Here is a 57671-nt window from a genome sequence, read left to right as displayed (position 1 = left end):
GCGCAGCGGAATTCGAGCCGATTCCTTCTCCCCTGAATTCCACGCCTTTCCGTCGATCGTCCATCACGCCGGAAAGCGACGCGTCCTCGCCCCCCGCATCTTTTCCGAAATGGCCTCAGGGCAGGTGTCCGGAGAATCGGGGGATATTCTCGCGTCGCCCAGCGCTTTACGGGGGTGGGCGGCCTTCTGTGACACCGGCGGACATGGGACGAAATGAAGATCATTCTAGGGGAACTGTCCAGAATGATCGCTTTCTGAGAGGCTTTCCCCGGGTCAGGCGTGTGATCGATCGATGGTGACGGCGCGGGCCTTTCCGCGGGGAATGGTCTTATGGTGAGCCATGTGGCGTTGATCACGTGCCTTATGTCAAGAAGTACCGCTATTGTCTTCTCTGCTGTCCGCAGCGACAAAACAGACAACTCATGGCACAGCGGAGAGGATTATGGTTAACATGGGCGAACAGATCGGCAACCGGCACATTTCGTGGCGGCGGCTCATGGTCGGAGTGACGGCCGGGACGGTCGCGGCGACGGCCGCCGGCGCGGTGATCGCCGCGCCCGCCGGCGCGGCGCCCCAGTCGGCCGCGCACACTCTCGCGGCCACGGCCCAGACGGCCCACACGGCTACGACGGCGACGTCCGCTTCGTCAAGGAAGTACTACTTCGAGGCTGGGCTTCTGGGCCGCAACGAGGTGCCTGAGCCGGGCAAGAAGGTCAATGACCGTGACGGCAGGGCGGTGGCACGCTTCCGCATCAGCGGTAAGCGGATCTACTACATCGTCCAGTGGAGCAGGACCGGCAGGCCGACGGCCTTCCACATCCACCGGGGCAAGGCGGGCGTGAACGGCCCTGTGGTCATCAACCTGCTGTCCAGCGGCGACATCCGCGGCAACATCGCGCGCGGCTCCGCCGTGGCCAGCAGCAGTCTGCTCAGGGACATCAAGAACCACCCGACGAAGTGGTACGCCAACCTGCACACCGCCCAGTTCCCCGACGGCGCGGTGCGTGGCCAGCTGCACACGGGCAGGCGCTGGTAGTCCGCTTCCCGGACCGCCGGGCCACGTACACGGGCTCCGGCCACGGCGTGTCGCGGATGCGCACGGCGTATGCCGGGGCAGGGGAGGACTTCCGATGATCGGGTGACTCCCGCCGCGCGTGGAAGGCTCGGGGCGGCGCCGGCAAGCCCGGTCGCCGCCCCGACGCGACTCTGCGCCTCCGTCATCGCGCCCAGGCAGGTGACGGCTTTTCGGACAGTCCGGTAAGTGTGGAAAAGTACGTGGTCACCCTCACGTGGACTCCGGCAAGCTCCTCAGTGTTCCGCTCGACGTTCCGCTCAGGAGCCGCCGTTCAGGCGCGATGACCTCGGACGAGAGTCGAACGACCATCCGACACACCCCCGGCCGTCGCGGGACGCCGCTCCGGCACGCGTCACGACCGACGGAGGGGAAGCACCTGGAGGACCACCGTATGTGCACGAAGTCTGGTCAGGAATGCCAGGCGCTCAGCGCCGTCACCGATGACCGGCGAGAGGTGCCGTCCCCGGCGGATGCCGCGGCGGGCACCACCCGCCGGGCCGCCATCGTGGGCGTGGGAAGCGCCGGCCTGGCGACCGTCCTGGCCGCCTGCGCCGGCAGAGGCGCGATCAGCGCCGGCATCGGCTCCTCCTCTTCCGGTGCCTCCGCACCCAGCGGGGGCGCCACCCCACCCACCGCCACGACGAGCGGTACCAGCCTCGCCAAGACCTCCGACATTCCCAAGGACGGGGGCAAGGTCCTCCCGGACCACAAGATCGTCATTGTGCAGCCCGCCGTGGGCAAGTTCCGGGCTTTCAGCGCCGTCTGCACACATCGGGGGTGCATGGTGGCCGACGTCTCCTCCGGGATGATCAACTGCCCGTGCCACGGCAGCATGTTCTGGCTCGACGGTAAGGTCATGGGCGGCCCGGCCACCAAACCCCTGACCGAGATACCGATCAAGGTCGACGGCGACACCATCTCGCTCGCCTGAACCAGGGGGCCGCCGTCCGTCGCGGTGGACGCGGCACGGCCGCCGGTCACAGGGATCCGGCACCCCATGTGAGCACCGCGGCCGTGTCCATGTCCCGGTCTCGACCCATGAGGCGAGATCGGCGGGCGTTCGGCACAGTGTCGCGGTGTTATCGACCTGACCGATATGGAGGGACCGTCACGTTCGCCGACGCAGATCTCGTCCGCGGGGCCCAATCCGGCGACGCCTGCTCGCTCGGCCTGTTGCTGGCCAGGTACCAGGCGGACATGCGGGCGGTGGCACTGAGCATTCTCGGACACGGCCCCGATGCCGAGGACGCCGTCCAGGAAGCCGTCCTGATCGCGTTGCGCCGTATCGGGGATCTTCGTGATCCCGACGCCCTGGGGCCGTGGCTGCGGGCGATCGTCCGCAACGTCTGCCGGATGCACCTGCGCGCCACCAGAGCGATGCCCGTCGAGGCGCTGGAGAGGCTCGTCCTCCCACGCGAGGAGCCCGATCCGGCGGAACTGCTGGAACGACACGTCCAGCGGGACTGGGTCTGGCACGCCCTCGACGAGCTTTCGCCGCGCCTGCGGCTGGTGACGATGTTGCGGTACTTCACCCAGGTCACCGCCTATGAGCACATCGCGGAAGTGTGCGGCATCCCCGTCGGCACCGTACGGAGCCGGCTCAGCCAGGCGCGGGCCAAGCTGTCGCAGGCACTGCTGGCGACGGCGAGCCTGGCCCACGACGACGTGGCCGCCCAGGAGACCAGGCGCCGCAGGCAGGCCGAGGAGACGCTGCGGGCGGCCCGAAACGGTTCGTTCGCGGAGGCGCTGACGGATCTCTGCTCGCCCGCGGTGGAGATCACCACGGTGAAGGGCGAGACCACGCCGGGTTTCGGCTGGCTGCTGGGGGCGATGAACCGTGATCTCGAGGCCGGTGTGCAGCAGCGCCTGGGCGACCTCGTGGTCGGCCGTGACGTGGTCATCTGGGAGAACGACCTCATCAACCCGCCCGACGATCCCTTCCACTGCCCGCCCACCGTCGTCTGGGTGAACTTCCTGCACGCGGGCCGGGTCCGGAAGATCCGGCTCGTCCATCCGCGTCCCGCCGGAAACTCCGCACGTTGACCGATCCGGAAATCGAACTCTCCGCGTGAGCGACGCATCTTGTCTGTGTCAGATGACCGGGGGATGCACGCGTGCGCGCCCTGGGACGCCCCGCAGGCACTCAGCAGAAGAAGATCACACCGCCCATGCCCCCTCCGCACCCCCCCGAGTTGCGCCGCCGTGCGGTCGAACTCGCGCGCCGAGGTGACATATCGCTCCTGCGGCTCGCGAAAGAGCTCGGCATCAGCCGCTCGTGTCTTCGGACATGGCTGAAACGGGACGCCGCCGAGCAGAGGTCCGGCGCCGGGGATCAGCCGGCCCGCGAGGTCAGGAAAGAGCTCGCCGAGCTCCGCGGCCGCAACAAGCGGCTGGAGACGGAGAACGACGTTCTCAGGCGGGCGGTCGAACTGGCCCTGGGAGAGCGTTCCCCCAAGGTGGTCTACTCGCTGATCCGTAAGCTCGCCGACGGCCGTGTCCCGGTCGCGGTGGCCTGCCGGCTGCTCCGGGTGTCGACATCGGGCTATTACGACTGGCTCGGGCGTCCGGAGCCGCCGCGCGCCCTCCGGGACAAGGAACTCACCGAGATGATCCGGCGGATACACGCCGACTCCGACGGCACCTACGGCTCGCCGCGCGTCCACGCGAAACTACGGTCGGATCTGGGGGAAGAGGTCAGCCGCAAGCGCGTCGAACGGCTCATGCGCGAAGCCGGCCTGCGGGGCGCCCACGGCTCGCCCTCGTCCTCGTCCGCGGCCCGCGCTCGTCCCGGGCCCCGCCCCTCAGCATGACGCGCCAGGCGCCCGGACGAGCCAGCCCCGGACGGCCCAGCCCCGGACGGCCCAGCCCCGGACGACCCAGCCCCGGACGACACCGCCCCGGACGACCCAGCCCCGGACGGCCCGGTGTCAGTGGGCCGGGAAGATCTCGCGCCCGAAGTCGGCGGCGATCTCGCGCATGCCTTCGGCCAGCTCCTCGCGGTCCAGCGCCTCGATGCGCTCCACCGGTCCCGAGATCGACATGCCCGCGATCACCCGGCTCCCGTCCCGCACCGGCACCGCCAGGCAGTGGACGCCGAGCTCCTCCTCGCCGAAGTCCATCGCGTACCCCCGCGACCGCACGGCGTCCAGCTCGGCCAGCACCGCCTCGACCGTCGTCATCGTGTGCTCGGTCCGGCGGGGCAGGCCCGTGCGCGCCAGGATGCCGGCCGCGTCCGGCCGGTCGGCGAGCAGCACCTTGCCGACGGCGGTGCTGTGCGGCAGGACCCGCCTGCCCACCTCGGCGAACATCCGCAGCCGCCGCGGGGAGGCCGCCTGGGCCACGTACACCACGAAGTCGCCCTCCAGCACCGCGAGGTTGGCCGTCTCGCCGGACAGCGCCACCAGCTTCGCAAGGTACGGCTGCGCCCACACGCCGACCATGCGCTCGGCCGCTCCGCCCAGCCGCATCAGCGCGCCGCCCAGCGCGTACCGGCGGTCGGACTCCTGCCGGACGTATCCCCGGCTCAGTAGCGCCTGCAGCAACCGGTGGATCGTCCCGTAGGGCAGCCCCGTGCGGGCCGCGATCTCCGACAGCCCCGCCTCCCCGCCCTGGTCGGCCAGCGCCTCCAGCACGTCCAGGGCGCGGTCGACGCTCTGGACCGTGCTCATCGCGCCCGGCCGAGGGTCACGGGGGACAGGCCGCGCAGGGAGGCGTCGAGGAGTTCGGCGGTGTGGGCGACGCGGATGTGCTCGCCTCGCCGGCGGGCGGCGGCGGCGATCTGCATGGTGCAGCCGGGGTTGGCAGAGACCAGCAGGTCGGCGCCGACGCCGAGCACCCGCGCGGCCTTGCGGTCGCCCAGTTCGCGCGCCGCGACCGGCTGGAACAGGTTGTAGGTTCCGGCGGAGCCGCAGCACATCGCCGCGTCCGGGATCTCCCGCAGCCGCAGCCCCGGGACGGCCGCCAGCAGCGCCCTGGGCTGCGCGCGGATGCCCTGGGCGTGCGCCAGATGGCAGGCGTCGTGGTAGGCGACCGTGATCGGCAGCGGGTGCCGTTCGGCGATCGGGCCGAGCTCGGCCAGGTACTCGGCCAGGTCGGCGAACCGCAGGGCCCGCGCCCGGGCGGCCCACGCGGGATCGTCGGCGAGCAGGTCGGCGTACTCCTTGGTGCTGGACCCGCACCCGGCGGCGTTGACGACGACCGTGCCGACGCCCGCCCGCTCGAAGGCCTCGATCGTCCGGCGGGCGAACCTCGCCGCCTCCTCGGGACGTCCGGAGTGCACCGACAGCGCGCCACAGCATCCCTGACCTTGCGGGATGATCACGTCGCAGCCCTCCATCGCCAGGACGCGCGCCGTGGCGGCGTTGACGCCGGGGAAGAACTCGCCCTGGACGCATCCGGTGAGCAGTCCGACGGTCGCCCGGCGCTCGCCGCGCGCGGCCACCCGTCGCGGCAGCCGTGCCCGGTGGCGTGGGACGGGCGGCGCGAGCTCGGCCATGGCGGCCAGCCGGGGGTCGATCCGTTCGAGCAGGGGGCGCAGCCGCGGCGTGAGGCTCCGGCTCAGCCGCAGCGGCAGGCGCAGCGCCCGCAGCCGCCGCGGGTAGGGGAACAGCGCGAACACGAGCGCGCGGAACGCCCGGTCGGCCGGCGGACGGTGGTGCGCCCGCTCCACCTCGGCCCGCGTGGACTCGATCAGCCGATCGTACTTGACCCCCGAGGGACAGGCGGTGACGCACGCCATGCACCCCAGGCACGCGTCGAAGTGGCCGGCCATCTCAGGGGTGATCGGGGTGCCCTCGACGTGCTGCTTCATCAGATGGATGCGTCCGCGCGGGGAGTCCATCTCCTCGCCCCACAGCTCGTAGGTGGGGCAGGTGGGCAGGCAGAACCCGCAGTGCACACAGTCGTTGATCAACTCGGGGTTCATCACCGTCGGCTCCTCACGCGCGTTCCCCGCTCCCGGCCCCGGGCGGTGGCCCGCCGGTGGGCAGGCGGCCCGGTGACAGGCGGCCGCCGGGATCGAAGCGTTCCTTGACCCGCCGCATGAGCGTGGCGGCCCCGGCCGGGCCCCAGCGGTCGAGCCGGTCGGCCGCGTCCGCCGGTGCGGTCCACACCACCAGTCTGCCGCCGTGCGCGGCCAGGTCGGAACGCAGAACCGACACGAACGTCCCCGCGCGGGCGGGGGCGGCGTCGGAAGGCAGGGCCAGGTGGAGAACGGCGGAGGCGGCCGACCCGCGCACGTGCACCGGCAGGTCGCCGGCTTCCCGGGCCGCGCGGGCCACCGCGGCCAGCGCGGGAACGGCGAACGCGGGCCGGACGCGCAGCTCCAGCAGGAACTCCTCCCCGGGCAGCCGGCCCCACCAGGAGGGCGGCTCGGAGGCGACCGGGGCGCCGCCCAGCAGCTCGGAGGCGACCGGGGCGCCGCCCAGCAGCTCGGAGGCGACCGGGGCGCCGCCCAGCAGCTCGCCGGCGGCCTTGGCGCGCTCGCCGGCCGCGACGCCCTCGAACAGCGCGGCGACGGTCAGCGGGCCGTCCGCGCAGGGCCGGTCGATCTCCACGGCGCTCGGCTCGGTCTGGGACCCGGCGAGGGCCGCGAGGTCGGGGAGCGCGTCCAGCCCGGGGACGGTGACGCCGATCCAGGCGCGCGCGGCCGGCAGCGGGTGGAGGCGGACGGTGGCCTCGGTGATGACGCCCAGCGTGCCCAGGGAGCCGGTGAACAGCTTGCCCAGGTCGTAACCCGCGACGTTCTTGACGACCTTGCCGCCCGAGTGGGCGACGGTGCCGTCGGCGAGCACGACGGTGATGCCGATCAGCAGGTCGCGCGCGGTGCCGTACCGCAGGCGGCGGGGGCCGGCGGTGGCGGCGGCGAGCGTGCCGCCGACGGTGGCCCCTTCGACGGGGACGTCCAGGGCGAGCTCCTGGCCCGAGGAGGCCAGCGCGCCGGCGAGCGCCTCGGTGGGCACGCCGGCCTGCACCCGCGCCACCAGGTCGCCCGCGGCGTGTTCCAGGACGCGGTCCATGCGGCGGGTGCACAGCAGCAGGTCGCACCGTTCGGGGGGCGCCCCCCAGCCGAGCTTGGTGCCCCCGCCCGTGGCGACGACGGCGAGTCCGTGCTCGGCGGCGGCCCGCATGAGCGCGGCCACCTGGCCGGTGGACTCCGGCGAGGCGATCCAGCGGGGGGCGAGGCGGCCGAGGCCGGGCGCGCGGGCGGCCGCGTCGTCAGGGGTGGCGGCGCGGACCTCCGCGCCGCTCGCGGCCAGGGCCTCCTCGGGGGGAAGGGGCATCAGAACAGCTCCGCCTCTCCGGAGGCCACCAGGGGATGCACGCCCTTGCGCACGCCCGGGGCCTCGCCGCACAGCCGTGGGGTGGGGAAGATCTTGCCGGGGTTGGACAGGTTCTTCGGGTCGAAGGCGCAGCGGACGAGCTGCATGGTGTCCAGATCATCCGCCGTGAACATCTTCGGCATGTACCGGGATTTGTCCACCCCGACGCCGTGTTCCCCGGTGATCGACCCGCCGTGCTCGATGCACAGGTCGAGGATCTCGCCCGACACCAGCTCGGCCCGCTCGCCCGCGCCCTCCTCGGCGTCGTCGAACAGCACCAGCGGGTGCAGGTTGCCGTCCCCGGCGTGGAAGACGTTGGCGACCCGGATGCCGTGCCGCCGCGACAGCCGCTCGATGCCCGCGAGCACCTCGGGCAGGGCGGTGCGCGGCACGACCCCGTCCTGCACCAGGTAGGCGGGGCTGATGCGCCCCACGGCCGCGAACGCCGACCTGCGTCCCCGCCAGATGGCGGCGCGCTCGGCCGGGTCGTCGGCGACGCGCAGTTCGAAGGCGCCGGTGTCGCGGCAGATGGCCTCGACCTGCGCGAACTGGTGGGAGACCTCCGGGGCGGGGCCGTCCAGCTCGACGATGAGCACCGCGCCCGCCCCCGCGGGGTAGCCGCACCGCACCGCCGCCTCGGCGGCCTCGATGGCCAGGGCGTCCATCATCTCGATGGCCGCGGGGACGATGCCGGCGCCGATGATGGACGACACCGCCTGGCCGCCCTCCTCGACGGTGGCGAAGGCGGCCAGCAGCGTGGTCACCGTCTCGGGGACCCGCGACAGCCGTACGGTGATCTTGGTGGCGATGCCCAGCGTGCCCTCGGAGCCGATGAAGGCCCCGAGCAGGTCGTAGCCGGGGTCCATCGCGTCCAGCTCCACGATCTCGCCGTCCGGGGCGACCAGCTCGACCGCCAGGACGTGGTTGACCGTGAAGCCGTACTTCAGGCAGTGCGCGCCGCCGGAGTTCTCCGCGACGTTGCCGCCGATCGAGCACACCTGCTGGCTGGAGGGGTCGGGCGCGTAGTAGTAGCCGTACGGGCGGGCCGCCTCGCTGATCGCCAGGTTGGTCACGCCAGGCTCCACCACGGCCAGGCGGTTCTCGATGTCGATCTTGATGATGCGGCGCATGCGGGAGGTCACGATGAGCACGCCGTCGGCGCGCGGCAGGGCCCCGCCGGACAGTCCGGTGCCCGAGCCGCGGGCCACGAACGGGGTGCCGGTGCGGTCGCAGAGCCCGACCACCGCCGCCACCTGCTCGGCCGTCTCGGGCAGCACGACGACGGCCGGGGTCGCGCGGTGGTAGGTCAGCCCGTCGCACTCGTAGGTGCGCAGCCGCACGGGATCGGTGATCACCCCGTCGGGCCCGAGGACGGAGGTGAGGCGGTCCACCAGGGCGCTGAGTCGGCCGGACGGCCCGGCCGGTGCCGGTGTCATGGCATCCGAGCGTACGCCGGGAGCGTGAGGAACTCGGCGAAGTCGTCGTCCAGGGCGACCTCGGTGAACAGCTCCGCCGCCTGCCCGTACAGGGCCTGGTCGAAACCGGGCTCCTGGCGGATCCTGTCCAGTTCCTCCGAGATGACCCGCTCGACCAGTTCCTTGGTCACCACCTCACCGGTGTCGGCCAGCTCGATGTCGTTGTGCACCCACTGCCAGATCTGCGAACGGGAGATCTCGGCCGTCGCGGCGTCCTCCATCAGGTTGTGGATGGCCACCGCGCCGCTGCCGGCCATCCAGGCGGCCAGGTAGCGCAGGGCAACGTCGACGTTGTTGCGCAGGCCCGCCTCGGTGATGTCGCCGGGCGTCTTGGACACCGACAGCAGATCGGCGGCCGGGACCACGACGTCCTCGCGGAGCCGGTCGAGCTGGTTCGGCCGCTCGCCAAGGACGGAGTCGAAGACCTCCTGGCAGATCGGCACCAGGTCGGGATGGGCAACCCAGGACCCGTCGAACCCGTCGCCCGACTCGCGGGTCTTGTCGGCGCGGACCTTCTCCAAGGCGACCTTGTTCACCTCGGGGTCGCGCCGGGAGGGGATGAAGGCGGCCATTCCCCCGATCGCGTGCGCGCCGCGCCGGTGGCAGGTGCGCACCAGCAGCTCGGTGTAGGCGCGCATGAACGGCGCCGTCATGGTCACCGCGTTGCGCTCGGGCAGCAGGAACTCGCGGCCGCGGGTGCGAAACTTCTTGATCACGCTGAACAGGTAGTCCCAGCGCCCGGCGTTGAGCCCCGCCGAGTGGTCGCGCAGCTCGTAGAGGATCTCCTCCATCTCGAAGGCGGCCGGATAGGTCTCGATGAGGACGGTCGCCCTGATGGTGCCGTGCGGGACGCCGAGCAGCTCCTGCGCGCGGGTGAACACGTCGTTCCAGAGCCTGGCCTCCAGGTGGGACTCCATCTTGGGCAGGTAGAAGTACGGGCCCTTGCCCTTGTCGATCTGCCGCTGCGCGCAGTGGAAGAAGTAGAGACCGAAGTCGAACAGCGAGGCCGAGAACGGCTCGCCGTCCACCAGCACGTGCTTCTCGGTCAGGTGCCAGCCGCGCGGCCGCACGACGACCGTGGCGAGCTCCTCGTCGGGCCGCAGGGCGTACCGCTTGCCGCCCGACTCGAAGTCGATGGCGCGGTCGAGCGCGTCGCGCAGGTTGAGCTGGCCGTTGACGACGTTCTCCCAGAGCGGGGAGTTGGCGTCCTCGAAGTCGGCGAGCCAGACCTTGGCGCCGGAGTTGAGGGCGTTGATGGTCATCTTCCGGTCGACCGGGCCGGTGATCTCGACGCGGCGGTCGACCAGGCCGGGGGCGGGCTCGGCCACGCGCCAGGATTCGTCCTCGCGGACGGCCTTGGTCTCGGGCAGGAAGTCCAGGGTGCCGCCCGCGGACAACTCGGCCTGGCGGGCCCGCCGGGCCTCCAGCAACTCGCGCCTGCGGCCCTCGAACTCGCGCTGGAGGGTGGCCACGAAGCGCAGTGCCTCGGGGGTGAGGATCTGGTCGAAGCGGTCCAGCGAGGGGCCGGTGATCTCAACGCCTTCCATGGCCATCCTTTCCATAATGCGGAAAAACAGTTCTAGATTGTGGAATCGACGCTACCGGGTGCCCGTCTCGGGGGTCAACGCCAGGCAACCCTGAGGGATCGCCAAGGGTTGTCTCCGGGCCTTCCCCGATGGGCCCGCACGCCCGCGGCCAGCAGTCTTGGACCATGAAGAATCCGACCTCCCCCACCGGCACCTCCCCCCGTACCCGCCCCGCACTCCTGCCGGCGAGGGCGGGACGCGTCCTTGCCGCCGGGGCCGTGCTCGGCGCCGGGCTGCTGCTCACCGGGTGCGGTGTGACCGACCTGGCCTCGCCCACCAAGAACCAGACCAACTCCTACGACGTGACCGGCAAGGCCCCCGTGCTCCGTGTCGACAGCGGCGCCGGGGACATCGAGGTGACCGAGTCCGACCGCGCCGGGTACCACGTGACCGAGAAGCTCTACTGGAAGGGCGACAAGCCTGTCACGCGGCACCCGGTCGAAGGGGACACCCTCACCCTCGACTACACCTGCCGCTCAGGGTGGAACTGTGGCGTGGACTATCTCATCGAGGTCCCGCGCGGGGTCGAGGTCAAGGTCAAGACCGGGTCGGGCGACATCACGCTGCGCTCGCTGTCCGGAGTCGTCACCGCCGACACCGGGTCCGGCACCGTCGACGCCAACGAGCTGGGCGCCAAGCAGGCGGCCGCCAAGACCGGCTCGGGGGACGTGGAACTGCGCTTCGCCGCCACGCCGGACAAGGTCGACGTCCAGACCGGCTCCGGCACCGGCACCGTGCGCGTGCCCAAGGGCGCCTACAACGTCACCGCGAGCACCGGCTCCGGCGACAAGAAGATCGACGTCACCGACGACGACTCCTCGCCGCGCACCATCGTCGTCAAGACCGGGTCGGGCGACGCCAAGGTTCTCGCCACCACCTGAGCCGCCTGCGCACGGGGAAGAGGGGCGGGGCGATAACCAGGTGAACCGCCGGGACCGGCGTGGCACCATCGGGGGAAGACAGCAGAGGGGTCCCCGTGTTGAATTAAGCGGAGCGGTCGACCGCGAGCGGTGACCCACGAGCGCTGAGGAGCGCGACCATAGCCACAGAGAAGACGTATATGTATAACGAGTCCGACGAAGATCTCGTCAACGGTGACTACGACCTCGAAGAGCGGCAGGCCCTGCGGCGTGTCGCCGGCCTCTCGACCGAGCTCGAGGACATCACCGAAGTCGAATACCGCCAGCTTCGCCTTGAGCGGGTCGTCCTGGTCGGAGTATGGACCGGCGGCACCGTCGTGGACGCCGAGAACTCCCTGGCCGAGCTGAAGCTGCTGGCCGAGACCGCCGGGTCGCAGGTCCTGGAAGGGCTCATCCAGCGGCGCCAGCGTCCCGACTCCGCCACCTACATCGGCTCGGGCAAGGCGGTCGAGCTGCGCGACATCGTGGCCTCCACCGGCGCCGACACCGTGATCTGCGACGGCGAACTGACCCCCGGTCAGCTCCGCCAGCTCGAAGAGGTCGTCAAGGTCAAGGTCATCGACCGCACGGCCCTGATCCTGGACATCTTCGCCCAGCACGCCAAGAGCCGCGAGGGCAAGGCCCAGGTCGAGCTGGCCCAGCTCAGCTACCTGCTGCCGCGCCTGCGAGGCTGGGGTGGCAACCTGTCCCGCCAGGTCGGCGGCCGGGCGGCCGGAGGCGTCGGCATCGGCGGCCGCGGCCCCGGTGAGACCAAGATCGAGCTGGACCGCCGCCGCATCCGCGAGCGCATGGCCAAGCTGCGCCGGCAGATCAGCGGCATGTCGACGGCCCGCGAGACCATGCGTTCACGCAGGTCGCGGCGCGAGGTGCCGGCGGTGGCGATCGCCGGGTACACCAACGCCGGCAAGTCGTCCCTGCTCAACCGGCTCACCGGCGCGGGGGTGCTGGTGGAGGACGCCCTGTTCGCCACGCTCGACCCCACGGTCCGGCGCGCCCGCACGCCCGATGGCAGGCTGTTCACGCTGGCCGACACCGTCGGGTTCGTCCGGCACCTACCGCACCAGCTCGTCGAAGCCTTCCGGTCCACGCTGGAGGAGGTCGGCGACGCCGATCTGATCCTGCACGTCGTGGACGGCTCGCACCCCGATCCGGAGTCCCAGATCGCCGCGGTGCGCGAGGTCCTCGCCGACATCGACGGGGTGGGCGACATCCCCGAGATCGTGGTGGTCAACAAGTCCGACGCCGCCGACCCGGTGGTGCTGGCCCGGCTGGCCACGCGGGAGCGCCACAGCGTGGTCGTCTCCGCCCGCACCGGCGCGGGCATGGACGAGCTGATGGCCGTGATCGAGCGCGAGCTGCCCCGGCTCGACCACGAGGTGCACGTGCTGGTCCCCTACGAGCGCGGCGACCTCATCGCCCGCGCCCACAAGGAGGGCGAGGTGCACTCGGTCCACCACACGGGGGACGGCACCATCCTGCACGCCCACGTGCCGGCCGGCCTGCACGCCGAGCTGGAGCGCACCGCCAAGCCGGTCGAAACCGTCTGATCCCGGCCGGGGCTCTGTCCCCGGCCGGGATTCCCGGCCGCAGGTAGGGCGTGGAATGGGAGCGGCCCGGCCCGCTGCGCGCGGTGGCCGGCTCCGTCCGTTCTCGCGTGATTCCGCCCGGTGCGGAGATCGTGCTGCTATTCTGTTGAAAGGTTAACGATAGCCGTGAACGGCTCTCGATGGCCTGCGGCGGAGGCTCGATGAGCCGGGTCGGCGTGCCGGGGAGGGCTTGGCGCGGCGTTCGCTCGGAGGCTTCGTGCGGCGATCGCAGATCGTCCCGTCGTCCGGGGGGAGACGGGAGTCCCGGCTTGATGTCGTGATGAAGTATCCGAAAAGGTACAGAAGCGCGACGCGGGAGAGAAACTTCGCAAAGGCGCAGGAAGGTGCCTGTGGCCCGCGGGGCTTGATTATTGCTACGATATGGGCACCCTGACAAGACATTCTGGCGCTGGTTTCGCATGATGACGCGTGTGACTGCTGCTACAGCAGGGGCTAGGTCGGCACCAGGCGTTCCCGGGGACGGATTACTGACATGCCGGGGTGCAGAGGGCCTCGACGCGCCGCAGGGGAGACGAACCGCCGTTCTTCTCAATAACCCTGTACAGCGAGCCGACCTGTGAAATAACGTAACTGAACTGAAATCGCCCGGCCAAGATCCGGACGATACCGTCATCGCACACCAGTGCGGATGAGATCAGGAGACCCCCCAATGACGTCCGGAAACGGAGCGGACCCAGCGGGCGTGGCGCCCGGCACCACCTGGGCTCCGGCGGCGTTCCCGGATGCTTCCACGGCCCTGGGCCGGGCGGTGATGCCATGACGGTCAGGCTTCTCACGAACATCGGCCGGCTCTGGACCGGCAACGACGTCTGCAGCAACGCCGCGATCCTCGTTCACAACGACCGCATCGCATGGGTCGGCCGTGCCGCCGATCTGCCGCAGAGCGTGCCCGGTGTCGTGGACGACATCACGGACGTCGATCACGTCGAGAACCTCGGCGGATCCCTGGTGACGCCGGGGCTCATCGACGCGCACACCCACCCGGTGTACGCGGGCAACCGCTACGCCGAGCTGGCCATGCGCTCGGGCGGCTCCACGCCGAGCGCGATCACCGCGGCGGGCGGCGGCATCGGTTCCACGGTGACCGTGACCCGCGGCACCGACCCGTGGACGCTCTGCAACGGCGTCCGCGAGCGCCTGCGCGACTGGATCCTCAACGGCACCACCACCGTCGAGGCCAAGACCGGCTACCACCTCACCCGCGACGGCGAGCTGGCCGACGTGCGACTGCTGCGCGAGCTCGAGAAAGAGCCGATGATGCCGCGGGTGCACGTCACCTTCCTCGCGGCCCACGTGGTGCCGCCCGAGTACTTCGGCCGCCAGCGCGACTACGTCGAGGCCGTCGGCTCCTGGTGCGCCGATGCCGCGGCGGCGGGCGCCGACAGCGTCGACGTCTACTGCGACGACGGCCACTTCACCACCGACGAGGCCCGCTGGGTGCTCGCCTCCGGCCGCAACGTCGGCCTGCTGCCGCGCATCCACGCCGGCGCCCACAAGCGCCGCGGCGCCGTCCAGCTCGCCGCCGAACTCGGCTGCGCGTCGGCCGACCTGCTGCACAACACCACCGACGAGGACATCGCGCTTCTCGCGCGCTACGGCGTCCCCGCGGTCGTGTGCCCCGGAACGGCCCTCCAGCAGGGCAACCTGCCTCCGGTCCGCCGGATGCTCGCCCAGGGTGTCACGGTGGCCCTCGGCAGCGACCACAACCCCGGCCACTGCGGCATCACCTCGATGTCGCTGGTGATCAGCCTGGCGGTGGCCGCGTTCGGCATCAGCGTCGGCGACGCCCTCCGCGCCGCCACGCTCGGCGGCGCGACCGTCCTGGGCGCTCCCGACCGCGGTGTGCTCACCCCGGGCCGCCTGGCCGACATCGTCCAGTGGGACGCCGACCACGAGGGCGCCTTCGCCTGGGGTTTCGGCCTCAAACCCCGCCGCGTCTGGCGCGGCGGCACCCCCGTCCAGTAGCCCCGGCCCCGCGCTCGACCCGCGGGCCCCGGCCCGGCGCCCCAGGTCGTAGTGGGACGGCCGCCACCGACGGTCCAACGCGCCGCCCAGCCATCGCAGAGGCCGTCCAACGACGCCACGGCGCACCGGGCCATCGCAGGGTCCTCTCTCGCCGGCCTGGCGTACCCAGCCGTCACAAGGGGCGTCCAGCGGCGGTCTGGCGGGATCGGCCCATCGCGGGGTCCTCTCTTGGCGACCTGGCGCCCTGGCGTACCCAGCCATCGCAGAGGGCGTCCAGCGACGGTACGGCGCATCCGGCCGTCGCGGGGTGTCCTCTCTTGGCGGCCTGGGGTGCCGGTCGTCGCAAGGTGGCCTCCACCGGCGGTGAGTGGTGTGGCGGCGGGTAACCTTCGGTCATGTCGCAAGCGGTCACCGTGGTCACCGATTCCACGGCCTACCTCGACGCCGAGGAGATCCGGCGCTTCGGCGTCACCGTGATCCCGCTTCAGGTGGTCGTGGGAGGCCGCGCGCTCGACGACGTGGCCGAGATCGACGCCGAGGGCGTCGCCGGAGCGCTCAGCCAGTGGTCGCCGGTCTCGACGTCCCGCCCGGCGCCGCAACGCTTCGCCGACGCGTACGAACTGGCCGCGGCCCAGGGCGCGACCGGCGTGGTGTCGGTCCACCTTTCCGCTGAGATGTCCGGCACGGTGGAGTCGGCCCGCATCGCGGCCGCCGACGCCATCATCCCGGTCGAAGTCGTGGACAGCGGGTCGCTCGCCATGGGGCTCGGCTTCCCGGTGCTCGCCGCGGCGTGGAAGGCCCGCCAGGGCGGCACGCGCACCGAGGTCGCGCAGGCCGCCAGGGCGTGCGCCGAGGCCACCAAGAGCTTCTTCTACGTGGACACCCTCGAACACCTGCGCAGGGGAGGCCGCATCGGTGCCGCCGCCAACCTCCTCGGCTCTGCCCTGTCGATCAAGCCACTGCTGCACATCACCCAGGGCACCATCGCCCCCCTCGAGAAGGTGCGCACCTCCGGCAGGGCCATCGCGCGGCTCGAGGATCTGGCCGTCCGCGCCGCGGGCGACGATCCGGTGGACGTGGCCGTCCACCACCTCGTCGCCGCAGGCCGCGCCGGCACGCTCGCCGACCACCTCGCCAAACGCATCCCGGCCCTCGGTCGGTTGCGGGTGGTGGAGGTCGGTGCGGCCGTCGGCGTCCACGTCGGCCCCGGCATGCTCGGCATCACCATAGCCCCCGCCCTCACCACCTGACCTCCCCACGCACGGCCCGCCGCCCAGGGCCCACGGCCCACGGCCCTGGCGTGCCCCCCATTGCTTGCCGCTCCGGGGCCACCGGGCAGGGCCTGCATCCCATGGCCTCTGGGAGGGACTTTCTCCGACCGCCGGACCGGCTCGCGCCTCCGGGTAGCCGTACTCGGTCAGCGGGTTGGTCGCCCGCTAGGGCAGGTGGTCGATCAACGGGAGAACCCCGGGAGGTGGTGAGGAAGCCGTCTTCACCGGCCCGAGGTCTTCATGGCGCACGCTGATGCCCGGCCGGACGTCAATCGCCGCACCGCTGCGGGCAGCGGGAATGGCCGGCATTCGATCATCGTGTCGCTGGTGGCGCCAGCGGTGAAGTTGAATGGTCAAAGCCCAGGGTCCCGCGCTGCGAGGTCTGATTCCTGCCAGCGCCGGTTCTGGCGCGTCAGCAGACTCGTCCTCGTGAAGCACGCATTCGACGGGATCGTCGACCGTTTCGTTCTGGCCAGTGGGGAGTTCGAGCGGAGGCTGCGGGCGGTAAGGCTTGAGCAGTGGCGCCTGCCCACGCCCTGCACCGACTGGAGTGTCCGTCAGCTCGTCGGTCACATGGCGGGGGGCAACCTCAACTATGTGGGCCTGTTGCGAGGCGGCACGAAGGAGGAGTTCCTGCGGCTGCGTGAAGCCGATGTCCTGGGTGACGATCCGGTCGGCGCCTACATCCGGTCGGTGGGGGAGTGCGCGCGGGCGTTCGCCCGGCAGGGCGCCCTCGACCGGGTGCTCGATTACCCGCTGGGGCAGGTGACCGGTGCACAGGCGCTCGCCGTACGCACGGCGGACACCGTGATCCACACCTGGGATCTCGCTCGCTCCGTCGAGGCGGACGACGTCCTGGACGCCGGCCTCGTGGCGTGGGTCGATGACCATCTCGCCGAGATCTACGCCGGTCTGGCCGAGACTCCCGTCAGTGACCACACGACCCACCGGTTCTTCGCCGCTCCCGATGGCGCGCCCGACCCCACCGCGTCGCGGCAGGCCCGGCTGCTGAACATCATGGGCCGACGCCCCTGACCTCGCCGCCAGCCTTCTGACCTCCGGTTCGCCGCACCTTTATCGCTCCCTCGTGTTGTGCCACAAAGGCGCCGGTCCGCGGAAATTGTGCGCTGACGTTCCTCGTTGGTCTCTCATTCGAGTCACGCGAAGGCCGTTCTCATTTCACGACGCCACGCTGACCACCAGCGGAAACGCATACACCACCTCCGTGGACGTAACCCGCACCTAAGTGGACGCAAGCCTGCTCGGCTCTCTCCAGCCGGCCGGCCGGCCGCACCCAATATGCGGCTTCATCCACCTCATCAGATCTGTCTGCGGTCGTGGCGGCGGCCTTGCTCCGGCGCATTTTCGTGTCCTCCGGTAACTCGTGTTGTCTGTGACTCGCTCCCGGGCATTGCCCGAGGCTCTATCCACAGAATGCCGTTCGTGTCGGATGGCCGGCCGCGAGGCGGCCTAACGTCGCCCACGTGAGATCAGCGGACCGGTTACTGCGCAGCGACGTCGGCGAGTCGCGCCTGCATGCTCTCAGCCCCCTCGGCCGGCGATGCCCGCACCCGTCCCCGCCGTCTCACGACGACCATGCCGAGCCCGAGCAGTACGACGCCCCCGGAAGGAGCAGCGTGAGCCCGCCGCCCCACATCGGTGAATCCCCGCACGGCGCGGCTCCGCACGGTGCGGCCGCGCAGGGTGAGGCCGCGCAGGGTGAGGCCGCTCCGGCCGGGCGCGTGCGCTCCGAGCCGTTGCCGGCTCTGACGTCGCGCGCCCGGCTGGCGGGGCTGATCACCGAGTACGGGGCGAGGTTCGACCTCGGCCGTCCGGGCGTCCGGGTGCTGCTCGTGCTCGGCCTTCTGGCGGCCCTGGTCGCGGGCGTCTACGCATGGCGTTCCCGCCCGCAAGTCGAGCCGCTCAGCCCTCCGATGCCATCCGGGGCCCTGCCGGCCGTCGACTCCATGTCCGGTGCCCCTCCGGCCGTGACGGCCGCGTCCGATCTTCGGCCTGCGGGAAGCTCCAAGCCCGGTGCCCCGCTCACCGGGGTTCCCGTGCCCGGCGCTTCCTCAGCAGCAGGCTCCATGTCGGGTGCTTCGTCCGCCGGGAGTTCCGCGTCCGGCGCTCTCCCCGCTCTGACCTCCACGTCCGGTGCGGCGCTGGGTGGTCCCTCCACAGGGGCCGGGGCGGCCGTCCAGGTGCTCGTCCATGTGATCGGGAAGGTGCGCAAGCCCGGCGTCGTCGCCCTTCCCAGCGGTTCCCGGGTGGCCGACGCCCTCGCGGCGGCGGGAGGCGTCCGGGCCGGCTCGACGACCGGTGAGCTCAACCTCGCTCGCAGGCTCGTGGACGGAGAGCAGATCGTGGTCGGCCGTCCCCACGGCGCCGGGGGCCTTCCCGTCCAGCCCGTCGATCCCGCCGTCGTTCCCGGCATGCCGGTGGACCTCAACACCGCGACCGCCGGCCAGTTGGAAGACCTGCCAGGAGTCGGGGAGGTCCTCGCCGGCCGCATCATCGACTTCCGGCAGAGCCATGCCGGTTTCCAGAGCGTCGACCAGCTCCGTCAGATCACCGGCATCGGCGACCGCAAGTTCGCCGAACTGCGCGACAAGGTGCGCGTATGACCGCCTTCCGCCGCTGCGCGGAACCACGCGAGATGGTGTCCGCTCCCGCAGAACCACGCGAGCACGAAAGTTCGGCTGACCATCGGAAGGCACGGTCGGTGGCACGGGCGTGGCAGGCCTGGAACTCCGCGCTGTGGGTGGCGCGTGAGCACGAGAGTTCGGCCGGCCATAGGGCGTCCCGGTGGGGGGTGTGGGGGTGGGCGGCGTGGTGCTCGGCGCTGCGAAGGGTGCCTGGGGATGAGAGGTCGGCTGGGCAGGGGGAGTGGCGGTTGGCGGTGCCGACGTTGGCGGCGTGGGGGACCGCTTGTGCGCTTCTGCGATGTCCGGCCTCGGTCGGTCTCGGCGTGGCCTGCGCTGCCCTGATGCTGCTGGTGGTGGTCATCGTCGCCGGTCGTCGCCCGTCCGCCGCCCTGCGCGCTGCGGCCGGCAGAGGCGGTGAGACGCCAGGGAGGGGGAGGTGGCGCAGATGGACGTACACGCTCGTTGGCGTGCTCGGGTGCGTGGCCGCCGTCTCGGGGTCGGTCGCCTTCCGGGTCCATGCGGTGACCTCCGGGCCGGTCGCCGATCTCGCCCGGAAGCGGGCGGTGGTCACGGTCGAGATGTCGCTGACGGCCGACCCCCGCGTCCTGCCCGGCCGGCGAGGGCTGGTACGCCGCGAACGGGTCATCGTCGAGGGCTCCGTCGAGCGGGTGGAAGCCTTCGGCATGCGTCTCACCACGTCGGCGCCGGTGGTGGTGTTCGCTGAGGGAACGGCGCAGTGGGCGTCCCTGTTGCCGAGTCAGCGGGTCCGCGTCCACGGCAGGCTCGGTCCCGCGGACGACGAGGTCTTGACGGCCGCCGTCATCCTCGCCGGCAGGCCGCCGGAGGTGCTCAGCGGCCCGTCGCCGCCGCAGCGGGCCGCAGCGGCTCTACGTGACGGGCTGAGGCAGGCTTGCGCCGTCCTGCCCCCGGCCGAGCGCGGACTCCTCCCGGGGCTGGTCGTCGGCGACGTGTCCCTCCTGGACCAGCAGGTGAGGCACGATCTCAAAACGGCGGGCCTGAGCCACCTGACGGCCGTCTCCGGAGCCAACCTGGCCATCGTGGCGGGGATGGTGCTCGCGGTCGGGCGCGTCGCCGGGCTGCCGCTGGCGGTGAGGGCGGTGCTCACCATCGTCGCCATGGTCGGCTTCGCCGTGGTCGCCCGCCCTTCGCCGAGCGTGCTGCGGGCGCTGGTCATGGGCTCGGTGGCCGCCGTCGCGCTCGGCACCGGACGCGCCGGAGACGGTGTCACCGCGCTGTCGGCGGCCGTGCTCGGGCTGGTCATGTTCGACCCGGCGCTCGCCGCCGAGTACGGCTTCGCGCTGTCGGTCCTCGCCACCGGAGGCATCCTGACGCTCGCGCCCCGATGGCGCGAGCGCATGTCCCGGCGGATGCCACGCTGGGCGGCCGAGGCGATAGCGGTGCCCTGCGCGGCTCAGGCCGCGGTCACCCCGCTGCTGGTGCTGATGGCGGGGGAGCTCGAACCGGTCGCCATCCCGGCCAACCTGCTCGCCGGGCCGGCGGTGGCCCCGGCGACGGTCCTGGGGTTCGCGGCGTCCATCGTGGCGCCCGCCCACCTGGAGACCGCGCGATGGCTCGTCCGCCCAGCCGGGTACGCCGTCGGCTGGATCATCCTGGTGGCCCGCCAGGTGGCCGGCGTCCCGGCGGCCGCCATTCCGTGGCCCGGCGGGGTGATCGGCCTGCTCCTGCTCGTCGTCCTGGCCGTGGTGGGGTGGGTGGTGCTGCGCCGGGCGGCTCTGCGGCTGGTGGCGTGCGCCGTCGCCGTGGGCCTGGCGGTCGCCTTGATCTTCGTCCGTCCGGCCGTCGCGCCCTGGCCGCCGCGAGGGTGGCTCATGGTGAGCTGCGACATCGGCCAGGGAGACGCACTCGTGCTGTCGGCGGGGGCAGGCAGGGCCGTGGTGGTAGACGCCGGGCCCGACCCGGTCACCGTCGACCATTGCCTGCGCACGCTGGGCGTCGAACAGGTGCCCTTGGTGATCCTCACCCATCCGCACCTCGACCACGTGGGAGGGCTCGACGGGGTGTTCCGCGGCAGAAGGGTCGGTGCCGTGGTCGTCAGTCCGGGACATGAGCCTCATCAGGAGAGCGCGCGGGTGTCCGCCGACCTCGGCCGTCGGCACGTGCCCGAGTGGGCGGCCTCGCCGGGCATGAGCTGGCGTCTCGGGCCGGTCGAGTTGCGCATCGTCGGACCGGCGCCGGAGGCGATGTCGGCGGGTCCCGGCGAGGGCTCGATGGCCAACAACGCCAGCATCGTCGTCCACGCGCGATGGGCGTCCGGGTCGGCCCTGCTGTCCGGGGACGTCGAGATCGAGGCGCAGGCCGAGTTGTTACGCCAGGGCCTTCCCAGGGTCGACATCCTCAAGGTGCCCCACCACGGGTCGGCACGCCAGGATCCCGCCTTCCTCGCCGCCACGGGCGCCCGGGCGGCGTTGATCAGCGTCGGCGCGGACAACGACTACGGACACCCCGCGCCGGTGACGATGCGCCGCCTGCACGACCTCGGCATGCGCGTCTACCGCACCGACCAGCACGGCGACGTGGCGGTGATCTCCGACGCCGGACACCTGGCGATCGTCACCCACGGCCGTTGAGACGATCGTCTTTCGCCGTCGTTCAGACCCGATCGTCATCCGGGGCCGTTTGTCCGCGGCCGTTTGAAGGTGGCGCGCCGGGCTTCTTCGCGGCCGGGCGCGGTGTCGGCGAGCGGAGCCTGGGTGGTCATTGGGCGTCTTCGACGACCGCTGCTGGAATGGCGGTCAGCGGAGTGCGGTGGTGTGTTCGGTGTGGAACTCGGTGTCGAGGTCGGCGGCATACACCGAACGACGGCAGGGAGCGCATCGGTACAGGATGGGACCCTCGTCGAGCATCGCTCCGCAGCGAGGACAGCTGTGACGGCGCTTGTTCATGGTGGAATTCACCTCCTCTTCCGTTGTCCGTTGCTACCAACTTGCCCGACACTACCTGCAGTTGGATTGCTGATGACTTGCAGCGTTACCGCTGGTACAGCCGTGAGTCGTGGGATCCAGGCTTTGCCGGAACATGGGAAATCGCCGGTTGGGCCTCTTGCTCGTGTGCGGTGGCCCATCCCTCCGGCGATCCTTCTCCCTATCGTGGGACCGATGGCGCCGGTTCACGCCGATCGAGCAGGGCCTTACGCAGGCTGCGGCGTGTTCCGCATCGTGGGCGGTGGTGCCGGTTCGCGTCAGTTCGAGCAGGGTGTTACGCGGGCTCAGGCGTGTTCCGTACCGTGGGCGGTGGCGCGGGCTCGCGTCAGTTCGAGCAGGGTGTTACGCGGGCTCAGGCGTATTCCGCATCGTGGGGCCGGTGGCGTCGGCTCGCTTCAAGTTCGAGGAGGGCGTTACGCCGGGCTCAGGCGTATTCCGCTCGCGGTGTCGGCTGCTGACTCCGCCTGAGCCGGGCCGCGCCAAGAACGTTCAGGCCCACGCCCCAGATCAGCAGGACCGCGACCCACTGCGTCCATGTGAGCGGGTTCATGTGGCCGGAGAGCAGATTGCGAAGGGTGGCGTACGGGGTGAACGCCTGGGCGGGGCGGAGGAAGTCGACGGCGCCCAGCACCCACCACAGGCCCATCGGCGCGAGGGTGGCGAGGCACGCGATCACCGGCGAGCGAACCAGCAGACCCAGCCCGGTGCCCACCAGCTGGCCGACGATCTGCACCAGAACGCTCCCCGCGGTGACGGTGCCGGCGTTGAGCCACGGATCCGCGGCAGAACCGGACGAAGCCACCGCGAGCGCCAGGGCGCAGACCACCAGGCCGAACACACCGACGGCAGCGGCCAGCAGTGTCGCCGCCAGCAAGGACGGCAGGGGACGGGCCGTACCAGGCGCCTTCCACAGGTCGCCGGCCAGCAGCACGCCGAGGAACGGCACCGTGACCGACATCAGGCTCTGCACCGGCTCGATGATCGTGGCGAACGTCCGATCCGCGGGAGGCAGTGTCATGCTCAGCCCCACGGTGGCCAGCAGGCCCACGACCAGGGTGATCGCGAGCAACCACCGTCGGGGCCGTGTTCCGGCGGAGCGCCGGAGCGCGGTGCCGATCGCCTCGCCTAAGCCGGGGTACGTACCCTCACCGTTCACGGACCGCCCTCCGAGGTTCGCCTTTCCTGGTCGTCTCTTTCACATGATTTCCTGCGTGATCGCTGAAGTCACTAGTTGACCCGGCGAGGGAGTGCAACCTGAAGCTGAACTCGATGACGCACGCCGATTCTGTGCCGGCCGAACCGATCGGCGCGGCGGAGATTCCCGTCTGATCCTTCTTTTCCGCCGTTCGCGGACACTTGGGCGGGCAGGTTTCCAGGCCGCCGTCATCGGCCGGAAGGTCTTAATCCGGTCGCCCGTGCGGGGGCCGGCCGGGTGGTCTCCGGTCGGTTGCCGCTGGGGCTCGCGGGCGTGGGATGCTGCTCGCATGGCGACGCAACCAGCACTCGTGACCCTCGTCGTCGGAGATGAGGAGCTGCTCGCCGACCGGGCCGTGGCGTCGGTCGTCGCGGCCGCGCGGGCGGACGACCCCGAGGCCAAGGTCCACGACCTGTTCGGCGGCAAGGTCGAGCCGGGGGAGCTGACCAGGCTCACCTCCCCGTCCCTGTTCGGCGACCGGGCCGTCGTCGTGTTCCGATCCGCGCAGGATCTGGGCAAGGACGTCATCGCCGAGATCGTCACCTACACCAAGAACCCGTCCGAGGACGCCGTGGTCGTCCTGGTGCATCCAGGCGGGGTGAAGGGGAAGGCCCTGGTCGAAGGGGTCAAGAAGGCCGGTGCGGCCGTCGTCACCGTCACCAAGATCACCAAGCCCGGCGAGCGGCTCGACTTCGTCAAGAACGAGATCAGGCACGCCGGGCGCACCATCAGCGCCGACGCCGCCCAGGCGCTGCTCGACGCGGTGGGCAACGACCTGCGCGAGCTCGCCGCGGCCTGCGGGCAGCTCGCGTTCGACACCCCCGGCAAGGCGATCGACGAGGCGGCCGTCGCGCGGTACCACCGAGGGCGGGCCGAGGTCAGCGGTTTCACGGTCGCCGACAAGGCGGTCGAGGGGCGGCTGGGCGAGGCGTTGGAACAACTTCGGTGGGCGCTCGCCACCGGAGTGGCCCCCGTGCTGATCGTCAGCGCGCTGGCCGGCGGGGTACGGTCGCTGGCCAAGGTGGGCGGCGCTCCGCGCAACCTGCGCGGCGGGCAGCTGGCGAGCCATCTCGGCATGCCTCCCTGGAAGATCGACCGCGTGAAGCGCCAGCTCAACGGGTGGGGCCCGGAGGGGCTCGCCCGCGCCGTACAGGCCGTCGCCACCGCGGACGAACAGGTGAAAGGCGGCGGCACCGACCCCGCTTACGCGCTGGAGCGAACGGTGCAGCTAATCGTCGCCAGCCGCACCGGCCGCTGACCGACCACGGCCCCCTGGGAGGTTCAGGCCGGGGTGGGGATGGGGGTGGGGGTGATGAAGGCGCCGTCGTGGAGATGGAGGACTCGGTCGGCGAGGGTGATGAGGGCCGGGTCGTGCGTGGCGACCAGAGCGGTCACTCCTTCGCTGCGGACCAGGGCGCGCAGCAGTTGCATGATCTGGCGGCCGGTCTGCGAGTCGAGCTGGCCGGTCGGCTCGTCGGCGATCAGCAGCTTGGGACGGTTCGCCAGCGCCCGCGCGATCGCCACGCGCTGCTGCTGACCGCCGGACAGCTCGTAGGGCCGCTGGTTCCGGTGCTTCTCGAGACCGACCAGCGACAGCAGCATGCGCACCCGCTCGTCGCGTTCGGCGGCCGGGACGCGGGACAGCCGCATGGGCACGCCGACGTTCTCCGCCGCCGACAGGACGGGGATCAGGCCGAACGACTGGAACACGAAGCCGATGACGTCCCGGCGCAGCTCCAGCAGTCCTGATTCGGCCAGTTCGGTGACGGTGCGCCCGGCGACGACGACGCGTCCGCCGTCGGGGCGGTCCAGGCCGCCGATCTGGTTGAGCAGAGTCGTCTTGCCCGATCCGGAGCGTCCCCTGATCGCGATCAGCTCGCCCGGGTAGGCCTCGAAGGAGACCTCGTCCAGGGCCACGACTTCCTTGGGACCGCTGTTGTAGACCTTGCGCAGCCCTCGGACGAGGACGAGCGCCTCCGACGTGCGGCCGTCGGTCGCCGCCTCGCCCGTGTGGCCGCTCGGCGGGTGGTCTGTGTGGGGGGTGGCCCGCTGGGCCGGTGGCGCCTCGGGGGCGCGGGCGGGTTCGGCGGCGGGTTCCGGCGAGGGGTGGTCGCCGGTGCCGTGGGCGCCGCCCTCGTGGAGGGGCGCGCCGGCGTCGTGGCGGGGGGCCCGGCCACCGGGGGTGGCGTCGTGGGGGGCGGGGTCGTTCGGCTGGGTGGTCATTCGGAGTCCCCCGGTTGTGGCTTGTCCGGCCATACGCCGATGTGGTCGCGTTCGAGTTCCAGGCGTACGCGGCGCTCCATGTCCAGGGCGTTGGTGAAGTCCCTGGGGAGCTGCAGGCGCCCCACCCGGTCGAGGACCGCGTACTCCTCGGCGATGATCTTGCCGTCCGAGGAGGCGCGGCGGAGCGTCTCGCTGCTGGTCCGCCCGTCGCGGATGCCCACCGTCCGGTCGACCTGCTCCGACACCAGCGCGTCGTGGGTGACGATGACGGCGGTGACGCCGAGCTCCCGGTTGGCCCGGCGCAACGCGGCGAAGACCTGTTCGGAGTTCTCGGTGTCCAGCTCGCCGGTGGGCTCGTCGGCCAGGATGACCTGTGGGGAGTTGGACAGGGCGACGGCGATGGCCACCCGCTGCTGCTCTCCTCCGGACATCTCCGTCGGCTTGCGGTCGGCGCAGTAGGCCACGCCGAGCAGTTCGAGCAGCTCGTCGGCGCGCGCCGCGCCCGCGCGCCTGCCGCCGAGCCGCATGGGCAGCCGCACGTTCTCCCGGGCGGTCAGGTAGGGCAGAAGGTTGCGCGCCGTCTGCTGCCAGATGAAGCCGACGATCTCTCGCCGGTAGCGCAGGCGGTCCTTGGCGGTCATGGACAGCAGGTCGGTGCCGGCCACCCGTGCGACGCCCGCGGTGGGGACGTCCAGCCCGGACAGCACGTTGAGCAGCGTGGACTTGCCCGAGCCGGACGCGCCCACGATGGCGATCAGCTCGCCCTGCTCGATGAGAAGGTCGAGCCCCTGCAGGGCGACCACCTCGACGCCCTCGGTCTTGTAGATGCGCACGAGGTTGTCGCACAGGATGTGCGCGTGCTCGCCGAACGCGGGCCCGGCCTTGCCGGCCTGTTCCTCCAGCTCCGACAGCGTCGGGGTGTCCAACGTGCCGGCGCTGTCCATGCTGCCGGTGTTCACTGCGCCCGGTGTGTTCACTGTGCCTCCCCGGTGGGCGGTGTCGGTGTGGCGGTCATTCGCCCACTCGCAGGGCCGAGCCGAGGGAGCGGTGGGCGCCGAACCTCGCGTGCAGGAACGCGCCGAGCACGGACACGGCGGCCAGTCCGGCGGCGAGCAGGACGGGTGTGGTGGGGCTGAGCCGGTAGTCGCCGACGGTCAGGGCGCCGGCGTAGGCGCTGAGGTCGATGGCAGGCCCTAGGGCGGAGGGCAGCGCCAGGCCGAGCACCAGCCCGGCGCACGCGGTGAGCAGGATCAACGGGGTGATCTCCAGGACGGTCAGGGCGGACGCCTGGCGTTCGGACAGGCCGAGGGTGCGCAGGTAGGAAAGGGCGCGGGCCCGCTCGGCGGCGCCGATCACCAGCGCGATGATGACGGTGAGCAGCGCGTACACGGCCAGGGCGGCGGTCACGACGCGGAAGCTGGTCATGATCGTGCCGGCGAGCGGCGTCGCGGTGACCTGGCGCAGCGACTCGTCGAAGGTGGACACCAGGATGTCGCGACGGTTGCCCGTGGCCGCTTTCAGCTTGGCGCCGTCGATGTCCTGGCCGGCGATGAACAGCATGTTGGTGAAGGTGCGGAACCCGGCCCGCTTCGAGGCGTCGTAGGGCACCACGATCAGGTTGTTCACCGTGAAGCTCACGCCGGGGAGCCCTTCGCGGATGACGCCCGCCTTGGTGAGTTTCATGCGGACGTGCCAGCCGATCTCGAAGGAGGTCATGCCGGCCAGGTCGGGTGAGACGAGGGCGGGGATGGCGGGGCCCGGCAGGCCGGGCGCGGCGTGCGGGGGGTTCAGCGGGCTCCCGGCCAGGATGCGCCGGTAGGCGTCGAGGTCGACGGCCACGACGGTCGCCGTCCTGCCGCCGAGGCCGACCTGGGCGATGCCCTTGTCCGCGGGGAGGATCTCCTGAACGCCGGGCACGCGGCGGACCCGTTCGACGACGTCGGCGGGCAGTTCGGCGGACGCCTCCACCCGGGCGGCGGCCCCGGTGGCCTGCCAGGCGGCCAGCCGCTGCGTCTGCTCCAGCGCGCCGCCGACGACCGCTCCGTACACCGAGACGGTCAGCGCGGGCAGCAGGATCAGCACGGGCAGCGAGGTGACCGATCTGGCGCGGGCCGCCAGGGTCAGCCCGACGAACGGGACGGCGGAGCGCGCGCGGGCGGCGGCCCAGACGATCAGTCGCAGCGGGTAGGGGTAGCAGCGCAGCGTGATGAGGGCGGCGGCGACGGTGAGCGCGGCGGGCACGAGCATGAGGAACGGGTCGGCGCCCTGCCGCAGCGTCTGGGTGGTGAGCCCGCGGGTGCGCAGCAGGTAGGCGCCGGCCAGGGCGAGCACGACCACCACGACCTCGAGGGCGACCCGGCGCGGGGACGGGCGGCGCGCGACCACGTCGTCGCGGCGGTCCTCGATCGGACTGCGGTGGCCGGCGGCCAGGCGGGCGGCGGTGAACGCGATCGTGACCAGCGTGATCAGCAGCGGGCCGACGTGCACGATCGGCGTGGCGGGCCCGGGGAAGGCGAACGCCAGGCAGTAGCCGGCCAGCACCGAGGGGACCAGCGCCAAGGTGACGGCGCCGGTGCCGGTGAGGACGATCTGGCGCAGCGACGCGCCGCGGGCTCGGGCCAGGGTGAGGCCGCTCCGCATGCGTTCGGCCAGCAATTGCACGGCCAGGGCCAGGACGCCGACGGCCACCGTGATCAGGCCGCCCAGAATGAGGAACATGAGCGTCTGCGCGGTGCTGAGCCGGTCGAGGAACTGTCCGAGCACCTGCGGCAGCGCAGTGTCCAGGTCGTAGGGGGCGATGCGGATCTGCGGGTCGTAGGTGATGGGCCCGTTGGCGTCGGTGACGATCGTCCGCAGGTACGCGCCGATGCCGTCGATCACCGGAGCGGCGCTGCGGGCGGTGAGCGCCCTGTTCTCGACGCCGAGGACCCACAGGTACCTCAGCGCCCGGGCCTCGCCGCTCAGCTTGGCCAGCGACTGCGGGCTGGTCAGGCCGGTGATGTAGTTCTCTTCGAAGTCGGATTTGGGCTGGCGCCGGACGGTCACGTTCAGCAGGTCGTGATTGTGCTGCCAGTAGCGGTCGCGCGGGTTCTGGGCCTGGTAGAGCCCGGTGACCCGCGCGAGCGAGGGACGGCTGTTGCCCAGGATGAGCGTGGCGCCGATCGGGATGCCCATCTTGTCGGAGGCCTGCGTGGACAGGGCGATCTCGAAGAGCGTGACGTCGGTGAGCTCCGGGCGGCCGGGGACGCGGGCGAGGGTGACCGGGGCCCCGGGCGGCGCGCCCGCCACGTACCGGATCCGCCGGTCGGCCCCGGACAGCCAGGCCATGTCGACGTACTGGTACGGGCGCTCGCCGCCCTCGAGGCGGCCCGCGACCGGGGTGCCCGTGGTCTTGGCCCCGTAGTGGCTGTCGGCGGTGGGCCCGTGGTCCATGACCTGCGCCACCGGGGCGGGCAGCAGGCCGCGGAAGTGCCGGTCGCCCGCGGCGAAGGCGTTTTCGGTGCCGAGCGCGCTGGTGCTGGGCGCCCGCACCTCGACGGTGACGTCGGTGAGGTTGGCCGCGGTGTTGTCCAGGACGCCGTGCAGGGCGTCGTCGTAGGACCGCTCGAACGCCCGGGGCAGCGCGCACACCAGCAGCGTCGCGCTCAGCGCCAGCAGCGCCAGTACGGTCGCGGCGCCCCGGTGGACCCTGAGGAGAAGCAGCGGGTTCATCGGTCCTCTCCGATCCGCAGTGCCCGGCCGAGACCCTGCCGGCGGAGCGAGCGGGCGAGACCGCCCACGATGGCGAACAGCAGCGCGGCGACCACGGCGAGCAGGGCGGCGGTGGCCGGCCAGGGGATGTCGAGCAGCACCGACGGGGTCACCGAGACCGCCTGCCCGGTGAGCACGATGTGCGGGACGACCAGGCTCGCGACGGCGATGGCCAGCACCGTGCCGCCCGCGAGCGACAGCCCGATGAGGAAGGTCTGCTCGACGGCCAGCAGGCCGAAGATCTGCCGGAAGCTCATGCCGAGGGCGCGCAGGATCGCGAACTCGGCCGTCCGCTCCCGCGCCGCCACGGCGGCGTTGACCAGGAAGCCGAGCACGGCGAAGATCAGCGCGGCGACGAAGCCGAGGATGAGGGCGCCTTGCAGGCCGCTGGCGAGCGGGTCGTCCCTCAGCCGCTGGGTCAGCGAGCCGAGGTCCACCACGGTCTGGTCCCATTCGGGGTGGTGGGCCAGTTCGGCCGCCGCCGCGGCGGTGTCGCCGTCTCGGGTGGCCATCCACCACTCCCCGGCCGCGCGCGGCACCCGGGCGGCGAAGACGTCCCTGGTGAGCATGGTCGGCAGGTCGGCGAGGATGGCGGGCGTCCCCGCCGGCGTGCCAGGCATCGACGCGACGATGGCCGCCACCTGGACCTTCAGCTGCTCGCCCTCCATGTTGATGGTGGCGGTCCTGCCCTCGGTGAGGTTCTGGGCGGAGGCGAGGTCGGCGGTGAGCACGACCGGGACCGGCCGGAAGATCGCCCCCGCGGAGCCGTCCAGGTGCGGGGCCAGGTCGGCGGCGGGCAGCGCGGCGGGCGCGGCGACGACGGCCAGGTGCTCGGGGTCGCTCTGCCGGGGCGGCTTCTGCGCCTTGGGCGCCGGGACGGCGAGCGAGAGCAGCGCCGGGCCGCCGGTGGCGGTGAGCTTGGAGGCGTCGACGTGGCCTTCCCCGCGCAGGACGGGGCCCCACCGCAGCGCCTCGGGCAGGATCACCGGGGCGCCGGTGTCGGTCCGCGCGCCCGAAAGCGTCAGCGTGAGCCCGCTGCCGCTTGCGGGCACCGGCACGTCCATGAGGAACCCGCGCAGGCTCAGCGGGTAACTGAGAGCGCCCGTCCGCCCGGCCAGGGCGGCGAGGTCGACGGTGACGGGGTGGGAACGGCCGTCGGCGGGCAGCGGCCCGATCTGGACCTCGCGGTGGGCGCCGAGCGCGTCCGACAGCAGCACCTGGATCCGCAGTCCGTCGTACCCGGCCCGGTCGGCGGGCACGTCCACGCCGAACCGCGCGGTCATCGACAGGCTTTTGGGCGTGCCGGGCAGCGGCAGGCCGGGCGCCGCGGGCCGTCCGGCGGTCAGGCGCGCGGCGATCGTCCGTACCGAGGCGGAGGACAGGTCGGGGCGCAGCATGAGCAGGCGTTCCAGCTTGGCCGCGTCGGCGGCGAGCAGCGTGGGGTTGGCGCCGGAGAAGGAGGTGACCCCCCGGTACACGGGGCTGATGGCCCTCACCCCGGCCAGCCCGCCGTAGGTGGCTCCGCGCCCGAGCGGCCCGAGCTCGGGGGCCTCCACCGGGCCGGACACGCGCAGGTCCGCGGCGGCCTGGTGGCGGGCCTGGTCCCGCTGGGAGGTCCGCCAGGTGGCGGCGGTGGCCATCGAGACCACGCCGATCGCCACCGCCATGGTCAGCAGCAGGGCGGGCCCGGAGTAGCGCAGCGGACGGCGGCTCACCTGCCAGGCGCCGAGCGCGGGCGCCAGACCGGGACGCCGCGAGGTGAACCGTTCGGCGAGCCGGGAGACGCGCGGCACCAGCCGCAGGCCCAGCATTCCGCCGCACAGCAAGGCCAGCGCCGGGCCGGTGACGATCAGCGGGTCGATGCCGAGGTCGCCGCCGGTGGTGGCGGTCACCGGAGCGCCGTAGTGCTGGAGCTGCCAGATCGCGAGCGCGGCGATCGCGAGCAGCGCGATGTCGCCGCCGGCCCGCTCCAGCAGTCCCTGCCGCTCGCCCCGGCCGCGTACCGCCTGCTCTTCGACGTAGGTCCGGCGGGCGCCGCGCAACGCGGGAAGGGCGAGCAGCACGGCGCAGGCCAGCGCGACGCCGGCCGCGATCGCGAAGGTGGCGGCGTCCGGCCGGGGGGTGATGCGCACCCCGGCCGCCTGGATCCACGGGATCGCGTTGACCAGGCTCAGCAGCGCGGGCGCGAGGAACGGCGCGACGACGGCGCAGGGGACGGCGACCAGCAGTGCCTCGGCGCCGGTGAGGACGGTCAGGCGCAGGCTGCCCGCGCCGCGCGAGCGCAGCAGCGCCATCTCCATGCGCCGGTGGTCGGCCAGTAGCCGCGCGGTCAGCACCAGCGCGTACGCGGCGAGCAGGAGCAGTTGCAGCACCGGCACGAGCATGGTCGAGCGGGCGACCAGCGCGGCCTGGTCGAGCTGGGTGAGCATGTCGGGCAGCCGGGTGAAGGTCGTGCAGGGCCGGCAGTCCCGCTGCAGGTCCTCGCCGACGGCGGACACCGAGGCGGCGAACGGCCGCAGGCGCTCGGGCGGCAGCCGGCGCAGGTCGGGCACCGAGGTCCAGGTGGCGGCGATGCTGGTGGCGGTGAACCTGGCCAGGAAGGTCGCACGCGGGACCATCAGGGGGCCGTAGGTCGTGTAGTTGCCCCGGTCGGTGCCCTTGCGCAGCAGGTCCTCGCCGGTCCAGCGGTCGGAGTAGGGGTCCTGGAGCTGGAAGACCCCGGTCACCTTCGCGCGCACGGGCTTGTGGTCCAGCCGGCCGACGACGGTGAACCCGCTCCCGGCGGACAGGTTCATCGCCTGGGCGGCGGGCTCGGACAACGCGACCTCCACTGTCCCGGTCTCCGAGGGACGAGGCCAGGCGCCGGTGACCAGCCGGGCGGACCCTTCGATGCCGTCGTAGACGCCGAACCGGGTCAGATCGGGCTGCCGGCGCCGCTCCTGCCCGGGCATGGCGTAGGAGTCGGAGCGGGCGCTGAAGGTCAGGCGCTGCGGGACCTCGGCGCCGCCGTCACGCACGCGCGCGGCCAGCCGGTCGCGCACCGATCGGTCGATCCGCTGGTAGGTCGCCTGCTGGACGGGCGCGGTGACGCGGATCGCGGTGAGGTCGGGGGAGGCCGTCTCCATCGCCCGGCGCACGCCGACCTGCGCGATGGAGGAGGCGTACATGGTGAGCGCGACCAGTGTGGTGGTGGCCAGCAAAATCGAGCCGAACGCCGCCAGCAACAGCAAAGGCTCACTGAAGGCACGCCGCAGCACCAAAGGTGTCCGCCCCCGCATGAAGCCCGCCTTCCACCTGCGCCGTTCGCGTCTTATGCACCTTACGAGCGGTTTTGTGGGGCAAGGGCTATGGGGAAGGGAAGGTGACGGACCCGATATCACCTGGCAACGGCCGTGTTATACCGAAATCGGGACAATCTCAGGTGTAACGTCGGCGGACGGCGGTTTGCCCGTGCCGCGGACGCCGTACACCATCGGCCTGCGTGAGACGCCCGTCGCGGCGGCGTTCCGCTCTTGCCGTGGACGCCGTACCGGCCGTCACCGCCTTCACGCCCGGGACGTAGCCGTCCGGGCATCAGCGCTTACAGCCCGGGACGTACACGCGCGGTGGAGGGCGGGCATGCCAAAACGCCGCGTCCTACCTGGACACGGCGTTGTGGGATACCCGTACGTGCGGGACTGCCTGATCGCTCGGGCGGACGCCCGAGCGGATCACTCGGCGGTCTGCAGAGCGGCGATGCGCTTGGCGATGGCGGACTTGCGGTTGGCCGCCTGGTTCTTGTGGATGACGCCCTTGCTGACAGCCTTGTCGAGCTGACGCGAGGCGGCGCGCATGAGGACGAGCGCGTCCTCGGCGTTGCCCTGCTCGGCGGCCTCGCGGAACTTGCGGACCGCCGTCTTCAGGGAGGACTTGACGGCCTTGTTGCGCAGCCGGGCCTTCTCGTTCTGCCGGTTGCGCTTGATCTGGGACTTGATGTTCGCCACGAAGAAGCCTCGGTGAAAGTCGGTGGATGGGGCGCGCGGGCAGAGAGGGCGCGCCACACGCAGGTGAACAGGTTACCAACATGCCGTGGCCGCCCTCAAATCGACAGACCATGGCATACGCCTGCGCCGTCATCCTAGCGCAGTGACGAGCTCGACGGTCTTGGTGCCCGGTAAACTGGAGGGCGAAGCGCGGCACCGACACGCCCGCGTGGCCGACGGGCCCATTCGGCCGGCGGCTCCGGGCGCGTGTTGCCGCGCATCTGCTGTCCGGGTGACGCTGCCTGGGTGACCACCCGGGCGTGCCACCATGGGTGGCGGCTGGCCCGCCAGCCTCCCGATCCATCGTCAATCCTGCCGAAACGGACCCCGGTGCGCATCCACCCTGGCCAGACCGACCCCGCGTTGATCCGCAACTTCTGCATCATCGCGCACATCGACCATGGCAAGTCGACGCTTGCCGACCGGATGCTGCAGCTGACCGGTGTGGTCGACGCCCGGCAGATGCGCGCGCAGTACCTCGACCGCATGGACATCGAGCGCGAGCGCGGCATCACCATCAAGTCGCAGGCCGTCCGGCTGCCCTGGGACGGGCACGTGCTCAACATGATCGACACGCCCGGCCACGTCGACTTCACCTACGAGGTGTCGCGGTCGCTGGAAGCCTGCGAGGGCGCGGTGCTGCTGGTCGACGCCGCGCAGGGCATCGAGGCCCAGACGCTGGCCAACCTCTACCTGGCGATGAACGCCGACCTGCACATCATCCCGGTGCTCAACAAGATCGACCTGCCGGCCGCCCAGCCGGACAAGTACGCCGAGGAGCTGGCGGGCCTCATCGGCTGCGACCCCTCGGACGTGCTGCGGGTGTCGGGCAAGACCGGCGAGGGCGTCCGCGAGCTGCTCGACCACGTCGTCGCGCACGTGCCGGCCCCCGTCGGCGACGCCGCCGCCCCGGCCCGGGCGCTGATCTTCGACTCGGTGTACGACACCTACCGCGGCGTGGTCACCTACGTCCGGGTCATCGACGGGCAGCTCTCCAAGCGCGAGCGCACGATCATGATGTCCACCGGGGCCGCGCACGAGACGCTGGAGATCGGCGTCATCTCGCCCGAGCCGGTGCCCTCCACGTCGCTCGGCGTCGGCGAGGTCGGCTACCTGATCACCGGCGTGAAGGACGTCCGGCAGGCCCGTGTCGGCGACACGGTCACCACCACCGCGCGCCCGGCGCAGGAGGCCCTCGGCGGGTACGAGCACCCGAGGCCCATGGTGTACTCCGGTCTTTACCCCATCGACGGCGACGACTACCCCGAGCTGCGCGAGGCCCTGGACAAGCTGCGGCTGAACGACGCGGCGCTGGTGTACGAGCCCGAGACCTCCGCCGCCCTGGGCTTCGGCTTCCGCTGCGGCTTCCTCGGACTGCTCCACATGGAGATCGTCCGCGAGCGGCTGGAGCGCGAGTTCAACCTCTCGCTGATCTCCACCGCCCCCAACGTCATCTACCGGGTGATCATGGAGGACGGCAAGGAGAACGTCGTCACCAACCCCTCCGAGTTCCCGCCCGGCAAGATCGCCGAGATCTACGAGCCGGTGGTGAAGGCCACGCTGCTCTCGCCCGCCGACCACATCGGCGCGATCATGGAGCTCTGCCAGAGCCGCCGCGGATCCCTGCTCGGCATGGACTACCTCTCGGAGGACCGCGTCGAGATCCGTTACACCCTGCCCCTCGGCGAGATCATTTTCGACTTCTTCGACCAGCTCAAGAGCCGCACCCGCGGATACGCCTCGCTCGACTACGAGCCCTCCGGCGAGCAGGAGGCCGACCTGGTCAAGGTCGACATCCTGCTCCAGGGCGAGGCGGTCGACGCCTTCAGCGCCATCGTCCACCGCGAGAAGGCCTACGCCTACGGCGTCGAGATGGCCAAGAAGCTCAAGGACCTCATCCCGCGCCAGCAGTTCGAGGTGCCCATCCAGGCGGCCATCGGCGCCCGCGTGATCGCCCGTGAGAACATCCGCGCCATCCGCAAGGACGTTCTGGCCAAGTGCTACGGCGGTGACATCAGCCGTAAGCGCAAGCTGCTGGAGAAGCAGAAGGAAGGCAAGAAGCGCATGAAGATGGTGGGCCGCGTCGAGGTCCCCCAGGAAGCGTTCGTCGCCGCCCTTTCCACCGAGAGCGGCGGCGCCGCCGACAAGGCCGCCAAGAAGTGACCTCCGCCCCGCCGCCCACCGCGAGGGGCGACGGGGCGGCCTTTTCCCAGAGCCCCGCGGTCGTCCACAGGCGGCGGCCGGCAGGCCGGACATCGGGGACATCTCCCCTGCGTCGTCGGTGACCTGTCCACAGGCGGTGCGGGGGCACGCCTCCGCGGGCGGCAGACTGGGGGCGTGCCTTCCGTACTTCTCGACGGCGACGCCGTTCCCACCTCGGGCGAGCTGCCCGCCGAGGCCCTGAAGGGCCTCGGCTCGCGGCCCTTCGGCTTCTACGTCCACGTGCCGTTCTGCGCCACCCGCTGCGGCTACTGCGACTTCAACACCTACACCGCGGCCGAACTCGGCCCGGGGGCCTCGCGCGCCGACTACGCGGCCACCGCGGTCGAGGAGATCCGGCTGGCCCGCAGGGTCCTGGGCGAGGCCGAGCTCGCGGTGGAGACCGTCTTCTTCGGCGGCGGCACGCCGACGTTGCTGCCCGCCCGCGATCTCACCGAGATCCTCCGGGCGATCGACGGCGAGTTCGGGCTGGCGCCGGGCGCCGAGGTCACCACCGAGGCCAACCCCGAGTCGGTCGATCCCGCCTCCCTCGAGCGGCTGCGCGCGGGCGGGTTCACCCGCGTCAGCTTCGGCATGCAGAGCGCGGCCGAGCACGTGCTCACCGTCCTGGACCGGCGGCACACCCCCGGCCGCCCGGCCCAGGCCGTGCGCGAGGCCCGCGACGCCGGGTTCGCGCACGTCAACCTCGACCTCATCTACAGCACGCCGGGCGAGACCGACGACGACTGGCGCGCGTCCCTGGCCGCGGCCATCGAGGCGCGGCCCGACCACGTCTCGGCGTACTCGCTGATCGTCGAGGACGGCACCCGCCTGGCCGCGCGCATCCGCAGGGGCGAGCTGCCCATGCCCGATGACGACGTCGCCGCCGACCGTTACGTCATCGCCGACGAGATGCTGTCGCAGGCCGGCTTCTCGTGGTACGAGGTGTCCAACTGGGCCGCTTCCGAGCAGGCGCGCTGCCGCCACAACCTCCTCTACTGGACCGGCGGCGACTGGTGGGGCGTGGGTCCCGGCGCGCATGGTCACGTGGGCGGCACGCGCTGGTGGAACGTCAAACACCCGGCGGCCTACGCCTCCCGGCTGGCGGCGGGCGCATCGCCGGGTCACGCGCGCGAGGTGCTGTCACAGGACGACCGGAAGGTCGAGCGGCTGATGCTCGAACTGCGCCTCGACTCCGGCTTCCCCCTCACTGAGATCGCGCCGCCCGCCCGCCCGGCCGTCGCCCGCGCCATGGCGGACGGCCTGCTGCAACCCGAGCCCTTCACCCGCGGCCGAGCCGTGCTCACCCTCAAGGGCCGCCTGCTGGCCGACGCCCTCATCCGAGATCTCACCTGACCGGCGAGGGGCAGGCATGCGCACTGAAGGGCGACTCGGGGCCCAGCGGGCGATCAGCGGTTCGGCAGGAGTCAGCTGATGAAGCGGATGTTGAAGGGGTAGCGGTAGTTCTCGCCGCGGTTGGCCGCCACCGCCGCCATGATCATCAAGATGAGCGAGCCGATGCCGACGACGATCATCAGCAGTATTCCGATGATCACCAGAACCAGGACGGCGGAGACCGCGTAGGCGATGAAGAGCGTGATCTGGAAGTTCAGCGCCTCGGCCGCCTGGTCGCGGACGTAGGGCGACTCGTCCTTCTTGACCAGGTACAGAATGAGCGGGCCGAGGAAGGAGGTCAGCAGGCCGAGCAGGTGGGCGAGCATCGCCAGGGTCGTGTCGTCCGACCCCGGGCGCGGACCGAACCTGCCGGGGACGTGCGGCCCGCCCGGGTACCCCGCCGGCCCGTACCCCGGCTGCCCGTAGCCGGGCTGCCCGAAACCGGGCTGCCCGTAACCAGGCTGCCCGTAGCCGGGCTGTCCGTAGCCGTGTTGCTCGTAACCGGATTGCTCGTATGCCGGCGCCTGGTAGGGCGGGGGTGGCGCGTACCCGTGCTCGGCAGCGCCGGTGTCCCGGTGCTCCGCGCCGTACCCGGCGGGCTCGTCGCGAGGGCGGTCGGCCGGCGTGGCGGAGGACACGATTTCAGACTCCTGGACGGGCGTGGCGGGCGGTTCGAAGGTGGGGGGTTCGGCGGGGGCTCCGGGAGGTTCGGACTCGCGGTCCTCGGCCGGCGTGGCGGCGGAGGACACCTCGCCAGGCCGGACGGCGGGGGGCTCGAAGCCGGGTTGCCGGGGTGGCGCGTCGGCGTCCGACGGGGCATCGGCGTGCCGGGCGGGGAACGGTTCGGCGTCGGCGTGCCGGACGGTGGGCGGCTCGGCGTCGGGGTGGGGGGCCGGTGTGGTGGGGAGTTCGGAGTCGGGGGGGGGCGGCCGGTGTGGTGGGGGGATCGGAGCGGGGGTGAGGGGCGTTGGTCTCGGGGTCGTTCGGAGGGTGGCTCATGGCGTCTCCTCGGTCGACACGAAGTCGATCAGCTCCTCTACCCGGCCCAGAAGCTCCGGCTCGAGGTCAGTGTAAGTCCGGACAGCGCCGAGAATCCGGCGCCAGGCATCCGCCGGTTTCAGCCGCCAGCCCAGGGCCTCGATCACGCCTTCCTTCCACGGGATCCCGCGCGGGACCTCGGGCCAGGTGCGGATGCCGACCGCGGACGGCTTGACGGCGGCCCAGATGTCCACGAAGGGGTGCCCGACGATGAGCACGTGCGGAGAGGAGACCTGGGCGGCGATGCGGCTCTCCTTGGACCCGGGGACCAGATGGTCGACCAGCACGCCGAGGCGCCGTCCCGGGCCGGGCTCGAACTCGGCCACGATGGCGGGCAGGTCGTCCACGCCCTCGAGGTACTCGACGACGACGCCCTCCACCCGTAGGTCGTGGCCCCAGATCTTCTCCACCAGGGACGCGTCGTGCACGCCTTCGACGTAGATGCGGCTCTCGCGGGCGACACGCGCCCGCAGCCCCTCGACGGCGATCGACCCGGACGCGCTGCGGCCGGGCCCCTTGGACGCGGCCTCCGGCGCCGGGCGCACCAGCGTCACCGGCCTGCCCTCCAGCAGGAACGCGGCGGGCGCCAGCGGGAACACCCGCCGCCGCCCGAAGCGGTCCTCCAGGGTGACGGCTTCCTTGTCACAGGCCACCACGGCGCCGCAGAAGCCCCCCTCGGCGTCCTCCACCACGAGGTCGAGCTCGGCCGGGACCTTGGGGATCTTGCCGCGCAGAGGCCTCCGCCAGTCGCCGGCCAGCACGTCCCGTCCGTAGTCCCGCATACCTGGGCACGCTAGCAAAGATCATGCCTGTGGCGGTGCGCCCTGCGGCCACGCGCCGCCGTAGGGGGCGGCGGCCGCCGCCTGCCGCTTGCGGTTCCGGCCGCGCCGCACCAGGACGACGATCGTGGTGACGACCGCGAGCAGGAACCCGGCCAGCGGGATCAGGAACAGCGAGGCCACGCCTCCGGCGAGGGCGCCGGTGTCGGCGGTCAGCGACTTGCCGACCCCGAACAGCACCTGCTTGCCGGCCTCGGCCTGGCAGCTCACCTTGTAGGTGCCCGCGGCGGGCACGCCGATGTCGAACACGGCCTCCCACACCCGGCCGTCGGCGGACACCGTCTGGGACGCCTTGGGCGAGGTGAGATCGACCTTCTTGCCGGCGCCGTCCACGGCGAGGCAGTTGATGTCGGTGGGCCCGGACGCGGATGCGTACAGGATGGGCTTGTCCTTCGGGTCCATGGGGACCGACACGCTGCCGCCGCTCTGGAAGGTCTGCGTGGGCGCCGCGTCGGTGATGGTCTTGAACAGGCCGCCGGCGAAACCCACGATGCCCACGACGCCGCAGATCACCGCGACGAGCCAGGCGAGCACGATCCACAGCACCCGCGGCCGCACCGGTCCGGGCGCGGCGGGCGCGGGGGAGGCGTAGAGCGGGTGCGCCGCCTCGGACGCGGGCCCGCCATAGGAGGGGCCCCCGTACGAAGGCGAAGGCCCGCCATAGGAGGGCCCACCGTAGGGAGGCCCGCCGTGCGAAAGCCCGCCATAGGAGGGCCCGCCGTGCGAGGGGCCGCCGTACGAAGGTCCCCCGTGCGAGGGGCCGCCTGAGGCGCCGTACGGCCCGCCGGTGGGCGCGCCGTGGGGCGAGGAGCCGGCGGGCGCGCCGTAGGGGGAGGGACCGGCGGGAGCGCCGTACGGCGGGCCGCCGGAGGCGGGGCCGTGCGGGCCGGGGCCCGAGCCGGGCGGAGCGCTCTGCGGCGGGGGAGGCGTGACCTGCGGACCCGAGGAGTCCGGACGCGGCGGTCGCCTCGTCGCGTCGGTCAGGCGGGGATCGTTCTCGCTCATGAACCGAGTCTGGATCAGATGACTTGCCGCCGAATAGCAACCCACTTGTCACCGCCCGGGCATCCGGCCGCGCGGCACGTGCTCCATTCGTCCGGTGGTGGAGGGAAGCCGGCGGATGGGCGGAGCTGGGGCCGATTCGCGGGAGAGTGGGGAGGGTGGTGCGGTCTGAGTTATCGCACCCTGAGGCCCGTGGCCGTACACTTGGCACTCGGGAACACTGAGTGCCAGACCAGGCGTTTACGCAGGCACGAACGCGAGGCAGGGAGGTGAGCACGTTGCTCGATGAACGCAAGCTGGCCGTTCTGCGCGCCGTTGTCGAGGATTTCGTGTCCACCAACGAGCCGGTCGGGTCGAAGGCATTGGCGGAGCGTCACAATCTGGGGGTCTCGCCCGCCACCGTGCGCAACGACATGGCCGTGCTCGAGGAGCAGGGCTACATCACCCAACCTCACACCAGCGCGGGGCGGGTCCCCACCGACAAGGGCTACCGGTTGTTCGTCGACCGGCTGTCCCAGATCAAGCCGCTGTCGGCCGCCGAGCGCCGTGCGATCGAGACGTTCCTGGCGGGCGCCGTCGATCTCGACGACGTCGTGACCCGCACCGTGCGGCTGCTGGCGCAGCTGACCCGCCAGGTGGCCGTGGTGCAGTACCCGTCGCTCATCCGCTCGACGGTCCGGCACGTCGAGCTGGTGCCGCTGGCCGAGCGGCGCATCATGCTCGTGGTGATCACCAACACCGGCCGCGTCGAGCAGCGGGTCGTCGACCTGCCGGACGTGGTGGCCGACGACCAGGTCGCCCACCTGCGGGCGTTGCTGAACGCCTGCCTCGACGGGTGCAGGCTCGGCCGGGTTGCCGAGACGGTCGCCGACCTTCCCGAACGGCTGCCCGAGGCCGACCGGCCGATGGCGACGACGATCCTGTCGGTCCTGCTGGAGACCCTGGTCGAGCGGCACGACGAGAAGATCGTCTTCGCCGGCGCGGCGAATCTCGCGGGCGACTTCAGCGTCGGCCTGCGCGAGGTGCTCGAGGCGCTGGAGGAGCAGGTCGTGCTCATGCGCCTGCTCGGCGAGGCGAACGACCACTCCGCCCTGACCGTGCGCATCGGCTCCGAGAACCCCTACTCGGGGCTTCACGGCACCTCGATCGTCGCCGCCGGGTACGGTTCGGGCGACAATGAACTGGCCCGGCTCGGAGTGCTGGGCCCGACGCGAATGGACTACCCGGTGACGATGGGAGCGGTGCGCGCAGTGGCACGCTATGTCGGCCAGATTCTGGCGGGGTCCTAAGTGGCCCGCGACTATTACGGCATCCTCGGGGTGCGCCGTGACGCCTCTCAGGACGAGATCAAGAAGGCGTATCGCCGCCTCGCACGTGAGCTCCACCCTGACATCAACCCCGATCCCGAGACGCAGGAGCGCTTCAAGGAGATCAATCAGGCGTACGAGGTCCTGTCGGACCCGAGCAAGCGTCAGATGTTCGATCTCGGCGCCGATCCCTTCGGCGGCGCCGGAGCGGCCGGCCCCGGCGCGGCGGGCTTCGGCGCGGGGTTCCCGTTCAGCGACATCATGGACGCCTTCTTCGGCGGCGGAGGCGGCGCGCGCGGCCCCCGTTCGCGGGCCAGGCGCGGGCGCAACGCCACCATCCGGGTCGAGCTCGACCTGGCCGAGTCGGCGTTCGGCACCACGCGCGAGCTGGTCGTGGACACCGCCGTGCTGTGCGAGGTGTGCCAGGGGTCGGGCGCGGCGGCCGGCACCCATCCCGACACCTGCGACATGTGCCACGGCCGCGGCGAGATCTCCCAGGTCACCCGCTCGTTCCTCGGCCAGGTGATGACCGCCAGGCCCTGCCCCCAGTGCGGCGGGTTCGGCTCGGTCATCCACCACCCGTGCCAAGAGTGCTCCGGCGACGGGCGGGTGCGCACCCGGCGCACGATCAAGGTCCGCATCCCGGCCGGCGTCGAGGACGGCACCCACATCCAGCTCGCCGGCGAGGGCGAGGTCGGCCCCGGCGGCGGCCCGCCCGGCGACCTGTTCCTCGAGATCGTCGAGCGCCCGCACGACACGTTCGAGCGGCGCGGCGACGACCTGCACTGCACGGTGCAGATCCCGATGACCGCGGCGGCGCTCGGCACGATCCTCACCGTGCAGACGCTCGACGGGGCCGAGGAGCTGGACGTGCGCCCCGGCACCCAGTCGGGTCAGGTCATCCCGCTGTACGGGCGGGGCATCCAGCGGCTCAACGAGACCGGCAGGGGCGACCTGCTGATCCACGTGAACGTCGAGACCCCCACCAAGCTGGACGCCGCCCAGGAGGAGCTGCTCAAGGAGCTGTCCAAGCTGCGTGGCGAAGAGCGCCCGCCGGGCAAGTTCGCGCCCGGCCAGCAGGGCTTCTTCTCACGCCTCCGGGACGCTTTTAACGGCCGATGAGCGTCCCGGTTTTCCTGGCCGACGACCTGTCCGGTGACGAGATCGTCCTCGGCGGCCCCGAGGGGCGGCACGCCGCCACCGTGCGGCGGCTGAGGGCGGGCGAACGGGTCGACCTGACCGACGGCGCGGGCGCGGTGGCCGAGTGCGCCGTGCGCGACGCCGGGAAGGACTTTCTGCGGCTGGAGGTCATCGGCCGCCGCGTGGTGCCCGCGCCCGACCCGCGCCTGGTCGTCGTCCAGGGGCTGCCCAAGGGTGAGCGGGGCGAGCTGGCGGTCGAGATGATGACCGAGGCGGGAGTGGACGTCATCGTCCCGTGGGCCGCGGCCCGGTGCGTCACGCAGTGGAAGGGCGAGCGCGCCGCCAAGTCGCTGGCGCGCTGGCGCTCCACGGCCCGCGAGGCCGCCAAGCAGGCCCGGCGGTTCCACCTGCCCGAGGTCGCCGAGCAGGCGAGCACGGCCCAGGTGGCGGCACTGCTGCGCGGCGCCGCCGCGGCGGCCGTCCTGCACGAGGAGGCCGTCGTGCCGCTGTCGCGCCTGGAGCCGCCGGCGAGCGGCGACATGGTGGTGGTGGTCGGCCCCGAGGGCGGCATCACCGACGAGGAGATCAAGAGCTTTCAGGAGGCCGGCGCCGCGCCTGCCCTGCTCGGCCCGACCGTGCTGCGCACCTCTACCGCCGGCGTCGCCGCCGCGGCCGTCCTGCTCACCCGCTCAGGCCGCTGGTGAACTCTCCCGGACGCCGCGCCCGCTGACACCGCCCCGCCGCCTGCGCCTGCGCCTGCGCCTGCGAGAAGCATCCGCCCACAGGGCGGCGCCGGCTCATCGAACGCCCGGCTCACCGGAAGAGCCCTGCTCGGGAGAGCGTCGGCCTCCCGCGGGCGTCCGGCCGGAGGAGCCGCCGTGCCCTGGTCGGGACGGCGGCTACTCCTGGGAGGTGTTCGTGCTGCTGTCGGCCTCGGTGGTCATCAAGGGGGTGGCCGTGGGCGCCGGGGGGTCGCTGGGGGCCTGGGAGGCGGTCGGGGTCGGCTGCTCCACCGTCGGCCTCGGAGACGGCTTGGGGGTGGCCGAGGCGGTCCGCGTGGGCGTCGGCGTCGTGCTCTGGCGGCTCGGCGTGGGCCGCGGCTCGGTCGTGCGGTCGGGCTGCGACTCGGTGGCCGTGGGCTCCGCGCAGGGCTGCGGCGAGTCCGACGCGTCCGGCTCCACGGCGGTGGGCGCGGCGGTGGCGCAGTCGTTGCCCGGCGACGCCGTCACCGAAGGCGAGGGGACCGCCGGCGCCGTCCCGCTGGGCGTCGCGGCCGGCCGCGACGTCGGCGAGCCGACGACCGCCGACGACGAGTGGACGCCGTTCGGCGGGCGTTGCGTGCTCGACTCGTCGGGAGGTGAGGTGTCGTACTGCACCTGGATGATGTGCTGGCCGGTGCCGATCTGGACCTTCAGGCCCGGCACGAACATCACCACGGCGGCGGCCACCAGGACGGCGCCGAACGCCGAGGCGGCGGCTCGCCACCAAAAGATGCCCCGCACGCCGCGCTGCTCGATGCGGGTGCGGATGATCTGCAATCCTTCCGCGGAGGGCACGACAGAATCCGCCTCCGCGCGCAAGACACGGCGCAGGACCTCGCCGTACTCGTCGGGGGACTCGGTCATGACAATTGCTCCAGTGTCGTGCGTAGTGCGGCCATGCCGCGGGCGGTGTGACTCTTCACCGCGCCCTTGCTGATGCCCATGGCGTGCGCGATCTCGGCCTCGGAGAGGTCGCCGTAGTAACGCAGCACCAAGGCCTCGCGCTGCCTGGTCGGGAGACCGCGCAGTGCCTCGATCACGGCGGACCGCTCGAGCTCTCCTATGGCTCCGTTCTCCGCGCTCGGCGCGTCGGGCAGCCCCTTGGGGGCGTACTTCTCCACGACGGCACGGTGGCGGAGCACTGAGCGCGATCGGTTGACGACCGACTGGCGCAGGTAGGCGAGTGCCTTGTCGGTGTCGCGCAGGCGGCGCCACGCCCCATGGAGGGCGACGAACGCGTCCTGCACGACTTCCTCCGCGGTCGCGGTATCGCGCACCAACAGCATGGCGAGACGCACAAGAGACCGATAGTGGGCGCTGTAAAGCGCCGTCACGGCCATGTCGGCGTCCCATCCGACGGGCACCGCCCCCAGCGACCTTTCGGCCACGAGGGTCTCGGTGGTCACATCTGTTGGACGCACGGCCTTTCCAGAGGGTTTACGCTCTGGCGATTCTTTAGGGGGCATGACCCAGTTGTGTCCTCGCCGATGGCCTGGCCGACACTGACCGCTGTCTGACGCTGAAGTGTCGCACACCAACCCTAGCCGCGCGGATCTTTCCGCGGGACCTCCTCGGTATTACCGATTGGCAACAGAGGTGACTACCATGCGGGCGTGACAGACTGCCTGTTCTGCAAGATCGTGGCCAAGGAGATCCCCGCCGCGGTCGTCCACGAGACCGAGCGCACGCTGGCCTTCAGGGACGTCAATCCCCAGGCGCCGACGCACGTCTTGGTGATCCCCAAGGGGCATTACGAGAACGCCGCGGCGCTGGCCGCCGCGGACGACGGCCTGGCCGATGCGGTGCTGAAGGCCGCGCACGACGTCGCCGTGCAGGAGGGCGTGGCCGACACCGGGTACCGCCTGGTGTTCAACACCGGGCCGCAGGCCGGTCAGACGGTGTTCCACGTGCACGGACACGTGCTGGGCGGCCGCGGCCTCCAGTGGCCACCGGGCTGAGCCCGGCCCGGATACCATGGGGTAATCAACCGCGCGGTCGGGACGCAGCACCGGGCCGAAAGCCGCACGAGCGCGACCGACGACGCACAAGACCGGGAGGCGAGCAGGCCGCAAGGGCCGCCCATGTCCGAGTCATACGAACCCCGCAGCGCGCCCAACGGCGCGCGGACCACAAGCGAACCGCCTCGAACCAAGGGCCCGTCGCGCACGCAGGCCAAGGTGGTGATCCCCGACGAGCACCCGATGGTGACGATCCTCGGTTCCCGCGACGAGCTGCTGCGGGTCATCGAGGCCGCGTTCCGCGCGGACGTCCACGTCCGCGGCAACGAGATCACGATCAGCGGAAGCCCTGAGGAGAGCGGCCTGGTCGTCCGCCTCTTCGAGGAGATGGTCGAGCTGGCGCGATCGGGAGCGCAGCTCACCACCGACGCCGTCGAGCGCAGCATCGCCATGCTGCGCATGAGCTCCGGCCGCCCCGCCGACGTCCTCTCCCTGGACATCCTGTCCTCGCGCGGGCGCACGATCCGGCCGAAGACCGTGAACCAGAAGCGGTACGTCGACGCGATCGACAAGCACACCGTCGTGTTCGGCATCGGGCCCGCGGGCACCGGCAAGACCTATCTGGCCATGGCCAAAGCCGTGAAGGCGCTGCAGAACAAGGACGTCAACCGCATCATCCTCACCCGGCCGGCGGTCGAGGCGGGCGAGCGGCTGGGCTTCCTGCCGGGCACGCTCTACGAGAAGATCGACCCCTACCTGCGCCCGCTCTACGACGCGCTGCACGACATGCTCGACCCCGACTCCATCCCGCGCCTGATGGCCGCGGGCACGATCGAGGTCGCCCCGCTCGCCTACATGCGCGGGCGCACGCTCAACGACGCGTTCATCATCCTGGACGAGGCGCAGAACACCTCGCCGGAGCAGATGAAGATGTTCCTCACCCGCCTGGGCTTCGGCGCCAAGATCGTCGTCACCGGCGACGTCACGCAGATCGACCTGCCCGGCGGGCAACAGAGCGGCCTGAAGGTCGTCCAGGATATCCTCGAAGGTATCCCGGACATCCATTTCTGCAGGCTGACGAGCGCGGACGTCGTGCGGCACAAGCTGGTGAGCGACATCATCGACGCCTACAGCCGCTACGACGAGGCCACCGCCGAGCCGGCCGACATCAAGGGCGCCAAGCGCCCGCGGGGGAGATAACGAACACCATGAGTATCGAGGTGGCCAACGAGTCGGGCGTCGAGGTCGACGAGTCCTCGCTCGTCGAGCTGGCCGGTCACGTGCTCGGCCGCATGGGCATCCATCCGCTGGCCGAGCTGTCCATCCTGGTCGTGGACGAGGCGGCGATGTCGCAGCTCCACGAGCAGTGGATGGGCGAGCCCGGGCCGACGGACGTCCTGGCGTTCCCGATGGACGAGCTTCGGCCGAACCCCGGCGGCTCGCGTCAGGACGTCGACGCCCCGCTCGACCCGGCGCTGCTGGGCGACGTGGTGCTGTGCCCGCAGGTCGCGGCCAAGCAGGCCGCGGACGCCGGTCACAGCACCCGCGAGGAGCTCGAGCTGCTCTGCACGCACGGCATCCTGCACCTTCTCGGGTACGACCACGCCGAGCCCGAGGAGCACGCCGAGATGTTCGGGCTCCAGGGCGAGTTGCTCGACGCGTGGCGGGAGGTGCGGCGGGAGCCGTGAGTTCCCCCAGCGGATGGCTGCTGTCGGCCATCCTTCTGATCTTCCTCGGTGGCCTGCTGGCCAGCGCGGAGACCGCTCTGGCGCGCATCTCGCGGGTGCGCGCCGAAGAGTTCGCGCGCAAGGGCCGCCGGGGGGCGCAGCGCCTGCAGGCGATCGTCGCCGACCCGCCCCGCTACCTCAACCTGCTGCTGCTGCTCCGGCTGAGCTGCGAGCTGATCGCCACGGTGATCGTGACGCTGCTGTGCATCGACTGGCTCGGCGACAAGGGCCAGGCGTACGCCGTGGCGGCCGGCGTCATGATCGTGATCAGCTACGTCATCGTGGGCGTCTCGCCGCGCACCCTCGGCCGGCAGCACGCCGAGCCGGTGGCGCTGGCGAGCGCGCCGATCGTGTACGGGCTGACGCGCATCTTCGGGCCGCTGCCCAAACTGCTGATCATGCTGGGCAACGCCCTCACCCCCGGCAAGGGCTTCCGCGAGGGCCCGTTCACCTCCGAGGCCGAGCTGCGCGACCTGGTCGACCTGGCCGAGGAGCGCCGGGTGATCGAGCCGGACGAGCGTCAGATGATCCACTCGGTGTTCGAGCTGGGGGACACCCTGGTCCGCGAGGTGATGGTGCCGCGCACCGACATGGTGTTCATCGAGCGCGGCAAGACCCTCGGCCAGGCCCTGTCGCTGGCGCTGCGCAGCGGCTTCTCGCGCATCCCGGTGGTCGGCGAGAACGAGGACGACGTCGTCGGCATCGCCTACCTCAAGGACGTCGTCCGGCGGGTGCACGAGGCGTCGGCGGACGGCGACGCCGAGGGCGAGAAGATCGGCTCGCTGATGCGCCCGGCGACCTACGTGCCCGAGAGCAAGCCGATCGACGAGCTGATGCGCGAGATGCAGGCGCGCCAGATCCACCTGGCCATCGTGATCGACGAGTACGGCGGCACGGCCGGGCTGGTCACCATCGAGGACGTCCTGGAGGAGATCGTCGGTGAGATCGCCGACGAGTACGACCAGGAGGCGCCCCGGGTGGAGTGGCTGGAGGACGGCAGCGCCCGGGTGACGGCGCGCCTGCCGGTGGACGAGCTCGGCGAGCTGTTCGACATCGAGCTGGAGGCCGACGACGTCGACACGGTGGGCGGCCTGCTGGCCCACGCCCTGGGCCGGGTGCCCATCGCCGGTTCGCAGGCCACGGTGGACGGGCTGAACCTGACCGCCGAGAGCACGGCCGGCCGCCGCAACCGCATCAGCACGGTGGTCGTCCGCCGCGTGGTCCCCGTCGAGGGGGACCAGCCCGTCCCGGCCTCCGCCGACCACGAGTCCTGACCCGCGCCCCGGTACGGCGCGGGCGCCGTACCGGGGGCGCGCGGCGGCTCACCGTCACACGTCCCCGGCCGGGCCGCCGGCCCACCTACCCGGCAGGGCACGCGGGGCGTGCCGCCCGAGACGCCGAGAACAAGCGCACGGCCTGGGTTCCGGCCGCGAGCCCTGGCACGCGTCCGATGCGGCGCGTGCGCCGGCGTGGGCGGCGGGGGTCAGAGAGGGGCCTCGATGCTCTCCCAGAGCAGGGCGCTGAGGCGTGCGGCCTCCTTCTCGTCGCCGAGGTCGCGGTACTGCCGGCACGCGGCGATCAGGGTGCGGCGCGCGGCGGGCAGGTCGCCGTTCGCGGCGTAGGCCTCGCTGAGCGCCGCCGTCGTGCGCGCCTTGCCGTAGGCGTGCTGGAGGCGCTCCCAGAGCGCGGCGGCGGCGTGCAGCCGGTCGATGCCCTGCTCGGGACGCCCTTCCGCGGTCTCCAGCCGGCCGAGCCCGTGCAGGGCGATCGCGCGGCCGAAGTCGTAGTGGCAGGCGGCGCTGCGGGCCAGGCCGCGTTCCAGCGTCGCGCGGGCGTCGGGATGGCCATGGTCGGCGTACAGCTGCCCGAGATGGGCGAGCACCATGGCCTCCAGCAACGGGTCCGCGGAGGCCTGCGCCTTGGCGACGGCGACGCGCAGCTGCTCGCCGCCCTCGGCGAACCGGCCGCACCGCTTGTGGATCACGCCGAGCAGCGCCCGGGCGACGGACTCGTCGCGGGGGCTGGCGAGCCGCCGCGCGATGGCCATGGCCTGTTCGGCATGGGCCCGCGCCTCCTCGAAGTGGCTGCGCTCGTTGTCGATGATGGCGAACTGCTGCAGCACGTGCAGTTCGCCGAGGGGGTAGCCGCAGGCCCGGGCGATGGCGAGGCTCTCGCGCAGCCGGGACAGGGCCAGGTCGTGGTCACCGCGCATCCGGTGGGCGTCGCCGCAGAGGTACAGGGCGTCGGCCTCGCCGCGCCGCTCGCCGAGCTCGCGGAAGATCTCCGTGGCCGCGCCGGCCGATTCCAGCTTGTCGCCGGGGGCGGTTCCGGACTTGCCGGAGTGCAGGTCGGCGAGGTTGCGCAGCATGACGGCCTCGCCCAGGCGGTCCCCGGCCCGCCGGCAGGCGGCCAGCGCCAGCCGGTGCGTCCAGGTGCCCTCGGGGGTGTCGCGCAGCTCGTAGAACCCCTGGGCGGCCGATGCCAGCCCCCACGCGTACGGCGTCTCGCCGAGGGCGGCCGCCTGCCGCACCGCGGCGGCGATCGCCCGCCGCTCCGCCTCGAACCAGGTGAACGGGTCGCCCACCATGGCCTCGACGCCGTCCGCGCCGTCAGGGCGATGGGCGTCATCCGCGCCGTCGAGGTGATGGGCGCGGTCCGTGCCGTCCGCGCCGTCAGGGTGACCGAGGCGACGCGCGCCGTCGGGGTCGTCGGGGTCGTCGGGGTCGTCGGCCGCGTCCGGTCGCCAGCGGGACGCGGCCGGGCGTAACTCGGCCACCGTCCGCGCGGGAAGGCGCGCGTCGGCCTCCTCGGCGAGCAGCAGCCAGCCGCCCAGCGCGCGCGTCAGGGCCGCGCGGCGGGTGGCGGCGTCGTCCTCGGTCTCGGCCCGGTGGCGGGCGAAGATGCGGATCAGGTCGTGCAGGCGGAAACGCGCCCGCCCGGCCGCGTCGGGGCCGACCTCGTCCACCAGCCGGGCCTCGGCCAGGGCGTACAGCCGGTCCTGCGCGAGCCGCTGTGGGGCGCCGGTCAGCGCGGCGGCGGCCCACTGGGGGAAGTCGGGGGCGTCGAGCAGCCCGAGCAGCCGGAACAACCGGCGGTGCGGCTCGTCCAGGCCCGCGTAGGAGGCGCCGATGGCCGCCTTGACGTCCAGATCACCCGCCTTGAGCCGGTCGAGCCGTGAGGTCTCGTCGCGCAGTTCGGCCGCGAACGCCGAGAGCGGCCAGGACGGGCGGGCCGTCGCGCGGGCGCCCGCGATGCGCACGGCGAGCGGCAGCCGGCCGCACAACTCGGCGATCTCCAGCGCGGCGGCGGGCTCCCGCTGGACCCGGCCGTCGGTCACGATCTTGGAGAGCAGGTCCATGGCGGCGTCGGGGCCGAGGACGTCCAGGTCGACGAAGGACGCCGACGCGAGGCCCAGCAGCCGTCTGCGGCTGGTCGCCACGACCGCGCAGCCGGCCGACCCCGGCTGGAGCGCCCGGATCTGCGGCTCGGCGTCGGCGTTGTCCACCAGTACCAGGACCCGCCGGCCCGCGAGCAGGCTGCGGTAGAGCAGGACGCGCTCGTCGAGCGGCTCGGGGACCGAAGGGCCGGGCACGCCGAGCGAGCGCAGGATCTGCCCGAGGACGGTGACGGGCGTGACGTCGCCGGAGAAGTCCGCCCATAACTGGCCGTCGGGGTAGTCGTCCCTGAGCCGGTGCGCCAGGTGCACGGCCAGAGTCGTCTTCCCGACCCCCGCCCGGCCGGAGATCGCGAGGGTCCGCAGCGCCCGGGGGCCTTCCGCGGCCAGCGCCGTCGTCCAGCGTTCGACGAGCTCCTCGCGCCCGGTGAAGTCGGCGGGACAGGCCGGCGTCTGCATCGGAACCCCGGCCCCCTGCCGCCGCGGCCGCTCCCCGCCCGCCGCCTCCTCGCCCGGCGGCGCGTCCGTCCCCCGGCCCGCGCCGGTGTCCCGGTGCGCGTCCGCCCTCCGGCCCGCGCCGCTGTCCCGGTGCGCGTCCGCGCCTTGGCCCGCGCCGGCGTGTGCGCCGGTGTCGAGGGCCGTGCTGTCCTCCTGCGGTGCGGTCGGGGCCGCGCGGACGGAGGAGTCGGCGGGCGTTCCCGGGCGGTGCCGGCCGGCGCCGGACACCGGTGGCCGTCCAGGGAGGCGGGGCCGCTCGTCGAGCAGGATCTCCTCGTGCGCCCGGCGCAGTTCGGGGCCGGGGCCGACGCCGAGATCCTCCCGCAGCCGCCGCTGGTGACCGGCGAAGAAGCGCAGCGCCTCCGGACGCCGCCCCGACAGGTGCAGCGCGCGCATGAGCTGGACCGCGAGCCCTTCGCGGAACGGCTGCTCGGCCACCAGGCTCACCAGCTCCTCGACCAGGCCCTCGGCCCGGCCGCCGCGAAGATCGCCCTCGATGCGCCATTCGAGGGCCGTCAGCCGGCGTTCCCCCAGGATGTCGGCGTAGGTGGCCACCGACGAGGTGACCGGCACGTCCTCCATCACCGGGCCCCGCCACAGCGACAGAGCCTGCTCCACCACCTGGTGCGCCCGCCCGAGCTCACCGCGGGCGCGCAGTCGCCCGGCCTCGTCGCACAGGTCCTCGAAGCAGGCCGCGTCGATGGCCTCGCGCCCGGCGTTGAGCCGGTAGCCGCCGTTGCGGTACTGGATGACCTCGGCGCCGCGGTCGCCGAGCAGCCGCCGGAGCGCGAGGACATAGCCGCGGACCAGCGTGCGGCACGAGGCCGGGGGCGCGTCGCCCCACAGGTCCTGCACCAGGTGATCCGCCGGAGTATGCCGTCCCGCCCTGACGATCAGGGCGGCGAGCGCCGCCCGGGCCTTGCCGCCGCTCGGGGACGCCCAGCGTTCACCGTCCCACACCTCCAGCGGCCCAAGGCAGCGAAACCTCATCGGCGCCAAGCGGATCTCCATCCGGACGTGGTCCTTGAACAGAATGTCTACGCCTCTTCTACTCCACCCCTACGGCGGCGCTCAACAATCGCTCCTGACCGTGAATTCGGTTTCGGTCTTCACAGAAGGGGTGAACGATCGTGAGAAAAATCGGTTCCCTGGCCGACCGGCTCCTGGGCGTCATGGTTCCCAAGGGCCGGGCGGAGGCCGCGTCCTGCTGGTATGAGCAGTGCGGCGGCCGGCACTCCCGATACTGCTGCTACTACCCCGACAGCAACGTGGTCATCTGTGACGCCTGCCTCTACCGCCCGTAGGTGTCCGATCCCGTCCTTCCCCGCTGATCCCTGTCCGTAGTCCGAGAATCCGCCTCCGCCGGCCGGGTCCGCCCGGCCGGCGGAACACCATCAGAGAGGACCGGATGCAGTGCCCTATTTGACCGCGGTCGCGATCGTGCTGAGCATCCTCTGCGGGCTGAATCTTCTGATGACGCTCGCTTTGGTGCGGCGAATAAGGGAACACACGAAAAGGCTTGATGGCTTGTCCGGAATGGGGCCCGCCGGACGATTGCCCGCGCCGGGTTCGCTCATCGGAGATTTCACCGCCATCACCGTCCACCATGAGCCGGTGTCCCGGGCCATGCTGGACGCCGGCGCGGTCGTCGGATTCTTCTCGCCCGGTTGTGAGCCGTGCCGCGCCGCCCTGCCGGGGTTCCTCGCCCACGCCGGGGCGCTACGCGGCGGACGGGACCGGGCGCTGGCCGTGGTGGCCGGCGCCGAGGAGTCCGACCCCATGGTCCTCGCGCTCGCCGAGGTCACCCGCGTGGTCGTGGAGGACCACGAAGGACCGGTGGCCTCGGCCTTCGGAGTGCGGGCCTTCCCCACGTTCTGCCTGGTGGGCCCGGAGGCGTCCATCGCGGCGGCGCGCTTCGAGCTGTCCGCCCTGACCGCGCCGATCACGGTATGACCGGCGGGGAGCAAGGCGTCCGGTCCCGCGCGCGAGAGCTCGGCGCGGCGCTGCGGCTGAGCTGGGAGGCCGGGCCGCTGCTGCTGACGGGCCACGTGGCCGTCTCCCTTCTCGCCGCGGCCATCCCCGTCGCGGCGGCCTGGCTGACCAAGATCGTCCTGGACGGGCTGGCGGGCGACCGGTCCGCGGTGCTGCCCGCGGCCGTCGCCCTGGTGACCCTCGGGGCGCTGACGCTCACGCTGCCGCAGACCCGGCGGTACCTGCGCGACGAGCTGAAACGCTCCACCGCCCTGCGGGCGCAGGACCGGCTGTACACGAAGGTCAACGGGTTCACCGGGCTGGCCAGGTTCGAGGACCCGGTCTTCCTGGACCGGCTGCGCATGGCCGACCAGGCCGCCCGCCACACCTCCGGCCAGATCGCCGACGGGGCGCTCGGCATCGCACAGGGCGCCGTGACGGTGCTCGGATTCGTCGTCTCTCTGGCGGTGATCAGCCCGGTCGCCACCGTGGCCGTCCTGGGCGCCGCCCTGCCCACGCTGATCGCGGAGCTGTCCCTCAGCCGCCGGCGCGCCCAGGTGATGTGGCAGATCAGCCCCATCGAACGCAGAGAGCTCTTCTACGGGCGGCTGCTCACCGACGTGCAGGCCGCCAAGGAGATCAGGCTGTTCGGGCTCGGCGTCTTCCTGCAGGGGCGGATGAGGGCCGAGCGCATTCGGGCGAACGCGGAGCACCGCAGGCTCGACCGCCGCGAACTGGTCACGCAGTCGGCGCTGAGCCTCGCCGGCGCGGTCGCGGCCGGTCTCGGGCTGATCCTGGCGATCAACGCGGCGCTGAACGGCGACGGCACGGTGGGCGACGTGTCCATGTTCGTGGTCGCGGTGGCCGCCGTGCAGACGGCGGTGGGCTCGCTGGCCGAGCAGGCCGCCTACACCCACCAGGAGCTGCTCATGTTCGGCCACTATCTGACCCTGGAGCGGATGGGGCCCGACCTGCCCCGGCCGGCGCGTCCCCGGCCGGCCCCGAGGGGCGGCGACATCGAACTGCGCGACGTCTGGTTCCGCTACAGCGACGACCATCCGTGGATCCTGCGCGGTGTGGACCTCACCATCCCGCACGGGTCGTGTGTGGCCCTGGTGGGTCTCAACGGCGCGGGCAAGAGCACGCTGGTGAAGCTGCTGTGCCGCTTCTACGAGCCGACGTCGGGCTCCATCCTCTGGGACGGCGTGGACCTGCGTGACATGGAGCCCGCGGACCTCAGGGAACGCCTGGGCGCGGTCTTCCAGGACTACATGTCCTGGGACTTCACCGCCGCCGAGAACATCGGGCTCGGCGACCTGCCCGCCATGGGGGACAGGGAACGCGTCGTGGCCGCCGCGGGCCGGGCGGGGGTGGACGAGATCGTGCGCGACCTGCCGCGCGGCTACGACACCATGCTCAGCCGCGCCTTCTTCGGCGAGATGGACAAGGACGACCCCACAACGGGAGTGGTCCTGTCCGGCGGGCAGTGGCAGCGCCTGGCGCTCGCCCGGGCGCTGTTCCGCGAGGGCTGCGAGGTGATGATCCTGGACGAGCCGAGCGCGGGGCTGGACGCCCGGGCCGAGCACGAGATCCACCGGCGGCTGCGGACCCTCCGGGCCGGCCGCACCAGCCTGCTCATCTCCCACCGGCTCGGCGCGGTGCGCGATGCCGACTTCATCGTGGTGCTGGAAGAGGGCCGGGTCGCCGAACGCGGCACCCACGAGGACCTGATGCTCGCCGGCGGCGCGTACGCCAAGCTCTTCACCCTCCAGGCCGAGGGCTACCGCGACGGGGTCCCCGTCCAGGCGGAGGGTCGTGCGGCGGCTTCGGCGCCCGAGGAACGCCGCGACGCGGCCCTCCTGGAGCGCGGGGAGTACCGCGACGGAGGCCCCGTCCAGCCGGAGGGTCACCACGACGCGGCCGCTCTCACCGGGAGGGAGTCGTGACGGGACTGATCTCGACGGCCGCACTGGTGGCGCTGGCGCTGGCCGCGATGTGGGCGTGGCTGCGGCGCCGCTTCCTGGTGGTGACGATCCACGGCCAGAGCATGGAGCCCACCTACCGGGCGGGCGAGCGCGTGCTGGTCCGCAGGACGCCGCTGTCCGCGGTGCGCCCGGGCCAGGTCGTGGTGATGACGGACCCGGTGCCGCCCGGACAGTGGATCATCAAGCGGGCGGTGGCCGTCCCCGGCGACCCGGTTCCCGAGGTGATGGACGCCTCCGCCGATCGCGGCGCGCGGGTCCCCGAGGACTGCCTGGTGCTGCTGGGCGACAACCCCGCCGTCAGCGTCGACTCGCGCAGGTTCGGCTACTTCTCCGGCAGGCGGCTGCTGGGAGTGGTGTCTCGCCGCCTGCGGCCCTAGGAGCGCGCCGTGGACCATGCCGTCGTCGCGTGCAGGGTCGGGTCGTCTTCTCGGCGCGGTGCCGGGGGGCGGAGTCGTCTATGTGGTGCTTGGTGGCATATGTGTCAAGCGGGCTTTAAGTGACTTGCAAGCGGCGCGTGGAACCTTGATGCCAGGCGCCCAACGGCTCGGGGCGTCGGCAAGGGGAGGGCCGGTGTACCGGGGAGGGGTTCGCGGGACACCGGCAGAGCCGGGGGGGACACGTGGCGGCCCTGGCCGGGCGAACGGCCGGGGCACGGCACGCCGAAAAGGGTGCCCCCGCCCACGCTGGGCGGGCGGGGGCACCCTTTTCGGCATCTCTACTTCGCACGGTGGGCGGTCGATGGGCCGCCCACCGGGGGGTGAGCGGGGTCAGCAGATGACGGTGGGGGCCACCTGCTGGTTGGTGCACCAGTCGTCTTCGTCGCCGGTGAGCCAGGTGGAGCGCTCGCGCTCCTGGTTCTCGCCGCCCGCAGGGGAGCCGCCCATCGGCATGAGCGGCATGCCGCCCATCCCGCCGGGGCCCGTGCCCACGCCCATGCCGCGCGCCGCGTTCTGGGCGGCTCCGAGCGCGGAGCCCGCCCCGTAGCCGGTGCCGCCGTTCAGTCCGGCGGCGCCGCCGACCCCGTTGACGCCCGAGCCGATCGGGACGGACCCCACGCCCGTGGGGCTGGTGAAGGTCGTCCCGTTCACGCCGGTCGGGAGGTTCGTCCCGATTCCGTTGAGCCCGGGGTTGTTCAGCGCCGGGTTGTTGAGCGCCGGGTTGTTGAGGGCGGGGTTGTTGAGCGCCGGGTTGTTCAGTGCGGGGTTGGTGCGCGGGTCGAACCCGGCCAGGTTGGTGGTGCGGGGGTCGTTCGGGTTGGTGCCCGCGCCCCCGTTGCCCCCGGCGCCGTTCTGCCCGGACGGGTCGTTGATGCCGCCCGGCAGGTTCGTCCCGTTGCCGTTCCCCGTGCCGTTGCCGTTGCCGTTGCCTGTCCCGTTGCCGTTCCCGGTGCCTGTCCCGGTGCCGGTGCCGGTGCCGTTCCCGGTGCCTGTCCCGGTCCCGTCACCCGACCCCGTGCCGTCGCCGGGGATGACGGTCGAGCCGTCGCCGGTGCCGTTCCCCGTGCCGGTCGGGTCGAAGCCGGACCCCGGGTAGGTCGTCGAGTTGGACCCCGGGTACTTGCCGTAGGGACCGCTGCCGCCGTTGTAGGGGTCGGTCCCGTCGTAGTTCACGGGGATGACCGGCGGCGTGATCGCGCCGGTCGGCGACGGGAGCACCGTCGTGACCGTCTCGGGCAGGCTCTGGTAGACCGAGGTGATCTTGTTGTTGAGCTCCTCGATGTGCCGGCGGGCCTGCTCGTTCTCCGAGCCGTCCCCGCCGTTGGTCAGCCAGCCGTACCAGTCGTCGTCGAAGGTGAACATGCCGCTCTCGGGCAGGTCCGCCTTGGCCTTGGTGAGCTCTTCGGCGTAGGTGTTGTGGGCCGTGCCGACCTGGCGCGCCCGCTCCGCCACCTCGCGCGCCGAGCCGTGCAGGAGCTGCAGTGCCTTCTGCGCCTCGGCGGAGAAGGAGTCCTGCCAGTCCTTGGACAGCTTGTCGGCGGCCGTCCGGAGATTGGTGACCAGGCCGTCGAGCACCCCTGCGGCCAGGATGTAGGCGTTGCCCGCCTCCGACACCCCGCCGGGGTCGGTGTTGTTCAGCAGCTTCCTGACGTGCTCGACGCTGCCGTAGGAGTCCGCGTCCCCCTGGGGGGCGGCCGTGCCCGCCCGGACCGGCTGGATATCGCTGATGCGCGCCATTTCGACCCATCGCCTCGCTGTTTGACTAGACCAGCTTGACCTGGTCGACCGTACTGGCCGTCTCGGCGTTCTTGAGATTGCCGTACGCCGTCCTGATCGTCTCGATCGCCGCCTCGTACTGGGCGATGAGCTTCTCGTAGCTGGCGGTGACCGCCGTGTGCCCCTGGCCGAAGACGGTGCCCAGCTGCTGCGCCGCGTCCCACTCGCCGAGGTGCGTGGGGGAGACCTTCCCGAACGCCCGAAGATGGGACAGCGAGCCGGACTTGACGCCCTTCAGCTGCTCGACGTCCGTCAGAAGGTCTCTGAGGAGGTTCTCGACGTTGGTGTGGTGGACGTCGGTCTTACCCTTGGCGTCGGTTCCCGGCCAGTCACCGTCGAGGTGAAAATCCTGGTAGCCGTCGTTTCCGGCCATGTTTGCCCCCTAAGCCGTCAGGCCGCCCCGCGGACGCCGGCCGCGTCGCCAGGGCGGTCCGCTCCCGGAGTTACGGATTCGGTCCGCGGCGGCCGTCAACGGCCGTCGAACATCGCGACGTTGGCCTTCTCGGTGAGGTGGAAGTTCTCGTGACCCTGCTGGATGACCGCGCCGAGCTGCTGCAGCAGACCCGCCATGCGGCCGGAGGCGGCGTCCCACTGCGCCCGCGCGGCCCAGTAAGCGGCGCGCGCGTCGCCCTCCCACTCGCCGAGCAGGCGGTCGAGGTTGCCCTCCAGCTCCTGCAGCGTGCCTTCCATTGCCTGCCACTGGCGGGCGAAGTCCTGGGCGCCGGTGGTCATCGACCCGAAGTTGACCAGCGTGCGGTCGATGTCGTTGTTGATACCAGCCATGATCTTCTCCGTTGTCCGAGGAGGGTGGGGTCAGGCGTTGATGTTGCCGCTGAGCGCGCCACCGATGACACGGTGCGCCGCCGCGGTCTGGTCGGCCTCGGTGTTGCGGTAACGCGCCTCCACCTGGTGGAGCTTCACCGCGAGACCCTGGAGCTCGCCGAGCACCTTGGACAGCTCGCCGTTCCACTCGTTGTAGACGGCCTCGAACGCCATGCCCGACGCGCCGCCCCAGCCTGCGCGGAGCTCGGAGACGTGCCCCTGCAGCTGGGTCTGGATGCTGCCGATGAGGCCGTGGGCCGTCTCGGTCTTCTTCGCCGACTCGACGATCTGAGGGAGCTGTGCTGAGGTCTGCTGGCTCACGGATACCTCCAAGGAGTGTGGCCTGGCCGTGAACGCGATGGCCCACACTGCGAAACGCATCGTGTGCCCCCGCGATGCTGATCA

Annotated in this window: 46 protein-coding genes; 25 read left to right on the top strand and 21 right to left on the bottom strand. The window is 72.1% G+C overall.

Annotation, left to right across the window (positions count from 1 at the left end):
• Positions 1 to 451 precede the first annotated feature (451 nt).
• From ACWEN6_RS09310 to ACWEN6_RS09295, 4 genes are all read left to right on the top strand, one after another.
• Positions 452 to 1036, top strand: coding sequence for a CHRD domain-containing protein (locus ACWEN6_RS09310; RefSeq protein WP_452569745.1), 585 nt, complete (start codon positions 452 to 454; stop codon positions 1034 to 1036).
• 430 nt (positions 1037 to 1466) lie between these two features.
• The gene (locus ACWEN6_RS09305) at positions 1467 to 2006 is read left to right on the top strand and encodes a QcrA and Rieske domain-containing protein (protein ID WP_452569744.1); all 540 of its coding nucleotides are present in this window, start codon (positions 1467 to 1469) and stop codon (positions 2004 to 2006) included.
• Positions 2007 to 2248: 242 nt separating this feature from the next.
• Positions 2249 to 3118 (top strand): RNA polymerase sigma factor, encoded by an 870-nt coding sequence (locus ACWEN6_RS09300; protein ID WP_452569743.1) that lies wholly within the window; start codon positions 2249 to 2251, stop codon positions 3116 to 3118.
• A 71-nt stretch (positions 3119 to 3189) separates the two neighbouring features.
• Complete coding sequence (locus ACWEN6_RS09295; protein WP_452569742.1) at positions 3190 to 3885, top strand: IS3 family transposase; 696 nt, start codon at positions 3190 to 3192, stop codon at positions 3883 to 3885.
• A gap of 117 nt (positions 3886 to 4002) precedes the next feature.
• Here the strand turns inward: ACWEN6_RS09295 and ACWEN6_RS09290 are convergent, their stop codons facing one another.
• From ACWEN6_RS09290 to aceB, 5 genes are read right to left on the bottom strand one after another with little or no spacing between them, the layout of a single operon-like run.
• Entirely contained in the window at positions 4003 to 4743 is a 741-nt protein-coding gene (locus ACWEN6_RS09290) for an IclR family transcriptional regulator (RefSeq protein ID WP_452569741.1), read from the bottom strand.
• Entirely contained in the window at positions 4740 to 5999 is a 1260-nt protein-coding gene (locus ACWEN6_RS09285; RefSeq protein WP_452569740.1) for a (Fe-S)-binding protein, read from the bottom strand. Before ACWEN6_RS09285 ends, ACWEN6_RS09290 begins: the two co-directional genes overlap by 4 nt.
• 13 nt (positions 6000 to 6012) lie before the next feature.
• Positions 6013 to 7356, bottom strand: coding sequence for an FAD-binding oxidoreductase (locus ACWEN6_RS09280; protein WP_452569739.1), 1344 nt, complete (start codon positions 7354 to 7356; stop codon positions 6013 to 6015).
• The gene (locus ACWEN6_RS09275) at positions 7356 to 8831 is read right to left on the bottom strand and encodes an FAD-linked oxidase C-terminal domain-containing protein (RefSeq protein WP_452569738.1); all 1476 of its coding nucleotides are present in this window, start codon (positions 8829 to 8831) and stop codon (positions 7356 to 7358) included. Before ACWEN6_RS09275 ends, ACWEN6_RS09280 begins: the two co-directional genes overlap by 1 nt.
• Positions 8828 to 10423 (bottom strand): malate synthase A, encoded by a 1596-nt coding sequence (gene aceB, locus ACWEN6_RS09270; protein ID WP_452569737.1) that lies wholly within the window; start codon positions 10421 to 10423, stop codon positions 8828 to 8830. The genes ACWEN6_RS09275 and aceB overlap by 4 nt, the downstream gene beginning before the upstream one ends.
• 158 nt (positions 10424 to 10581) lie before the next feature.
• Here aceB and ACWEN6_RS09265 point away from each other — a divergent pair, with 158 nt between their 5' ends.
• The 7 genes from ACWEN6_RS09265 to ACWEN6_RS09235 all read left to right on the top strand — a co-directional run bounded on the left by ACWEN6_RS09265 (position 10582) and on the right by ACWEN6_RS09235 (position 21473).
• Positions 10582 to 11337, top strand: a complete 756-nt coding sequence (locus ACWEN6_RS09265; protein ID WP_452569736.1) for a DUF4097 family beta strand repeat-containing protein — start codon at positions 10582 to 10584, stop codon at positions 11335 to 11337.
• Positions 11338 to 11516: 179 nt separating this feature from the next.
• The gene (hflX, locus tag ACWEN6_RS09260; RefSeq protein WP_354915410.1) at positions 11517 to 12923 is read left to right on the top strand and encodes a GTPase HflX; all 1407 of its coding nucleotides are present in this window, start codon (positions 11517 to 11519) and stop codon (positions 12921 to 12923) included.
• Positions 12924 to 13739: 816 nt separating this feature from the next.
• Positions 13740 to 14948, top strand: a complete 1209-nt coding sequence (locus tag ACWEN6_RS09255) for an amidohydrolase family protein (RefSeq protein WP_354915407.1) — start codon at positions 13740 to 13742, stop codon at positions 14946 to 14948.
• Between the two features lie 395 nt (positions 14949 to 15343).
• Positions 15344 to 16198, top strand: coding sequence for a DegV family protein (locus ACWEN6_RS09250; RefSeq protein WP_452569735.1), 855 nt, complete (start codon positions 15344 to 15346; stop codon positions 16196 to 16198).
• Between the two features lie 261 nt (positions 16199 to 16459).
• On the top strand, positions 16460 to 17254 hold the full coding sequence (locus ACWEN6_RS09245; protein ID WP_452569734.1) for a TIGR03086 family metal-binding protein: 795 nt from the start codon (positions 16460 to 16462) through the stop codon (positions 17252 to 17254).
• Between the two features lie 449 nt (positions 17255 to 17703).
• Positions 17704 to 18843 carry a helix-hairpin-helix domain-containing protein gene (locus ACWEN6_RS09240; RefSeq protein ID WP_452569733.1) on the top strand — a complete coding sequence of 380 codons (1140 nt, stop codon included), beginning with the start codon at positions 17704 to 17706 and terminating at the stop codon, positions 18841 to 18843.
• Between the two features lie 488 nt (positions 18844 to 19331).
• Entirely contained in the window at positions 19332 to 21473 is a 2142-nt protein-coding gene (locus tag ACWEN6_RS09235; protein WP_452569732.1) for a ComEC/Rec2 family competence protein, read from the top strand.
• Between the two features lie 778 nt (positions 21474 to 22251).
• Here ACWEN6_RS09235 and ACWEN6_RS09230 read toward each other — a convergent pair.
• The gene (locus ACWEN6_RS09230; RefSeq protein ID WP_452569731.1) at positions 22252 to 22896 is read right to left on the bottom strand and encodes a hypothetical protein; all 645 of its coding nucleotides are present in this window, start codon (positions 22894 to 22896) and stop codon (positions 22252 to 22254) included.
• A 415-nt stretch (positions 22897 to 23311) separates the two neighbouring features.
• Here ACWEN6_RS09230 and holA point away from each other — a divergent pair, with 415 nt between their 5' ends.
• Positions 23312 to 24280, top strand: coding sequence for a DNA polymerase III subunit delta (holA, locus tag ACWEN6_RS09225; RefSeq protein WP_452569730.1), 969 nt, complete (start codon positions 23312 to 23314; stop codon positions 24278 to 24280).
• A 23-nt stretch (positions 24281 to 24303) separates the two neighbouring features.
• Here holA and ACWEN6_RS09220 read toward each other — a convergent pair whose 3' ends face one another.
• The 5 genes from ACWEN6_RS09220 to rpsT form a co-directional block, all read right to left on the bottom strand.
• Positions 24304 to 25245, bottom strand: a complete 942-nt coding sequence (locus tag ACWEN6_RS09220) for an ABC transporter ATP-binding protein (RefSeq protein ID WP_452569729.1) — start codon at positions 25243 to 25245, stop codon at positions 24304 to 24306.
• Complete coding sequence (locus tag ACWEN6_RS09215) at positions 25242 to 26222, bottom strand: ABC transporter ATP-binding protein (protein ID WP_452569728.1); 981 nt, start codon at positions 26220 to 26222, stop codon at positions 25242 to 25244. Before ACWEN6_RS09215 ends, ACWEN6_RS09220 begins: the two co-directional genes overlap by 4 nt.
• Positions 26223 to 26256: 34 nt before the next feature.
• Positions 26257 to 28956, bottom strand: coding sequence for an FtsX-like permease family protein (locus tag ACWEN6_RS09210; protein ID WP_452569727.1), 2700 nt, complete (start codon positions 28954 to 28956; stop codon positions 26257 to 26259).
• Positions 28953 to 32225 carry an FtsX-like permease family protein gene (locus ACWEN6_RS09205; RefSeq protein ID WP_452569726.1) on the bottom strand — a complete coding sequence of 1091 codons (3273 nt, stop codon included), beginning with the start codon at positions 32223 to 32225 and terminating at the stop codon, positions 28953 to 28955. Before ACWEN6_RS09205 ends, ACWEN6_RS09210 begins: the two co-directional genes overlap by 4 nt.
• A 480-nt stretch (positions 32226 to 32705) precedes the next feature.
• Entirely contained in the window at positions 32706 to 32978 is a 273-nt protein-coding gene (gene rpsT / locus ACWEN6_RS09200; RefSeq protein ID WP_452569725.1) for a 30S ribosomal protein S20, read from the bottom strand.
• Between the two features lie 369 nt (positions 32979 to 33347).
• Here rpsT and lepA point away from each other — a divergent pair, with 369 nt between their 5' ends.
• Positions 33348 to 35180, top strand: a complete 1833-nt coding sequence (gene lepA / locus ACWEN6_RS09195; RefSeq protein ID WP_452569724.1) for a translation elongation factor 4 — start codon at positions 33348 to 33350, stop codon at positions 35178 to 35180.
• A 174-nt stretch (positions 35181 to 35354) separates the two neighbouring features.
• Entirely contained in the window at positions 35355 to 36572 is a 1218-nt protein-coding gene (hemW, locus tag ACWEN6_RS09190) for a radical SAM family heme chaperone HemW (RefSeq protein WP_452569723.1), read from the top strand.
• Between the two features lie 71 nt (positions 36573 to 36643).
• Here the strand turns inward: hemW and ACWEN6_RS09185 are convergent, their stop codons facing one another.
• From ACWEN6_RS09185 to ACWEN6_RS09175, 3 genes are all read right to left on the bottom strand, one after another.
• The gene (locus ACWEN6_RS09185) at positions 36644 to 37249 is read right to left on the bottom strand and encodes a DUF4870 domain-containing protein (RefSeq protein ID WP_452569722.1); all 606 of its coding nucleotides are present in this window, start codon (positions 37247 to 37249) and stop codon (positions 36644 to 36646) included.
• Positions 37250 to 37606: 357 nt separating this feature from the next.
• The gene (locus tag ACWEN6_RS09180; protein ID WP_452569721.1) at positions 37607 to 38431 is read right to left on the bottom strand and encodes a DUF3097 domain-containing protein; all 825 of its coding nucleotides are present in this window, start codon (positions 38429 to 38431) and stop codon (positions 37607 to 37609) included.
• 21 nt (positions 38432 to 38452) lie between these two features.
• Positions 38453 to 39493, bottom strand: a complete 1041-nt coding sequence (locus ACWEN6_RS09175; protein WP_452569720.1) for a hypothetical protein — start codon at positions 39491 to 39493, stop codon at positions 38453 to 38455.
• Between the two features lie 275 nt (positions 39494 to 39768).
• On the opposite strand from ACWEN6_RS09175, the gene hrcA reads away from it, so the two are divergent.
• From hrcA to ACWEN6_RS09160, 3 genes are read left to right on the top strand one after another with little or no spacing between them, the layout of a single operon-like run.
• The gene (gene hrcA, locus ACWEN6_RS09170) at positions 39769 to 40779 is read left to right on the top strand and encodes a heat-inducible transcriptional repressor HrcA (RefSeq protein WP_452569890.1); all 1011 of its coding nucleotides are present in this window, start codon (positions 39769 to 39771) and stop codon (positions 40777 to 40779) included.
• Positions 40780 to 41919, top strand: a complete 1140-nt coding sequence (gene dnaJ / locus ACWEN6_RS09165; RefSeq protein ID WP_452569719.1) for a molecular chaperone DnaJ — start codon at positions 40780 to 40782, stop codon at positions 41917 to 41919.
• Positions 41916 to 42641, top strand: a complete 726-nt coding sequence (locus ACWEN6_RS09160; RefSeq protein WP_452569718.1) for a 16S rRNA (uracil(1498)-N(3))-methyltransferase — start codon at positions 41916 to 41918, stop codon at positions 42639 to 42641. Before dnaJ ends, ACWEN6_RS09160 begins: the two co-directional genes overlap by 4 nt.
• Positions 42642 to 42836: 195 nt before the next feature.
• Here ACWEN6_RS09160 and ACWEN6_RS09155 read toward each other — a convergent pair whose 3' ends face one another.
• Positions 42837 to 43562, bottom strand: a complete 726-nt coding sequence (locus tag ACWEN6_RS09155; protein WP_452569717.1) for a hypothetical protein — start codon at positions 43560 to 43562, stop codon at positions 42837 to 42839.
• The gene (locus tag ACWEN6_RS09150; protein ID WP_354835444.1) at positions 43559 to 44038 is read right to left on the bottom strand and encodes a SigE family RNA polymerase sigma factor; all 480 of its coding nucleotides are present in this window, start codon (positions 44036 to 44038) and stop codon (positions 43559 to 43561) included. Before ACWEN6_RS09150 ends, ACWEN6_RS09155 begins: the two co-directional genes overlap by 4 nt.
• A gap of 273 nt (positions 44039 to 44311) precedes the next feature.
• Here ACWEN6_RS09150 and ACWEN6_RS09145 point away from each other — a divergent pair, with 273 nt between their 5' ends.
• The 4 genes from ACWEN6_RS09145 (at position 44312) to ACWEN6_RS09130 (ending at position 47657) form a co-directional block, all read left to right on the top strand.
• Complete coding sequence (locus ACWEN6_RS09145; RefSeq protein ID WP_354915359.1) at positions 44312 to 44656, top strand: histidine triad nucleotide-binding protein; 345 nt, start codon at positions 44312 to 44314, stop codon at positions 44654 to 44656.
• 123 nt (positions 44657 to 44779) lie between these two features.
• Positions 44780 to 45856, top strand: coding sequence for a PhoH family protein (locus tag ACWEN6_RS09140; protein ID WP_452569716.1), 1077 nt, complete (start codon positions 44780 to 44782; stop codon positions 45854 to 45856).
• An 8-nt stretch (positions 45857 to 45864) separates the two neighbouring features.
• Entirely contained in the window at positions 45865 to 46344 is a 480-nt protein-coding gene (ybeY, locus tag ACWEN6_RS09135) for an rRNA maturation RNase YbeY (RefSeq protein ID WP_354835039.1), read from the top strand.
• The gene (locus ACWEN6_RS09130) at positions 46341 to 47657 is read left to right on the top strand and encodes a hemolysin family protein (protein ID WP_452569715.1); all 1317 of its coding nucleotides are present in this window, start codon (positions 46341 to 46343) and stop codon (positions 47655 to 47657) included. Before ybeY ends, ACWEN6_RS09130 begins: the two co-directional genes overlap by 4 nt.
• Positions 47658 to 47866: 209 nt before the next feature.
• On the opposite strand, the gene ACWEN6_RS09125 is transcribed toward ACWEN6_RS09130, so the two are convergent.
• Complete coding sequence (locus tag ACWEN6_RS09125) at positions 47867 to 51286, bottom strand: AfsR/SARP family transcriptional regulator (RefSeq protein ID WP_452569714.1); 3420 nt, start codon at positions 51284 to 51286, stop codon at positions 47867 to 47869.
• A gap of 119 nt (positions 51287 to 51405) precedes the next feature.
• On the opposite strand from ACWEN6_RS09125, the gene ACWEN6_RS09120 reads away from it, so the two are divergent.
• The 4 genes from ACWEN6_RS09120 (at position 51406) to ACWEN6_RS09105 (ending at position 54608) form a co-directional block, all read left to right on the top strand.
• Complete coding sequence (locus ACWEN6_RS09120) at positions 51406 to 51579, top strand: hypothetical protein (RefSeq protein ID WP_354835033.1); 174 nt, start codon at positions 51406 to 51408, stop codon at positions 51577 to 51579.
• Between the two features lie 310 nt (positions 51580 to 51889).
• On the top strand, positions 51890 to 52228 hold the full coding sequence (locus tag ACWEN6_RS09115; protein ID WP_452569713.1) for a hypothetical protein: 339 nt from the start codon (positions 51890 to 51892) through the stop codon (positions 52226 to 52228).
• Complete coding sequence (locus tag ACWEN6_RS09110; protein WP_452569712.1) at positions 52225 to 54192, top strand: ABC transporter ATP-binding protein; 1968 nt, start codon at positions 52225 to 52227, stop codon at positions 54190 to 54192. The genes ACWEN6_RS09115 and ACWEN6_RS09110 overlap by 4 nt, the downstream gene beginning before the upstream one ends.
• A complete protein-coding gene (locus tag ACWEN6_RS09105) occupies positions 54189 to 54608 on the top strand; it encodes a S26 family signal peptidase (RefSeq protein ID WP_452569711.1) in 420 nt (139 codons plus the stop codon). The genes ACWEN6_RS09110 and ACWEN6_RS09105 overlap by 4 nt, the downstream gene beginning before the upstream one ends.
• A gap of 390 nt (positions 54609 to 54998) precedes the next feature.
• Here ACWEN6_RS09105 and ACWEN6_RS09100 read toward each other — a convergent pair whose 3' ends face one another.
• The 4 genes from ACWEN6_RS09100 to ACWEN6_RS09085 all read right to left on the bottom strand — a co-directional run bounded on the left by ACWEN6_RS09100 (position 54999) and on the right by ACWEN6_RS09085 (position 57587).
• A complete protein-coding gene (locus ACWEN6_RS09100; RefSeq protein ID WP_452569710.1) occupies positions 54999 to 56405 on the bottom strand; it encodes a WXG100 family type VII secretion target in 1407 nt (468 codons plus the stop codon).
• Between the two features lie 25 nt (positions 56406 to 56430).
• A complete protein-coding gene (locus ACWEN6_RS09095) occupies positions 56431 to 56817 on the bottom strand; it encodes a substrate-binding domain-containing protein (protein WP_354835023.1) in 387 nt (128 codons plus the stop codon).
• Between the two features lie 95 nt (positions 56818 to 56912).
• Complete coding sequence (locus tag ACWEN6_RS09090; RefSeq protein ID WP_354835021.1) at positions 56913 to 57227, bottom strand: WXG100 family type VII secretion target; 315 nt, start codon at positions 57225 to 57227, stop codon at positions 56913 to 56915.
• Between the two features lie 30 nt (positions 57228 to 57257).
• Positions 57258 to 57587, bottom strand: a complete 330-nt coding sequence (locus ACWEN6_RS09085; protein ID WP_354835019.1) for a WXG100 family type VII secretion target — start codon at positions 57585 to 57587, stop codon at positions 57258 to 57260.
• Positions 57588 to 57671 lie beyond the last annotated feature (84 nt).

The organism is Sphaerisporangium sp. NPDC004334, from assembly GCF_053602655.1.
The sequence above is the reverse complement of the archived record's forward strand: the minus strand, read 5'-3'. Positions and strand labels throughout refer to the sequence as shown.

Bases quoted from the DNA above. Each gene is read 5' to 3' on its own strand.
- ACWEN6_RS09220 (WP_452569729.1), bottom strand. From the start codon at position 25,245: ATGACCACCCAGCCGAACGACCCCGCCCCCCACGACGCCACCCCCGGT.
- ACWEN6_RS09210 (WP_452569727.1), bottom strand. From the start codon at position 28,956: ATGAACCCGCTGCTTCTCCTCAGGGTCCACCGGGGCGCCGCGACCGTA.
- ACWEN6_RS09100 (WP_452569710.1), bottom strand. From the start codon at position 56,405: ATGGCGCGCATCAGCGATATCCAGCCGGTCCGGGCGGGCACGGCCGCC.
- ACWEN6_RS09140 (WP_452569716.1), top strand. From the start codon at position 44,780: ATGTCCGAGTCATACGAACCCCGCAGCGCGCCCAACGGCGCGCGGACC.
- ACWEN6_RS09095 (WP_354835023.1), bottom strand. From the start codon at position 56,817: ATGGCCGGAAACGACGGCTACCAGGATTTTCACCTCGACGGTGACTGG.
- ACWEN6_RS09310 (WP_452569745.1), top strand. From the start codon at position 452: ATGGGCGAACAGATCGGCAACCGGCACATTTCGTGGCGGCGGCTCATG.
- holA (WP_452569730.1), top strand. From the start codon at position 23,312: ATGGCGACGCAACCAGCACTCGTGACCCTCGTCGTCGGAGATGAGGAG.
- ACWEN6_RS09305 (WP_452569744.1), top strand. From the start codon at position 1,467: ATGTGCACGAAGTCTGGTCAGGAATGCCAGGCGCTCAGCGCCGTCACC.
- ACWEN6_RS09275 (WP_452569738.1), bottom strand. From the start codon at position 8,831: ATGACACCGGCACCGGCCGGGCCGTCCGGCCGACTCAGCGCCCTGGTG.
- ACWEN6_RS09160 (WP_452569718.1), top strand. From the start codon at position 41,916: ATGAGCGTCCCGGTTTTCCTGGCCGACGACCTGTCCGGTGACGAGATC.
- ybeY (WP_354835039.1), top strand. From the start codon at position 45,865: ATGAGTATCGAGGTGGCCAACGAGTCGGGCGTCGAGGTCGACGAGTCC.
- aceB (WP_452569737.1), bottom strand. From the start codon at position 10,423: ATGGCCATGGAAGGCGTTGAGATCACCGGCCCCTCGCTGGACCGCTTC.
- ACWEN6_RS09280 (WP_452569739.1), bottom strand. From the start codon at position 7,356: ATGCCCCTTCCCCCCGAGGAGGCCCTGGCCGCGAGCGGCGCGGAGGTC.
- ACWEN6_RS09265 (WP_452569736.1), top strand. From the start codon at position 10,582: ATGAAGAATCCGACCTCCCCCACCGGCACCTCCCCCCGTACCCGCCCC.
- ACWEN6_RS09150 (WP_354835444.1), bottom strand. From the start codon at position 44,038: ATGGCCGTGACGGCGCTTTACAGCGCCCACTATCGGTCTCTTGTGCGT.
- ACWEN6_RS09290 (WP_452569741.1), bottom strand. From the start codon at position 4,743: ATGAGCACGGTCCAGAGCGTCGACCGCGCCCTGGACGTGCTGGAGGCG.
- ACWEN6_RS09090 (WP_354835021.1), bottom strand. From the start codon at position 57,227: ATGGCTGGTATCAACAACGACATCGACCGCACGCTGGTCAACTTCGGG.
- ACWEN6_RS09250 (WP_452569735.1), top strand. From the start codon at position 15,344: ATGTCGCAAGCGGTCACCGTGGTCACCGATTCCACGGCCTACCTCGAC.
- ACWEN6_RS09110 (WP_452569712.1), top strand. From the start codon at position 52,225: ATGACCGGCGGGGAGCAAGGCGTCCGGTCCCGCGCGCGAGAGCTCGGC.
- ACWEN6_RS09255 (WP_354915407.1), top strand. From the start codon at position 13,740: ATGACGGTCAGGCTTCTCACGAACATCGGCCGGCTCTGGACCGGCAAC.
- ACWEN6_RS09125 (WP_452569714.1), bottom strand. From the start codon at position 51,286: ATGGAGATCCGCTTGGCGCCGATGAGGTTTCGCTGCCTTGGGCCGCTG.
- ACWEN6_RS09155 (WP_452569717.1), bottom strand. From the start codon at position 43,562: ATGACCGAGTCCCCCGACGAGTACGGCGAGGTCCTGCGCCGTGTCTTG.
- hflX (WP_354915410.1), top strand. From the start codon at position 11,517: ATGTATAACGAGTCCGACGAAGATCTCGTCAACGGTGACTACGACCTC.
- ACWEN6_RS09285 (WP_452569740.1), bottom strand. From the start codon at position 5,999: ATGAACCCCGAGTTGATCAACGACTGTGTGCACTGCGGGTTCTGCCTG.
- ACWEN6_RS09175 (WP_452569720.1), bottom strand. From the start codon at position 39,493: ATGAGCGAGAACGATCCCCGCCTGACCGACGCGACGAGGCGACCGCCG.
- ACWEN6_RS09180 (WP_452569721.1), bottom strand. From the start codon at position 38,431: ATGCGGGACTACGGACGGGACGTGCTGGCCGGCGACTGGCGGAGGCCT.
- ACWEN6_RS09245 (WP_452569734.1), top strand. From the start codon at position 16,460: ATGGCGCACGCTGATGCCCGGCCGGACGTCAATCGCCGCACCGCTGCG.